The organism is Pseudomonas orientalis (genome assembly GCF_022807995.1).
Lineage (GTDB): Bacteria > Pseudomonadota > Gammaproteobacteria > Pseudomonadales > Pseudomonadaceae > Aquipseudomonas > Aquipseudomonas orientalis_B.
Genome location: NZ_CP094351.1, coordinates 3,524,629 through 3,582,299, shown reverse-complemented (window position 1 = coordinate 3,582,299; position 57,671 = coordinate 3,524,629). Strand labels below are relative to the sequence as shown.

Below are 57,671 nucleotides of genomic sequence, written 5' to 3'. Positions count from 1 at the left end.
GGCGCCGCGCAAAGGCCTGTACCTGCATCCCTTGGGTGAGTCACGTATTTGCGCACTGGTGCCGGTCGCGCATCCGTGGGCAGAGCAGACCGAGGGCATTGCCCTGACGGCGTTGAACGAGGCGATCATGGTGCTGCGCGAGCCCGGTTCCATCACGCGGCGTACCTTTGATGATGCGTGCCTGGCTGCGGATGTGCGACCCAGGGTGCTGCTGGAACTGGACAGCCGGGAAGCGGTGACCGAGGCGGTTGCGGCCGAGTTGGGCGTCGGGGTGGTGTCGTCGATGGAGGTCAGCCAGGACCCGCGCGTACGCGCCGTGCCGATCCTGGCCGATGGCCTGCTGAACCGGCACTGGCTCGGTTGCCTGGAGCGGCGCCGGTCGCTGCGCCTGATTCAGGCGTTTTTCGAGTTGGCGCCTTGAGGGTTTTTGGTGGAACGATGCGTTGCTGCGCTATAAACTCTGCCCCCAAAGCGCCGGCCAGTAGACGTTTCGGCGCCATGGAAAGTAGAGAGTGAGTCATGGGCGCACAGTGGAAAGTCAAACATAAAGAAGCGGCAGCCAATGCCAAGGGCAAGATCTTCGGCAAGCTGGTGAAAGAAATCACCATCGCCGCCCGCAACGGTGCGGACACCTCGACCAACGCTCACCTGCGTCTGGTGGTGGAGCAGGCCAAGAAGGCCTCGATGCCCAAGGAAACCCTGGACCGCGCGATCAAGAAGGGCGCCGGCCTGCTGGGTGAAACCGTGCAGTACCACCGCGTCACCTACGAAGGTTTCGCCCCGCACCAGGTGCCGTTGATCGTCGAGTGCGTCACCGACAACATCAACCGCACCGTCGCGGAAATCCGCGTGGCGTTCCGCAAGGGCCAACTGGGGGCTTCCGGCTCGGTGGCCTGGGACTTCAACCACGTCGGGCTGATCGAAGCATCGCCGGACACCCCGGACGCTGATCCGGAAATGGCCGCCATCGAAGCCGGCGCCCAGGACTTTGAAGACGGCGAAGAAGCAGGCACTACCTTGTTCATTACCGAAACCACCGACCTGGACGCCGTGCAGAAAGCCTTGCCGGAACAGGGCTTCACCGTGCTGTCGGCCAAGCTGGGTTACCTCTCGAAAAACCCGGTCAGTGGTTTGACCGATGAGCAGATGGCCGAAGTCGAGGCGTTCCTGGAAGGCCTGGACAACCATGATGATGTGCAGGATATGTTTGTCGGCCTGGCTGGCTGATTCTATCTGGATGCATGCAGTCAAAATGCGGGCAGTTAAAATGTGGGAGGGGGCTTGCCCCCGATGGCGGCCTCAGGGCCAGCCAGTATCTTGGATCAGACCGAGTACATATCCATTATTTAGGTAACGGCCACTTAGGGTTCCGCCCTGACGGCGGCTCACTTTTGAAAAGCGCAAAAGTAAGCAAAACGCTCTTGCCCCACCACTCGGCACCTCGCCTAGGCTCGGTGTGCCCTCACTCCGGCTTGAATCCGTGGGCCGCCGCAATGGGCCATCCATGGCCCAGTGCGGCTAACCCGGCGTCCTGCCGGGTTACCCACGGATTCAAGCCTGCGTTCGGCCAGCGTGGTTTAACGGGGCGCCTAGGATCAAAAGCAGATCAAGATCAAGATCAAGAGCGGCTCGCTGCGCATCGTGGTTAGCGTTGGGCGTTGTGTAGATACCCATGGCACACCGCCCCCTGTAGGAGCGAGCTTGCTCGCGAAAAACGTCAACGATAACGCGTGCGTCCTGAATGAACGCGGTGCCTGTGGGTTTTTCGCGAGCAAGCTCGCTTCTACAGACACCAGGGCTAGCCCCCTCCCACATTTGTTCCAGTGGTGTCAGAGCGCGCTCAGCAAGACTTCGATCTCTTCGAAGTTTGGTCGCGCCAGCACCTGTGGCTGACAGCAGCTGATTTGCAGTTCAACCAGCTCGTCTGCAACGGCCCCCTCGACCCGCTCCAGCAACTCCCCCAGCAGCACGCCGAACGCGCGTACTTCAATGCGCTGCAGTGCTCTGGTTTCCGCGGTGTCCGCGGTGGCATGGAAGGACGCCGCGCCAAAGTCCCCGAGCAAACAATCGCCCGCCGCATTCCACAAAATATTGTGGCCATACAGGTCGCCGTGGGTAATGCCGTGCCGGTGCAGGTGCGCGGCGACCGAGGCGATACCGCGAGCCATGCGCAGTGCCACATCCAGGCTGAAACGGGTGTCGGGTGCGTAGATATCCCGCGTGCACGAGGCCAGGCTCGGCAACGCCGCGAGGTTGCGGTAGCTTGGGTCGATCAGGTCCATCACCAGTGCAGCCTGTTGATCGGGGTGATCGCTGACGCGGCCTTCGACCTTGATCAGGTTGGGGTGCAGCCCGGCGGCAATGCAGGCTTGCATTTCATGCAGCGGTGAACCGTCGCTGGTGATGGTGCCTTTGTACAGCTTGACCGCGACCGGCATCGCCTGGGGTTTCCACAGCGCCTTGCGAATAATCCCCGAGGCGCCTTCGCCCAGCACTTCGCCCAGTTGCAGGTCGGTCCAGGGAATGTCCGGCGTCGCGTCGGCCGTCACTTCCATGGCCATTTCCACCGGGTTACCGGCGTACGCCAGCCAGGTCAGGCTCGGCAGGGTCAGCAGCCACTGCGGCAGGTGGGTCAGTCGGTTGGACGCGATGCGGATCAACTCAAGGTTTTCGCACTGGGCCAGGCTGGGCGGCAATTGCGCCAGTTGGTTGCCGGCCAGCATCAGCTTTTGCAGCAGCGGGCGTTGGCCGAGTTCGTCGGGCAATTGGCTGATGCAATTGTCGGTGAGGATCAGCCAGCGCAATTGCGGCGGCAGAGCGGCCGCCGGCACCCGCTCGATGCGGTTGGCCTTGAAGCCGATCATGCTCAGTTCGGCGCATCGGCCCAGGCATTCGGGCAGTTCGGTGAAGGCGTTGTCCGAGCAGAACAGCACGCGCAGGTGCCGCAGGCGGTGCAGGTCGTCCGGCAGGCTGCTCAAGGCGTTGCCCGTAAGGTTGAGGATTTCCAGCGAGTCGGCCAGTTCGAAGATTTCCCGAGGGAACTCGGTCAAACCGCAGGCCAGGTCCAGGCGGGTAGCGCCGGCCAATTGGCCGGCCTTGAGTTGGGCGAGGGTATCCATGCGCTTTGAGTTCACTCGAAAGGAAAAAGGACTGATGATGCAGCAATATCAGCGATGCCAACGGTTGGGTGGTTTTTTATCGTGCTCGAAAAAGCAGCTATATTAATGGAGTCGCTGCTGTCCATGAATGGAACGAAGCGCTATTAGCTTGAAGTTTTCGCTTGAGAATCCGTATCAAAGTCCATGTAGTAGGAAATAAATGGTGTCATCTTGATGGTCGGTAGTCCTCTCAGCTCGTTAGGCGGCGGTCCTATGAATGATTTGAGGAGTATTGAATATGTGTCCCACAACCCTTACTACCGATGGCGGCGCTCCCGTTGCAGATAACCAGAACTCACGAACTTCCGGGCGTATCGGCCCCATCGCGATCGACGATGTTCTATTGATCGAAAAGCTTGCCCATTTTAACCGTGAAAATATTCCTGAACGGCGTGTGCACGCCAAAGGGGCAGCCGCATACGGTACCTTCACGGTTACGAACGACATCAGCAGGCTCAGCCGCGCCGCCCTGTTCAGCAGTATTGGCAAGCAAACGCCGATTTTTACACGGTTCTCCAGTGTCATTGGCTCCCGCGGCTCTGCGGACACCGTGATCAACCCGCGTGGCTTTTCCGTAAAGTTCTACACCGAGCAAGGTAATTGGGACCTTGTGGGCAATAACACGCCGGTGTTCTTTATTCGTGACCCGATAAAATTTCCAGACTTTATCCATTCTGAAAAACCTGACCCGCAGACCAACCTGCCAAATGCAGAGCATGTGTGGGACTTTCTTTCGCTCTCCCCTGAGTCACTGCACCAAGTCACCATCCTGTTTTCAGACCGTGCTATTCCCGATGGCTTCCGCCACATGCATGGGTTTGGCAGTCATACCTTCAGTTTGTTAAATAATGCCAATACGCGTACGTGGGTCAAATGGCATTTTGAGACCCAGCAAGGGATTAAAAACCTGACCACGGCGGAAGGGATGCGACTGGCCGGTGCAGACCCGGATTACGCCACGCGCGATTTGTTCAACGCCATCGACAATGGGAATTTTCCCAAGTGGACGGTGCGTATACAGACCATGACCGAGGCGCAGGCCGATGCTTCTGTCGAGAACCCCTTCGATGTCACCAAGATATGGCCGCATGCCCAGTTTCCGCTGAGGGACGTAGGCGTGATCGAGTTGAATCACAATGTGCAAAACTATCATGCCGAAGTTGAGCAGTCGGCCTTCTGCCCGGCCAATGTGGTCCCAGGGATTGGCTTGTCGCCTGATCGCATGTTGCAAGGTCGGGTATTCGCTTACCCCGATGCACAACGTTATCGTATTGGCACCAATTACCAGCAACTGCCGATCAATGCGCCACTGAGTCCAGCACAAAATTATCAACGCGATGGCGCTATGGCGTCAGGTACAAATGGTGGCGCCAGCCTCAATTACGAACCCAACAGTGATGTCGAAGCGCCTAAACAAGACTCGAGATTTGTAGAGCCGTTGCTACGCCAAGGCGGTGCCACAGCTCGTTACAACCATCGGGTGGATAACGACTATTACTCACATCCACGGGCCCTGTTCAACCTCATGACCCCCGCAGAAAAGGCGGTGTTGTTCGCCAATATTGGTGGGGCGATGGCCGGGGTCAGTGATGCAGTAGTGCTGCGTCAACTGACAAACTTCGCAGGAGTGAGTGCCGAATATGCACAGGGGGTTGCCGCTGAGCTTGGGATCCCTTGGCCTTGATGTAGGACGGGCTATGGGGCTGTCTATCTCTCATCGGGCAGTAAAACTCGGGCCTCTATAGCTTCTGCATCGGCGGGGCGGGCTGGTCCGCCGGGCTGACCACCGCATAGTTGTAGCCCGCGCCGGACCAGTATTGAGCCTGCAAACCATCGGCACTGCGACTGCCACGAGGCAGGAAACCGTTTTCCGGGCCAGGTGGGCGGATGTAGAAACTGATGCGTCGGCCCTGCGGGTCTTCGTACAGCACCATGGCGGCGGCGCCTTGCTCGGTGGTCAGCAAGCGCCCGCTGACCGGGATGAACCCTGCCGCGCTGAGGTCGGGCAGGCGGTGCGCCTGGCTGAAGTAGCGATCCAGCCAGGCTTGCATCGTGCTGCTACCCTGGCCCTTATAGTCCGCCGGCATCATGCCGTCCTGGGCAAACAAGCGAAACGCCTGCATCGCATCGGCCATCGGCAACAGCGCTGGCTGGGTGGCTTCACGGGCGTGCCAGCCCCCGATACCGCCGAGGCTCACCGCGATCAGCAACACGGCGGCCGTGGCAAAGTGGCGGCGCGACTGGCGCTTGAGGCGCTGACGGATCAGCGCCGGGTCCAGGTCCGGGTTGGCTGGCTGTTGCAGGGCACCGCCTAACGCGGCGCGCAGCAATTGCGCGTCATGCTGCCAGGCATGGACCTGGGCGGCGACGTCCGGATGGGCCGCCAGGTAAGTTTCGAGCACGCGGCGATCACTCTCCAACAGTTGGTGATCGACGTAGGCATGCAAATCGCGTTCGCTGGGGGGCAGGCTGATCATTTGAGTATCCGCAGGGAAGGGCTGGCGATTTCGCCATCACTGAGTTGACGCAAGGCTTGCCGCGCCCGCGATAGACGCGACATCACGGTGCCTATGGGCACGTCGAGAATCTCGGCGACCTCCTTGTAGCTCATGCCCTCGACCGAGACCCACAGCAGCAGCGCCCGCTGCTCGGTGTTGAGTTGATCGAAGGCTTGCAGGGTCGACTGGGCGATCACGGTGCGCTCGACCGATGGCTGCGCATCGTCACGCCCGGTGAAGAACTCCAGCATCCGTGCGTAGCGTCGGGTGCGACGGTGGGCATCGAGGAATTGCCGGTAGAGGATCGAGAACAGCCAGGCGCGCAAGTCGCCTTCGACGCGTTTCTCTGCCCAATGGGTGATCGCCCGTTCCAGGGTTGACTGCACCAGGTCGTCGGCACTGCTGGCGTTACGGGTCAGGGACACGGCAAAGCGCCGCAGCCTGGGGATGAGTTCACGTAACTGTTCGTCGAGTTCATGCATGGGCGTCTGGTTGATCACTACGCGGCTGGGACTACGCTGGGACTAGGGAGACGTCCGGCGCCGAAGGTTATTCCATGGGCCGAAAAATAAACCGCGGCCAGGGAATAGAGTTTATCGGCGTGCGTCTCAATGCTCCGACCTTATGTTTCACCCCCTAAGGCCTCTGGCCCTGGAGTTCATTCATGGTAGACCACTCATCACCGCCTCGTCCTCCGTTAAGTACTGCGAGCCTGGTCGCGCGACTCGCCGCTATCGGTGCCGTGGTTGCCGTTGTGGCCGGGGCATTTGCCTACGTCAACGGCACCCTCGACCCACAGCGTCTGCGCCCAAAAACCTTGGTCAATGCCCTGGAAACCAATAACGGTGTGCACCCGGGGTTTCGGCGTAACCATGCCAAGGGCGTGTGCGTGGCCGGGTACTTCGAGAGCAATTCCGAGGTGCGCGCCTACTCCAGCGCCCAGGTATTCAACGAGGCGAAAACCCCGGTGATCGGACGATTCGCCTTGCCCAGCGGCAACCCTTATGCGCCTGACAGCAGCGTGCCGATCCGCAGTTTTGCCGTGCAGTTCAGCCAGGCCAACGGCCAGCAGTGGCGCACCGGAATGAACAGCATGCCGGTGTTTCCGGTGGGCACGCCCGAGGCGTTCTACCAGTTGCTCAAGGCCGGCGCGCCGGACCCGGCCACTGGCAAGCCGAACCCGGCGAGCATGCCGGCGTTTTTTGCCGCACACCCGGAAACAGCGCCGTTTCTGGCCTGGGTTAAAACTGCCAAGCCATCGGCCAGTTACGCGACCGAAACCTACAATGGCATCAATGCGTTTTACCTGGTCAATGCCGACGGCAAGCGTCAGGCCGTGCGCTGGGCCGTGGTGCCGCAGAGCCGCGACGCAGCCGACGATACCGCCCCTGAAGGCGGCGACTTCCTGGAAAAGGACCTGGTGCAGCGCCTGGCTGCGGGGCCGCTGCATTGGCAGTTGAACATGACGCTGGCCAATCCCGGCGACCCGCTCGATGACGCCAGCAAGACCTGGACCGGCGCGCACAAGGTAGTCAATGCCGGCACCCTGGTGCTGCAGAGCAGCCAGCCACAAGCCGACGGCGATTGCCGCGATATCAACTTCGACCCGCTGATTCTGCCCAGCGGTATCGAGGCGTCCAATGACCCGCTGCTGGCGGCACGCTCGGCGGCCTATGCCAGTTCCTACCTGCGCCGCGCCGGTGAAGTCAGCCCGCTGCACAGCGCCTCCCAGGAGTCGAAGCCATGAATGTTCAACCACGGTTTTTCGCCCCGTTGGCGCGTTTGCTGCACTGGCTGATGGCGTTGATGATCATCGCCATGCTGTTTATCGGCGCGGGCCTGGCGGCGTCGGTGTCTGAGCGGCACGAGTGGCTGATTCACCTGCACAAGCCGTTGGGGATCGCCATCCTGGCGCTGGTGGTCGTGCGCCTGGTGGTGCGTTTCTCCACGCGCCAGCCACCGCTGCCGACGGACTTGCCGCTGTGGCAAGTACTCGCGGCCAAGGCGTCCCACGTGGTGTTGTATGGGTTGATGCTGGTGTTGCCGTTGTTGGGCTGGGCGATGATTTCGGCCGCCGGTGACCCGGTGATGCTCAGCAGCTCCGTGCAACTGCCGGCATTGGTGTCGGCGAATGCGCCGTTGTTTGCGCTGTTGCGCAAGGCCCATGGTTACCTCGCCTACCTGCTGTTCCTGACGGTGCTGGTGCACCTGGCGGCCGCGCTGTTCCACGGGTTGATCCGCCGCGACGGTGTGCTGCAAAGCATGACCGGGACCAAGCACTGATCAGGTTTTGACCGACCGTTAACGCACGTGGCCGATGATATCGGCCACGCTGCTCAAGACGTTCTTGCCCAATTGCCTGGAGCGCTCGCCTGACCAACCGGTTTGCGGATTGGGCGCATCATCATTGTCCTTGAAGGGCATCTCCAGGGTCAGTGACAGGCAGTCGTATTTCTCACCGACCGCATTGCAAGCCAGGGTCATATTGGCTTCGCCCGGCAGATCGCGGGTGTAGCCGTGGGTGGTCTGAAAGTCACGAGTCAGTTGGCTCAGGTGGCTGCGGAAGTGTTTTTCCAGGGTTTCGATACGCGGTGTGTAACCGGGGTTGCCTTCGCATCCGGCGGTGAAAACGTAGGGAATTTCTTCGTCGCCATGGATGTCGAGGAACAGGTCGACGCCATATTTTTCCATTTGTTGTTGCACGAACAGGACTTCCGGGCTGAGCTCCTGGCTGGCGCTCTGCCAGGCGCGATTGAGGTCCTGGCCCATGGCGTTGGTACGCAGATGGCCGTGAAAGGCGCCGTCGGGGTTCATGTTGGGCACCAGGTACAGGTCGGCGACGGCCAGGAGCTTTTTCAACTCGGTATCACCGCTCTGTTGCAGGCGTTCGATCACGCCTTCCATAAACCATTCAGCCATGTGCTCGCCGGGATGCTGCTGGGCGATGATCCACACGTTGCGGCGACCTTCGCCCCCTTTGCCACGGCGCAGCAGTTGAATATCGCGGCCTTCGACACTTTTACCGGTGGCCAGCAGCTTGACGCCGGCGTACTTCAGGGCCTGTTCGATCAACCAGTCGTGACGTTCACGGCTGTAAGGTTCGAAGTAGGCGAACCACGCGTGTTTTTCCCGGGTCTGGAGGCTGACATGCAGGATTTCGCCATCAAAGCGTGACGGCACGCGGAACCAATTGACGTGGTCATAGGAGGCCACGGCGTTATAGCCGGTCCATGCATGCTTGTAGGAAGATCGGCCCGCGTTGCTCAGGCGAAAAGTATGGGTGTGGCCCACATGCATGCCCTCGGCCTTGAAGTGGAACCACTGGTAATGTTGGCTGCGGGTGTCGGGTTTGATTGCCAGCAACAACTGGTAGGCATCGCTGGCATCCAGGACCTGGATATTGCCGCTGTCGAAGTCGGTGCTGATTTTGATGGACGTCAAGGCCACGGTCATAGTCTGGTTGCCTGAATATGAGGATGTGGCGGCTATCTTACACAGGCAGCAGGCAATGTCTGGAAGCAAAATTGTTGCATGAATGAGGGGGGCGTCATCCGTGACGCCGCCGCAGCTTAGGGTCCATGAGATTGATTCTCAAGCGCTAAATCGCGCAGATATGGGCTGAAATCCTGGTGTGGCTTTCTTTTCGCAATGGTCTTTTGCTACCATCCGCGCCATCGAGCAATACACAGTCTTCATTAGCCTGAAGCCATGCCAGAAATAACTGGCAAAAAAAAGACCCGGCCAAAGAGCCGGGTCAAAAACCGTGATTAGCCTGATGAGGAGATATTCCAGGAGTCCGACCTAAGGTCTCTTGGTCTATCGACTGATCTCGCGATCAGCTGGGTCCAATAATAATCATTATCATTTGCAAGTCAAATGTTTTTATCCGTTCGATAGAAATATTTTTCCCGTGCGGGCTCATCCGTTTGCATGAGCGTCCGGGGTTCGCAATGACCGCTCCACCATCGCCTTCGCCATATCGATCAAATACACCACGGAAAATGCCAGGTCACGCTGACTGCCCTGATGGCTGCTCGCCGACTCGTAGGCGGTTGCTGCGGCACTGCGCAGCAGGTCGGAGGCGTGCACCAGCGCTTCCTCCTGGCTGATGCCTGGTTTGAGGGTGAAGAAGGTCGAGTCCGAGGCGGGCGCAGACATCTCTTCTTTCAAGTAATAGTCCAGCGCGCGCTGTGCGGCGCCGCTGCAGCGCATATCGTGCAGCTCAGTGTGTTCAGGTGTTTCAGGCAGGGAATACGGGCTCGTCGTCATAAGGGGCGGTACTCTGGGTGGGTGTCGAAAACCTTATATCGATAATAGTACGTATCGTATTTATGTCGTTTTATGGATTACTACAAACTGTTTATTGCCCTGGAAAATACGCAACGTATTGTCAGCGCCATGGATAACTGGATAGCGTTGGTTCGAGCCAACATGAAAGACCGCAAGGTTACGCAGGATGAACTGGCGGAGCGCCTGGGCATGTCTCAGGGCGGCGTGGGCCATTGGCTCAACAAGCGCCGCGTTCCGAGCCTGGCGGATATGAACCGGGTACTGGCGGAACTGGGGCTGGGCTACCTTGAAGTCGCGCTGGAGATTCGCGAGAGGGCGGACACACAGTCGGCACTGGAGCACCACTACAACCCGTACTTTCGCTACCCGGTCAACGACTGGAACGGCGTGTGCGAGCTGCGTGAGGCGCGGGCCTGCTATGGACCGGAGCGCTTCGAATCGACCGATTACCACGCCCACGGCGAAGCCTTCTGGCTGCCGGTGATCGGCGACGCCATGACCGCGCCCACAGGCCTGAGCATCAGCGCAGGCATGCTGATCCTGGTCGATCCGGCCGTCAAGGCGCAGCCCGGCAAGCTGGTGGTTGTGCAATGGCTGGACAACCCCCAGGCTACCTTTCGCCAGTTGCAGGCAGACAGCGGCCAGCTTTACCTGGTGCCGCTCAATCCTACCTATCCCAAACTGCTGTTCACCGAAGATTGCCGCATTCTGGGCGTTGTCGTGCAAGCCACGGCGAAGTTCTAGTCCGCCGGCTCCAGTTCCACCAGTGCACTGCCTTCGGCGACCATCTCGCCCTCCTGGCAAAACAGCGCCTTGACTACGCCCGCCGCAGGCGCGCGGATACTGTGTTCCATCTTCATCGCTTCAAGTACCACCAGTTGCGCACCGGCTTCGACGCGTTGGCCGATGTCCACCAGCACGCGCACAATGCTGCCGTTCATGGGCGCAGTGAGGCCGCCTTGAGGCGTGTGGCCGGCCTCGGCCGCCGCAATCGGGTCGAACAGGCTGATCGCCTGCATCTCGCCATCCCAACGCAGGTACACGGTGTCTTCATCGCGCACCGCCAGATGGCAGCGGCGCATACCTTGGTGTTCGATTACCAGGCGCTCGTCTGTGAGTGGCGACGATTGCCCGGCCAGTGTGACCAGTCGATCCTGGCCGTTACAGCTCAAATGCAGTGAAACCTGCGCCGGCAGTCCCGCGCGAAAGCCGTGGGTAGCGGCCCACGGTCCGTCACCGGCTGGCAAGGTTTGCATAAAGGCCGCACCTGCCGCCTGCCAGAACTCATCGCTCAAGGCCCCGGCCACCGGCAGCAGCTCAGCCTGATAGCGTGGAATAAACCCGGTATCCAGCTCGGCCGCGGCAAAGGCCGGATGCCCAATGATGCGCCGCAGGAAGCCCAGGTTGGTCTTGAGCCCGCCCACCGCATACTCGTCGAGCATGCCCAGCAAGCGCAGCCGCGCCTGCTCGCGGTCCTCGCCCCAGGCAATCAGCTTGCCGAGCATCGGGTCGTAGAAGGGCGAAACGCTGTCTCCTTGTTCAACGCCGCTGTCCACGCGCCGCCCCGGGCCTGGGGTGGACTCGCGGTACAGCGCCAACCGTCCGGTGGCAGGGAGAAAATCGTTGGCCGGGTCTTCGGCATACAGCCTTACCTCAATGGCATGCCCCTTCAGCGGTACCTGCGCCTGGGTGATCGGCAGCACCTCGCCCTGGGCCACCCGGATCTGCCAGGCCACCAGGTCGAGGCCGGTAATCGCCTCGGTGACCGGATGCTCGACTTGCAGGCGGGTGTTCATCTCCATGAAGAAAAACTCGCCGCGGGCATCCAGCAGGAACTCCACGGTGCCCGCGCCCACATAGCCGATCGCCTGCGCCGCGCGTACCGCCGCTTCGCCCATGGCCTTGCGTTGCTCGGCACTGAGTCCCGGCGCGGGGGCTTCTTCGACGACCTTTTGATGACGGCGCTGGATCGAGCAATCGCGCTCATTGAGGTACAGACAGTTGCCGTGTCGATCGGCAAATACCTGGATCTCCACATGGCGCGGTTTGAGCAGGTATTTCTCCACCAGCATCTGCCCGTTGCCGAATGACGACAGGGCTTCACGCTGGGCGGAGGCCAGGGCTTCTGCCAGCTGGCTGACATCCTCGACCACCTTCATGCCCTTGCCGCCGCCGCCGGCCGTGGCTTTGAGCAGTACGGGATAACCGATACGCGTACAGGCTTCGCGGAAAGTCTCCAGGTCCTGGGCCTCGCCGTGATAGCCCGGCACCAGCGGCACACCGGCGGTTTCCATCAGCGCCTTGGCCGCCGACTTGCTGCCCATGGCGTCAATGGCCGAGGCGGGCGGGCCGAGGAAGATCAAGCCCGCTGCCTCGACGGCCCGGGCGAACCCGGCGTTTTCCGACAAAAAGCCGTAACCCGGATGAATCGCCTGGGCGCCGCTGGCGTGGGCGGCGGCGATCAGTTTGTCGATCTGCAGGTAACTGTCGGTGGCCTTGCTGCCGCCCAGGTCGACACGAATATCCGCCTCGCGGCTGTGCCGCGCATCACGGTCGATCGCACTGTGCACAGCCACCGTGGTCAGCCCCATCGCCTTGGCGGTGCGCATGACCCGGCAGGCAATTTCGCCACGGTTGGCCACCAGCACGCTAGTCAGTGTACTCATGGGTGCGGCTCCTTGGTTTGCCAGCTGGGTGCGCGTTTTTGCAGAAAAGCGCGCAAGCCTTCCTGGCCCTCGGCACTGACCCGGATACGCGCGATGGCGTTTTCACAGTAACGCCGCAGCGCCGGGGTCAAGGCACCGTTGCCCACCTCACGCAATAAGTCTTTGCTCGAACGCATCGCCGCCGGGCTGTTCTGCAGCAGATTGGCGATCCACTCATCCACCCGTTGCTCCAACGTCTCGACCGGGTAGCTTTCCGCCAACAGGCCGATCTCGCGTGCACGCTGGCCGCCAAACCGCTCGGCCGTCAAGGCATAGCGACGGGCCGCGCGTTCACCGATGGCCTGCACCACGAATGGGCTGATCACCGCCGGTGCCAGGCCGATACGCACTTCCGACAGGCAGAACTGCGCGTCATCGGCGCCGATCGCCATGTCGCAGCAACTGATCAAGCCCAGCGCGCCGCCGTAAGCGGCGCCTTGCACCACCGCCAGGGTGGGGATTTTCAGCTTGGCCAGGTTGTACATCAACTCGGCCAGCTCACGGGCGTCGTCCAGGTTGGTGTGGTAATCCAGCTCGGCCGACTGCTGCATCCAGGCCAGGTCTGCGCCGGCGCTGAAGTGCTTGCCGCGCCCGCGCAACACCAGAAAGCGCAGGGACGGATCGCCCTGTACGTGGTCGAGAGCGATGATCAGTTCGCGGATCATCTGCGCATTGAACGCGTTGTTCTTGGCTTCACGGCTGAGCCACAGCGTGGCAAAGCCACGGCTGTCGGTGACCAGTTCGAGGGTGTTGAAATCGCTCATGCAAGAAGCTCCATGAAAATGAGAGGCCTCCTGTAGGAGCAAGCTTGCTCGCGAAGGTCGTCAACGGTAACGCGGGTATCCAGGATGCACGCGTTGACTGGACGTTTTTCGCGAGCGAGCTCGCTCCTGCAGGTTACATGCGGAACACGCCGAAGCGGCTCGGCTCGATAGGCGCATTGAGGGCGGCGGACAGCGCCAGGGCCAGTACTTCGCGGGTCTGCAACGGGTCGATGACGCCGTCATCCCACAAGCGTGCGCTGGAGTAGTAGGGGTGGCCCTGGGTTTCGTATTGGTCGAGGATCGGCTGCTTGATCGCGGCCTCATCCTCGGCACTGAACGCGTTACCGGCGCGCTCGGCCTGCTCGCGCTTGACCTGCACCAGCACGCCCGCCGCCTGTTCGGCGCCCATCACGCCGATGCGTGCATTGGGCCACATCCACAAAAATCGCGGGTCATAGGCGCGCCCGCACATGCCGTAGTTGCCTGCACCGAAACTGCCACCGATGATCACCGTGAACTTCGGCACCTTGGCGCAGGCTACCGCCGTCACCAGTTTGGCGCCGTGCTTGGCGATGCCGCCGGCTTCGTACTTCTGGCCGACCATGAAACCCGTGATATTTTGCAGGAACAGCAGCGGAATCCCGCGCTGGCAGGCCAGTTCGATAAAGTGCGCGCCTTTCTGCGCAGCTTCGGCAAACAGAATTCCGTTGTTGGCCAGGATTGCCACCGGGTAACCGTGCAAGTGCGCAAAGCCGCACACCAGGGTGGTGCCGAACAGCGCCTTGAACTCATCGAACACCGAAGCGTCCACCAACCGTGCGATCACTTCGCGCACGTCGAACGGCTGCTTGGCATCGGCCGGGATCACGCCATAGAGCTCTTCGCCGCTGCACAACGGCGCCACGGGCGGGCGTTGGCGCAACTCACCGAGCTTGCGCCAATTGAGATTGGCCACGCTGCGACGGGCCAGGGCCAGGGCGTGTTCATCGTTGTCGGCATAGTGATCGGCCACGCCGGAAATCCGGCAGTGCACATCGGCGCCGCCGAGGTCTTCGGCGCTGACCACTTCGCCGGTGGCGGCCTTCACCAGTGGCGGGCCGGCGAGGAAGATCGTCGCCTGTTGGCGCACCATGATCGCTTCGTCGGCCATCGCCGGCACATAGGCGCCACCGGCGGTGCACGAGCCCATCACCACGGCAATCTGCGGGATGCCCTGGGCGCTCATAGTGGCCTGGTTGAAGAAGATCCGCCCGAAGTGTTCGCGGTCCGGGAATACTTCATCCTGGCGCGGCAGGTTGGCACCGCCGGAGTCCACCAGATAGATACACGGCAGGCGGTTCTGTTCGGCGATGGTCTGGGCGCGCAAGTGTTTCTTGACCGTCAGCGGGTAGTACGAACCGCCCTTCACGGTGGCATCGTTGGCGACGATCATGCATTCGACACCTTCCACACGGCCGATGCCGGCAATCACGCCGGCGGCGGGCACGTCTTCGCCATACACCTGATGGGCGGCCAGCTGGCTCAATTCGAGAAATGGCGAGCCTGGGTCGAGCAAGCGATTGATGCGCTCACGTGGCAGCAGTTTGCCGCGCGAGGTGTGGCGTTCCTGGGCCTTGGCGCCGCCGCCTTGTTGTACCTGGGCGAGCAGGGTGTGCAGCGCGTCGACCTGTTGGCGCATCGCCGCGCTGTTGGCGACGAATTCCGTCGAGCGTGGGTTGAGCTGGGTGTGCAGGGTAGCCATGGGGCGCTCCTTCAGCGGGTTTCGTTGAACAGTTCGCGACCGATCAACATCCGCCGAATCTCACTGGTGCCGGCGCCGATTTCGTACAGCTTGGCATCACGCAACAGGCGTCCGGCGGGGAACTCATTGATGTAGCCGTTGCCGCCCAGAATCTGGATCGCATCAAGAGCCATTTGCGTGGCGCGTTCGGCGCTGTAAAGAATTACCCCGGCGGCATCCTTGCGCGTGGTTTCGCCGCGCTCGCAGGCCTGGGCCACCGCGTAGAGGTAGGCGCGGCTGGCATTGAGCTGGGTGTACATATCGGCAACCTTGCCCTGGATCAGCTGGAACTCGCCAATGCTCTGGCCGAACTGCTTGCGGTCGTGGATGTAGGGCACGATCAGGTCCATGCAGGCCTGCATGATCCCGGTGGGGCCGCCGGAAAGCACCACGCGTTCGTAATCGAGGCCGCTCATCAGCACTTTGACGCCGCCATTGAGTACGCCGAGGATGTTCTCTTCGGGCACTTCGACGTCATCGAAAAACAGCTCGCAGGTGTTGGAACCGCGCATGCCCAGCTTGTCGAACTTGGTGCTGCGGCTGAAGCCTGGCCAGTCGCGCTCGACGATAAACGCAGTGATGCCGTGGGCGCCTTTTTCCAGGTCAGTCTTGGCGTAGATCACATAGGTGTTGGCGTCGGGACCGTTGGTGATCCAGGTCTTGCTGCCGTTGAGTACATACACGTCGCCGCGTTTGTCGGCGCGCAGTCTCATCGACACTACGTCGGAACCGGCATTCGGCTCGCTCATCGCCAAGGCGCCGATGTGCTCGCCGCTGATCAGCTTGGGCAGGTATTTGAGTTTCTGTGCGTGGGTGCCGTTGCGGTTGATCTGGTTGACGCACAGGTTGGAGTGGGCCCCGTAGGACAACGCCACCGAAGCCGAGCCACGGCTGATTTCTTCCATGCTCACCACGTGCGCCAGATAGCCCAGGCCGGCGCCGCCGTACTCCTCCGGCACGGTGATGCCCAGCAGGCCCATGTCGCCGAACTTGCGCCACAGGTCAGCGGGAAACAGATTGTCGATGTCGATCTGGGCCGCGCGGGGCGCGATCTCCTTGGCCACAAAGGATTGCACCTGGTCGCGCAGCATGTCGATGGTTTCGCCGAGGGCGAAGTTCAGGGACGGGTAACTCATGGACAGGCACCTTAATGTGAGCTTTTGTTGTTGTGTTGTTGTGAAGGCCGGGCGCGGGGGAGGGCGCTAACCTTTACGTTAACGTAAGCTTGCGTTGCGGCGCTGTCAATCGTAGTTTACGTTTACGTCAACCTACAAAAAAGACAACAGGGGTCGTTATGGATCAACCGAATCAGAGCTACAGCCGTGGCTCCCAGGACAAGGCCTTGCTGGCCATGACGATTGGCGAGGCGTTCGATCGTACCGCTGCGCAACATCCAGATGGCGAAGCCTTGGTGGTCCGCCATCAACAGCGACGCTTGACCTGGCGTCAATTGGCCGAGACGGTTGAATTACACGCCAGGGCGTTCATCGCGTTGGGCATGCAGACCGGCGACCGCCTGGGTATCTGGGCGCCCAATTGCGCCGAGTGGTGTATCTGCCAGATCGCCAGTGCCAAGCTCGGGGTGATTCTGGTCAATATCAACCCGGCGTATCGCACCAGTGAGCTGGACTACGTGCTCAAGCAGTCGGGCTGCCAGTGGCTGGTGTGCGCCAGCGCGTTCAAGACCTCCGATTATCACGCCATGCTGCAGGAGCTCAAGCCCGGCCTGCGCGGCATCATCAGCCTGGACCCCAACCCGCCCACGCCATTCATGCCCTGGGCGCACTTGTCGGCGCTGGGTGCGAGCGTCCCTGTGCAGCAACTGCATACCCGCCAGGCCAGCCTGCATGTCGACCAGCCGGTGAATATCCAGTACACCTCCGGCACCACCGGCTTTCCCAAAGGCGCCACCCTCAGCCACCACAACATCCTCAACAACGGCTATATGGTCGGCGAAAGCCTGGGGCTTACCGCGCAAGACCGTTTAGTGATTCCCGTGCCGCTGTACCATTGTTTCGGCATGGTCATGGGCAACCTGGGGTGCATCACCCACGGCACCACCATGATCTATCCCAATGACGGTTTCGACCCGCTGCTGACGCTGACCGCCGTCGCCGAAGAGCGTGCCACCGGCCTGTACGGCGTGCCGACCATGTTTATCGCACTGCTCGATCACCCACGCCTGGGCGAGTTCGACCTGGCCAGCCTGCGTACCGGGATCATGGCCGGCTCGACCTGCCCGATCGAGGTGATGCGCCGCGTCATTGACGAGCTGCACATGCGCGAAGTGCAGATTGCCTATGGCATGACCGAAACCAGCCCGGTGTCCTTGCAGACCGGTGCCGATGACGATCTGGAGCGCCGCGTGACCACCGTGGGTCGCACCCAGCCGCAGTTGGAGAACCAGATCATCGATCGTGACGGCAACACAGTGCCACGCGGTGAAATAGGCGAACTGTGCACACGCGGCTACAGCGTGATGCTCGGCTACTGGAACAACCCCGAAGGCACTCGCGATGCCATCGACGAGGAAGGCTGGATGCACACCGGCGACCTGGCGACCATGGACGCACACGGTTACGTCTGCATCGTCGGGCGCAACAAGGACATGATCATTCGTGGTGGCGAGAACGTATATCCACGGGAGCTCGAAGAGTTTTTCTTCACCCATCCGGCCGTGGCCGATGTGCAAATCATCGGTATCCCCGATGAACGCTACGGCGAGGAAATCGTTGCCTGGATCAAGTTCCACCCGGGCCAGGTGGCGAACGAGCTGGAGCTGCAAACCTGGTGCAAGGGCCGCATCGCTCACTTCAAGACGCCCAGGCACTTCAAATTCGTCGATGCGTTTCCGATGACGGTGACGGGCAAGATCCAGAAGTTTCGCATGCGCGAAATCTCCATCGAAGAGCTGCGAACACCGCCGCAATAACGCGCAGAAAGCACAAAGGGGACCCGAAGGTCCCCTTTAATGTGTCGTTGCGTGCTCTTTTTATTATTGAGGGGCGGCCTGTTGTTGTTTTTGGTAGCCGTGGCCCTTACCGCTGTTTTGGGTGACCCCCATCCGGGGTCAAGAGCAAACGTATTTTTTTGAGCGCTGATCTGCTTTTTCGTAAACGATCCAACCAGTGGGTAGCTACCTGAGGTAGTTTTATTTTTCTCTAACCGGTTGCTGGTTTCGGCACGCCGTACCCTGCAAAGCACATCTTCTCCAAAAAAATCTGTTAGCTGCGTCTCTGCCGTGTTGTTTTTGTTATGTCAGAGTCGTTTCGTCTTATTTTTATTAGGTTTGGTGCTTTTTATTCTTGTTATGCCATAGAGATAGCAGAAGCCGTGCCAACTTTTTAAAGTCCTTTAAAATCAAAGGTTTGATTTTTTTACAGGGCCTATTTTTTTGGATGGGCGGCAGATTATGTTCCCGCGTTACCCGTTATGCCGGGCTTCGGTAACACATTGTCACAGCTGTGCTACTCAGCCGAGGTTACGCGCCTTCGCCACCCGCGATCCGCTTGCCCGTCCCAGCACCTGACTGATCTGCTGGCCCGCGCCAATCAGGCGCTCCAGGTCGATGCCGGTGTCGATCCCCAGTCCATTGAGCAGGTACACCACATCTTCGGTGGCGACGTTACCGCTCGCGCCCTTGGCATAAGGGCAGCCGCCGAGGCCCGCGATAGAGCTGTCGAACACCTGGATGCCTTCCAGCAGGCTGGCGTAGATGTTGGCGATCGCCTGGCCATAGGTGTCGTGGAAATGCCCGGCGAGCTTGTCGCGCGGCACCTGTGCGCCGACCACCTCAAACAGCCGCCGTGTCGCGCCCGCCGTGCCGGTGCCGATCGTGTCGCCCAGGGACACTTCATAGCAGCCCATGGCGTACAGCTCGCGGGCGACCGCCGCAACCTGTTCCGCAGCAATATCCCCTTCGTAGGGGCAACCCAGCACACACGACACATACCCGCGCACGCTGACGCCGTGCTGCCGGGCCGCGGCCATAATCGGCGCAAACCGCTCGAGGCTCTCGCTGATGGAGCAGTTGATATTGCGTTGGGAAAACGCTTCGGACGCCGCCGCAAACACCGCGACTTCCTTGACTCCTGCCGCCAGTGCATCTTCAAAGCCACGCAGGTTCGGCGCCAGTGCGCCGTAGGTCACGCCAGGCTTGCGCTGGATCTGCGCGAACACCTCGGCGGACCCGGCCATCTGCGGCACCCATTTGGGCGACACGAAACTGCCGACCTCGATATAGCCCAGGCCGGCGGCGCTCAGGGCGTCCACCAACCGCACCTTGTCGGCGACGCTGATCGGCTGGGCTTCGTTCTGCAAACCGTCGCGCGGGCCGACTTCCACCAGGCGTACGTGTGAGGGGAGGGTCATGGCGGTTACCTTCTGGTCAATGGCCGGCCTGGCGCATGGTGTGTGCCAGAGCCTGGGTGCAGCGCTCTTCGGCGGTGTCCAGTTCCAGCTTCATCTGTTCGATATCCAGCAACTGTTGCTCGAGTTGCTCACGGCGCTCGGCGATCTTTGCCAGCATGCTGTTGAGTTGAATGTGGTTGCCGCTGGTGGGGTCGTAGAGTTCGATCAGCTCGCGGCATTCGGCCAGGGAGAAGCCGATGCGCTTGCCGCGCAGAATCAGCTTGAGGCTGACCTTGTCCCGCGCCGAGTAAATGCGCTCCTGGCCCCGGCGTTCGGGGGCGAGCAGGCCTTGCTCCTCGTAGAAGCGAATGGCGCGGGTGGTGATGTCGAGCTCGCGGGCGAGGTCGGAGATGCTGTAGGTGGTGCTCATGGGGGTGCTCGAGAAAGTCCTGGGGCTAAACTAATGGCAGGTTGACGTGAACGTCAAGGGCTCCCTTGCTGGTGCTTCACGATCCAAATGTGGGAGGGGGGCTTGCCCCCGATGGCGGCCTCAGAGCCGACCAGGATGTTGGATCAAATCGAGTACATATCCGTTTCTTCGGTAACGGCTGCTTAGGGTTCCGCCCTTACGGCGGCTCACTTTTGAAAAGCGCAAAAGTAAGCAAAACGCTCTTGCCCCACCACTCGGCACCTCGCCTGGGCTCGGTGTTCCCTCACTCCGGCTTGAATCCGTGGGCCGCCGCAATGGGCCATCCTTGGCCCAGTGCGGCTAACCCGGCGTCCTGCCGGGTTGCCCACGGATTCAAGCCTGCGTTCGGCCAGCGTGGTTTAACGGGGCGCCTAGGATCAAAAGCCAGATCAAGATCAAGATCAAGAGCGGCTCGCTTCGCATCGTGGTTAGCGGTGGGCGCTACGGCGTTGTGTAGATACTGCAAGCCCCCCACACTGGGGCCTGCTGCAACCTCAAGCCTGTTGCTTATCCAGTTTCTTCTCATGGGCCGTGACTTGCTGGCACAACTCGATCATCTGTTCGCGCATCCAGCGGTTCGCCGGGTCCTGGTCGGTGCTTTCGTGCCAGTACAAATGGGTTTCCACCGGCGGCACGTCGTTGACCGGCAGGTTGAACCAGTGCAGTTCATGGCGACGGGCGAAGCGTTCGGGCACGGTCATGACCATGTCGGTCTGCTGCAATACTTGCGACGCCATCAGATAGTGCTGGGAGCGCAGGGCGATCTTGCGCTGGATGCCCATCTTGCCCAGGGCCAGGTCCACGTGCCCCAGTCCGTTGCGGCGGCTGGAAATATGAATATGGGTCAGCGAGAGGTAGTCATCCAGGGTGAATTTGTCCTTGCCCGCCATCGGGTGGCCCTTGCGCATGGCGCACACGTAGCGGTCCTCCATCAGCTTGACGTGACGCACTTGCGGGTCGGTGTTGAGCGGTGCATCCACGGCGAAATCCAGGCGTCCGGCGGCCAGTTCCTTGGTGGTTTCGCGGCGTTTGGACAGGAAACTCTCGATAACCACCGTCGGCGCCAGGCGGCGCAGACGCTGGAACAGTGCTGGCAAAATCACGGCTTCGGTGAGATCGGTCATGCTGATGCGATAGGTCTTGGCCGCCTGTTGCGGATTGAAAATCCGGCTCTCCTGCACCGACACCCGCAGCAACGACAATGCGTTGCGCACCGGGCCGATGATGTTCTGCGCCATCGGCGTAGGCACCATGCCTTGGGCGGTGCGCACGAATAGCGGGTCGTTGAAGGTCTCGCGCAGGCGTGCCAGCGCGTTGGACACCGCCGGCTGGGTGATGCCGACAATCTGCCCGGCTCGGGTGAGGTTGGCTTCGGTGTAGATCGCGTCGAAGACGATAAAGAGGTTGAGGTCGACCTTGCTCAGATTCATTTGGGTTGCGCTCTTATTATCAGGTGGCGATTTTTTACGTCTTCAGACGCCGATCATATATCGGTGATGAATGTTAATACACGCCGAGAATAGGCTAGGTAAATTATCAGCGCTGTTCTAGCATCGATTGCATGACCTAAACAACCTCTCACAGAAGGGAGCCGCTCATGGATTTCGCCTATTCGCCCAAGGTTCAGGAACTGCGTGAACGCGTCAGCGCATTCATGGACGCTTACGTCTACCCGGCCGAGCCGGTGTTCGAACGCCAGGTCAGCGAAGGTGACCGCTGGCAGCCCACCGCCATCATGGAAGAGCTCAAAGCCAAGGCCAAAGCCGAGGGGTTGTGGAACCTGTTCCTGCCGGAATCCGAGCTGGGCGCCGGCCTGACCAACCTTGAGTACGCGCCATTGGCCGAGATCATGGGCCGCTCCTTGCTCGGCCCGGAACCGTTCAACTGTTCCGCGCCCGACACCGGCAACATGGAAGTGCTGGTGCGCTACGCCAACGAAGAGCAGAAACAACGCTGGCTCGAGCCGCTGCTGCGTGGCGAGATTCGTTCAGCCTTCGCCATGACCGAACCGGATGTAGCCTCCTCGGACGCCACCAACATGGCCGCCCGCGCCGAACGCCAGGGCGATGAATGGGTGATCAACGGCAAGAAGTGGTGGACCTCCGGCGCCTGCGACCCGCGCTGCAAGATCCTGATCTTCATGGGCCTGAGCAACCCGGATGCGCCGCGCCACCAGCAGCACTCGATGATCCTGGTGCCAGTGGACACGCCCGGCGTAAAAATCCTGCGCCCGCTGCCGGTATTCGGCTACGACGACGCGCCCCACGGCCACGCCGAAGTGTTGTTCGACAACGTACGCGTGCCTTACGAAAACGTGCTGTTGGGCGAGGGGCGCGGGTTTGAGATCGCCCAGGGCCGGCTCGGCCCGGGCCGTATCCACCACTGCATGCGCTCGATCGGCATGGCCGAGCGCGCGCTGGAATTGATGTGCAAACGCTCGGTCAGCCGCAGCGCCTTCGGCAAGCCGCTGGCCCGCCTGGGCGGCAATATCGACAAGATCGCCGACTCGCGCATGGAAATCGACATGGCGCGGCTGCTGACCTTGAAAGCGGCGTACATGATGGACACCGTGGGCAATAAAGTCGCCAAGAGCGAAATCGCCCAGATCAAGGTGGTTGCGCCGAATGTAGCGTTGAAGGTCATTGACCGTGCGATCCAGATTCACGGCGGTGCCGGGGTGTCCAATGACTTCCCGCTGGCCTATATGTACGCCATGCAGCGCACCCTGCGCCTGGCCGATGGCCCGGATGAAGTGCACCGTGCGGCGATCGGCAAGTTCGAGATTGGCAAGTATGTGCCCAAGGAGATGATGCGCGGCGGGCAGTGAGACCGCGTCGCCTGCTATCGGCGGCAAGCCACCTCCCACACTTGGATTTATGAATACAGGCAAAATGTGGGAGGGGGCTTGCCCCCGATGAGGCCGGCTTGAACACCCCAAAAACCCAGCCTCAGTACACCCAAACCTCCACCCGCCGATTCTTGATCCGGCCTTCATCCGCCGTATTTGCCGCCACCGGCATCTGCCCGCCAAACCCACGAATATCGCGCAGTATCACGCCGCTTTTGACCAACTCCCGGCGCACCGCCATGGCCCGCAACTTCGATAGCAAGGCCGCCCGCTGCGGATCATCCTTGGCATCGCCAAACCCCACCAGCGTCACCTGCTTGTGCAGTTTGCCGTGGCTTTTCAGGTAGGCCACCACCCGCTGCACATCCTGGCGCGCCTTGTTGTCCAGGCTGGCGCTGCCTTCCTCGAAACGAAAGTTCACGGTCAGGCGCTGGGCGTTGCGCACAATCGCTTGATAATCCCCTGGCATCGAGGCGCGGGGTTCCACGCCGATTGCCTGCACGTGCTGTGCGATAAAGCCGTTGGCCGCGACGATGGCCTGGCCCTGGCTGCTTTGGGCAAAGTCCACCAATGCCTTGGCCCAGGGATTATGCGTCGCCAGCGGCAGATAAAAGTACAGTCGTCGTGACAGCGGGTAATCCTCGGTGGCGATCAGGCTGCTCAGTGGCAGCATCGGTTGCGAGTCGCCATCGACCACCGCCACGGCCTTGGCTTGGCGTACGTAGGGCAGCCCGATAAAACCGATGCCCTGAGGGTCCCGGCTGACCGCATCGGACAGCGCTTCACTGGACTCGAAACGCCGGGCCGACGCGGCCAGCGGTTTGTCGCGGCGATTCAGCACCAGCTCCTTGAAGGTGTCGTAGGTACCGGACCGGTCGTCGCGGGCGTACACATGAATGGCGCCGCCACTGCCGCCCAGTGCTTCCCAGGTGCTGATCTGGCCATTGAATATTTGCGCCAGTTGCTCGGTGTTGAGGGTGTTCAGCCGATTCTGCGGGTTAAGGATGATCGCCAGGCCGTCTATGGCGATCACCTGTTCGGCGTCGGGACTTTTCATGTCGCCCAGAGGCTCGAGGGCGACCAGTTCGTGGTCGTTGATCGGGCGCGATGACGCGGCCAGGTCGGCGCTGTTGTTTTTCAGCGCGGCAAAACCGGTGCTGGAGCCATGGGCGGCTATGTCGATGAATACGGTTTTACCCTGACGGGTTTTGCCGATCACACGCTGCTCATTGGCGCCCTCGGCGGCTTCGCTGTGCACGCCTTGCAAACCCTGGCGCTCCATCAACCCCTTGACCAGGGCCGGCCCCAACCCCGCGCCGATGGTGTTGGAGCCCTGGATGCGCAGTGCCGGGCCTTGATCGGGAAGCGGGAGAGGGGAGGACACAGCGAAAAACGGGAAAAGCGTCAGCAGTAACAGAACGCGCAGCCTCATGCCGGCACCTTCTTGCGCAAAAGGGAGTGCCGCGAGATTAAGTCAGTTGGATTGCAAACATATGACTGATAAATCACAGATATAAATGTGGGAGGAGGCTTGCCCTGGCCCTCTGTAGGAGCGAGCTTGCTCGCGAAAAACTCACAGGCACCGCGTTCGTTCAGTAAACACGCGGTATCGTTGACGTTTTTCGCGAGCAAGCTCGCTCCTACAAGTTGACCGAGTAGTGTCAGGGAATTAACTCAATTCCAACCAGATCGGCGCATGGTCCGACGGCTTTTCCAGTGCCCGCAAATCATAATCGACGCCGGCATCCTTGACCCGCGGGAGCAAGCCGTTGGACGCCATGATCACATCGATGCGCAGCCCACGCTTGGGCTCGTCCTCAAAGCCACGGCTGCGGTAATCGAACCAGCTGAAACGGTCGGTCACCTCAGGGTTCAAGTGACGGAAGCTGTCCACCAGGCCCCAGTTTTTCAGGCGGGCCATCCACTCGCGCTCTTCCGGCAGGAAGCTGCACTTGCCGGTTTTCAGCCAGCGTTTGGCGTTGTCGGCGCCGATGCCGATGTCGCAGTCCTGTGGGGAAATATTCACGTCGCCCATCACCACCAGGGCCTGATCATTGCTGAAGCGGCTTTCCAGCAGTTGTTGCAGGTCTTCATAGAAGCGCTGTTTGGCCGGGAATTTGGTGGGGTGGTCGCGGCTTTCACCTTGTGGAAAGTAGCCGTTCATGATGATGACCGGGTTGCCGGTTTCGTCGGCGAAGGTGCCCCAGATAAACCGGCGCTGGGCGTCTTCTTCATCGCTGGCAAAACCCTTGTGCACGCTTAACGCTTCCTTGCGCGAGAGCAGGGCCACACCGTAATGGCCTTTCTGGCCATGGTAATAAACGTGATAGCCCAGCGCCTGGACCTCGGCCAGCGGGAACTGGTCGTCGTGGACCTTGGTTTCCTGCAGGCCAATGACGTCCGGCTGATGCTTTTCAATCAGCGCCGCCAGCTGATGAGGGCGGGCACGCAGCCCGTTGATATTGAAGGAGACGATTTTCATGGTCGGCGGTCCAGTCTGGCAAAAGGGCGATGCTAGCCGACAAGTCGGACGGGGGCCAGCGTGGCGGTAGGACGCATGCGCTGCTAATGTCTGGGAACGACTGGCGCTGCGCAGGTTCGTACCCATAAGAACGTCCTATTTTGAATGGCGTCCAGGAGATTGACTGTTATGCCTGACACTTCGACGGCCGCTGCCCAAATCCGTGTACTCAATAGCGGTTATTCCCGCGAAGCGCGTTCTCTGCTGTACCAGGCCTACCGTCACGAACCGACCTTCGCCTATATCTTCGAAGCCGAGCGGCCAGGTTATGAACAGCGCGTGCGCGCCACGGTGCGGGAGCTGGTCAAGCAGCATTTCTTCCAGAAACTTCCGGCCATCGGCCTGTTCGTCAACGACCGTTTGATCGGTGTCGCCCTTATCGCGCCGCCGCAACGGCGCCTGGGCATCACCGAGAGCTGGGCCTGGCAGATCCGCATGTGGCTGAGCACCGGTGTGCGCGGTACACGGCGTTACCTCGAATACCACCAGGCCGTGTTGGCGTGCCTGCCTGCAGAGTCGGTGCATGTGTTGCCGTTGCTGGGCATTCACCCGCAGCTGCAAGGTCAACACTACGGCGAACAACTGCTTGAAGCGGTCCACAACTGGTGCGCCGATGACCCGCATTCATCGGGCGTAGTGCTCGACACGGGCAATTCCCGATACCTGGATTTCTATAAGCGCCAGGGCTATGAGGAAATCGGTGAAATAGCCGTAGGACCCGTCCTGGAGCATGTGTTTTTTCATCCCAATCCCCAGGCGTTACGTGCTGCAACGGCTTGAGACAGAATTATTCAGATAAATCCGAGTTCAAAGTTCCTCTCTCGCTCGTGTAGCATCCGCGCCTATGAAGTTTCCAGGAAGATTTACCAGCGGCTTGATTCTGCTGTTCACAAGCTGCGGCGCTTTGGCGCAAAGCGAACTGGACGTGCGGATCAAACCCTCAAATGACGCGCTGAAAGCCAACATCGAAGGCTACATCGGCGGGGTTGGCGATCGTGATGAAGAAGCCCTGCTGCGATTCAGCCGTGGGGCCGAAGAACAGGCGCGCAAAGCGGCCCAGGCGCTGGGTTTCTATCAGCCCCGGATTGCCAGCGATGTGAAGGGCGGCAAGAATCCGCGCCTGACCCTCACCATCGATCCCGGCGAGCCGGTGCATCTGCGCAACGTTACCCTGCGGGTCGACGGGCCGGCGGCGAGCCTCAAGGGATTTCGCGTGCGCGCCAGCGACGATCTCAAGCCCGGCGCGGTGCTCAATCACGGCCATTACGACGACGCCAAGCGCCTGATCCAGAACCAGGCGTCGCGCTACGGCTTTTTCAGCGGGCGCTTTACCAGCCAGAAACTTGCCGTCGACCCTCAAGCAGGCGTGGCCGACATCGAACTCATTTACGACAGCGGCCCGCGCTACAGCATGGGTAAGGTCAGCTTCAGCGGCGACACGCCCTTTGACGAAGAGCTGTTGCAACGCATGGTGCCGTTCAAACCTGGCACGCCCTATGACTCCGAACTGGTCGCCGAACTCAACCAGAACCTGCAGGCCAGTGGTTTTTTCGACAGCGTGCGCGTGGACGCCAGCCCCACAGCCTCGACCAATGACGTGATTCCGGTGGCCGTGCAACTGGACACGCGCAAACCACGCACCATGGGCCTGGGCCTGGGGTTCTCAACCGACGTCGGCCCGCGCGGCAAGGCCAACTGGACGCGCCACTGGGTCAACCCCCAGGGCCACAGTTATGGCTGGGAAGCCGAGTTGTCGGCGCCGCGCCAGAACGTCGGCCTGTGGTACGACATTCCACTGGATCCTCCGCTCACCGACAAGTTGCGTTTCGCCGGCGGCTATCAGAATGAAGAGATCGCCAACACCGACACCTTGAGCAAGCTGCTCACCCTCGGCCCCGAATGGCACAGCAAGTTGCCCAGCGGCTGGACGCGGGTGATCTCGCTCAAATACCAGCGTGAAGAGTATCGCCTGGGCAATGACTCGGGCTTGAGCAACCTGGTGATGCCGGGCATCAGCTACTCCTACCTGCGCAGCGACAACCGCATCGATCCGCACAACGGCTATCGCCTGATGTTCGACAGCAAAGTCGCCAAGGAAGGGCTCGGTTCCGACACCAACCTGCTGTATGGCACCGCCACGATCAAGGGCTTGACCACCTTGTGGGATAACCACCGCTTTCTTGGCCGCGCGCAAGTAGGGGGCAGTGCCACCAATGGCTACAAATCCGTGCCACCGTCGCTGCGCTTCTTCGCCGGTGGCGACCAGAGCGTGCGCGGTTATGAATACCAGACCCTGTCGCCGGAAAACGATCGCGGCGACCGCATCGGTGGCCGCTACATGGTGGCGCTGAGCGCCGAGTACCAATATTCCATCACTGAAAAATGGCGGATCGCGACCTTTATCGACCAGGGCAACTCGTTCAATACGCTGGACATGCCCAGCCTGAAAACCGGCGTGGGTGTCGGTGTGCGCTGGGTCTCGCCCGTGGGCCCGATCCGCCTCGACCTGGCCCATGCCCTGGAAGACCCGGGAGGCGTTCGATTGCACTTTTCCATGGGGCCTGAGCTGTGATGCGTGGTTTGAAAATAGCGGGGCTGGCGCTGGTCGCCATCCTCGCCTTGCTGTTATTGGCGCTGTGGTCGGTGCTCGGCACCCAGGCGGGCAGTCGTTGGGCCTTGGGCCAGGTGCCAGGTTTGAGCGTGGAAAATTTCCAGGGGCACCTGGACGGGCAGTGGCGTGCCGACCATCTGCTGTGGCAACAGGACGGCAGCCGCGTCGAGCTGAATGCACCGATATTCGACTGGTCGCCCGGCTGCCTGCTGCGCATGACCCTGTGCATCAACCGACTGGAGGTGGAACAGGTCAGCCTGGAATTCGCCCCCGGTGCCGAAGAAAGCGACAGCGGGCCGATTCAACTCCCCGACCTGAAACTGCCGGTTGCCCTGCAGTTGGGCGATGTGCGCATCGGCAGCCTGCTGTTCAACGGCAGTGAAGAACTCAAGGGTCTGCAACTGGCGGCGCACTGGACCACCGCCGGTATGCAGATCGACTCGGTGCATCTGCAGCGCGACGATCTGGTACTGGACCTCGCCGGCCTGCTGCAACCTACCGGCGATTGGCCGCTGAATGCAACCGGTAACCTGAGCTTGCCCTATGCGCCGGGCGGCGCACCCTGGACCATCGCCCTCAAGCTCGAGGGCGACCTGCTCAAGACCCTCAAGCTCGACGCCGACAGCAGCGGCTACCTGCCGGCCAAGCTCACCGGCGAGCTGCAACCCCTGGTGGAACATTTGCCTGCGCAGTTGCACATCACCTCCGAGTCGTTCAAGCCCAGCGCAGACCTGCCCGATACCCTGCAACTCAACCAACTGGACCTGAGCGCCAAAGGCGACCTGAGCAAGGGCTACCAGTTGCTGGGCAAGGCCGTGCTACCGGCCGAAAAAGGCCCGGTGGATTTACAGCTCAAGGGCAAGGTTGACGCCAAGGGCGCGCAGATCGCCGGCCTGGACCTGATGGCCGGCGACAAGCAAAGCCTCAAGCTCAGTGCCAACCTGGACTGGCAGCAAGGCTTCAGTGCGGACGCCAAGATCGACTGGCTGGATTTTCCCTGGCATCGCCTCTATCCGGTCATCGACGAGCCGCAAGTGGCCTTGCGCACCTTCAATGGTGAAATCTCCTATAAAGACGGCAACTACCTGGGCAATCTCAAGGCCGACCTCGACGGCCCGGCGGGCAAGTTCAATGTGGTCAGCCCCTTTAGTGGCGACCTCAAGCAAGTCTTCCTGCCTGAGCTGAAGCTGAGCGCCGGCCAGGGCAAGGCCGAAGGCCACCTGAACCTGCAATTCGCCGACGGCATTGCCTGGGACACCGCCCTGGATCTGTCGGCGCTGAACCCGGCCTACTGGGTCGCGGAATTGCCCGGCACCCTGGCCGGGCCGCTACGCAGCAAAGGCGAGTTCAAGAACGAACAGCTCAAGCTCAACGCCGACCTCGACCTCAAGGGCCGCCTGCGCGGCCAAACCGCCGTGCTCGCGGCCAAGGCCGAAGGCGCCGGCGAACAATGGACCCTCGCCAACCTGGACATCCGCCTGGGCGATAACCGCATCAACGGCAGCGGCAGCCTGCAACAGCGCCTGGCCGGGCAGATCGACATCAAGCTGGCGCGCCTGGCCCAGCTCTGGCCGCAACTGCGTGGGCAAGTCAACGGGCGTGTCGAGGTGGCCGGTACCTTGAAAGCCCCTCAAGGCAAGCTCGACCTCAATGGCCAGCAACTGGCCTTTGCCGACAACCGCCTGCAAACCCTCAACCTGGACGCCAACCTCGATAGCGCCCAGCGCGCCAAGCTTGACCTCAAGGCCAGCGGTATTCAAAGCGGCGAGACGCAAGTCGGCAACCTCACTGCCAGCGCCCAGGGCGATATCAAAAGCCAGAAAGTCCAGCTGGCCCTGACCGGCCCGCTGGTCAAACTGGCCCTGGCCCTGGACGGCAACCTCGATAAAGACGACTGGCGCGGGCGCCTGGCCAGCGGCGACGTGCAAGCCGGTGGCCAGGACTGGCGGCTGCAAGCCCCGGCGAAGATCGAACGCCTGGCCGATGGCAAGCTGACCTTTGGCGCACACTGCTGGGTCTCCGGCGGCGCCAGCCTGTGTGGCGAGGACCAGCGCCTGATGCCCGAGCCGAAGCTGCGCTACCACCTCAAGCAATTCCCCCTCGACAGCCTCGCGGCCTTCTTGCCCAAAGACTTCGCCTGGCAGGGCAGGCTCAACGCCGATGTGCAACTGGACCTGCCCCAGAGCGGCCCCAAAGGCGTGGTCGCGGTGGACGCCAGTGGCGGCACCTTGCGCGTGCGCGACAAAGGCCAGTGGCTGGATTTCCCCTACGACACCCTGAAAATGGAAACCACCCTCAACCCCAAGCGCATCGACACCCAGCTGAATTTCCGTGGCGGCAAGCTCGGCGAGTTGTTGTTGCAGGCACAGATCAACCCGCTGCCGAACAACAAACCGGTCACTGGCACCTTCAGCCTCGCCGGCCTGGACCTTTCCGTCGCGCGGCCCTTTGTGCCCATGGTGGAAAAACTCACCGGCAAGCTCAACGGCAGCGGCCGCATCTCCGGCGGCTTGCTCGCGCCCCTGGTCAACGGCAACCTGAACCTGGTGGACGGCGAAGTCTCCGGGCCAGAACTGCCGATCAGCCTCGAGGGCCTGAACCTGCAAGCGCAGATCGCTGGCGAAAGCGTGCAGCTCAATGGCGGCTGGCACAGTGGCAAGGCCGGGCAGGGCAGCCTCACGGGCCAGATCGACTGGGGCCGCGCACTGCTGGTCGACCTCAGCCTCAAAGGTTCGCAACTGCCGGTCACCGTGGAGCCTTACGCCAAGCTGGAAGTGGCGCCCGACCTGAAGATCAGCCTCAAGGACGACAAACTGGCGATTGCCGGCAAAGTCCACATCCCCCGTGGCGACATCACCGTACGCGAACTGCCGCCTTCGACCGTCAAGGTCTCCGACGACACCGTGATCATCGGCAGCCAGACCGAAGAGGGTAAACCGCCGATGGCCATGGCCATGGATATCGACGTGGAAGTGGGGGAAGACCAGCTCAACTTCGCCGGCTTCGGCCTCACCGCCAAGGTCCAGGGCCATGTGCACATCGGCGACAACATGGACACCCGCGGCGAGCTGTGGCTCAACGACGGCCGCTACCGCGCTTACGGCCAGCGCCTCAACGTGCGTCGCGCACGCCTGTTGTTCGCCGGGCCGCTGGACCAACCCTTCCTGGACATCGAAGCCGTGCGCGTGGTGGTCGAATCATCCCGCACCGTGACCGCCGGTATTCGCCTGAGCGGCAGCGCCGAACAGCCCACCACGCAGATCTTCTCCGAGCCGACCATGGCCCAGGAAGATGCGCTGTCGTACCTGGTGCTGGGCCGTTCGCGCACCAACACCGGCGAAGACAACAACATGCTCGCCGAAGCCGCCTTGGGCCTGGGTTTGATGGGCAGTACCGGTGTGACCTCGGACATTGCCAATAAGCTGGGGATTCAAGATTTTGATCTGGATACCCAAGGCACCGGCAACAGTACGGCGGTGGTGGCCAGCGGCAAGATCAACGAGAAGCTCAGCCTGCGTTATGGGGTCGGGGTGTTCGAACCGGCTAACACTATTGCGTTGCGTTATTTGCTGAGCAAGAAGGTGTACCTGGAGGTGGCGACGGGTGTGGCCAGTTCTCTGGATGTTTTCTATAAGCGCGATTTCTAAGACGTACTCGGTCATAACATGTGGAAGGGGCAAACCCTTCCACATTTGATTGGCGCGCCAGTGTGTGAACACTATCGCTGTTAGCGAGTTGTAAGACTTGCATTCCATTAGTGCTGATTAAACCAGTTCTCAGGTGCGGCATGGGCTCGATTTGTCGTTATATGCCGGCGTTGTGGAAAATTATAAGTGGCCAGGATTTTTTTTAAGAATCGTCTTAAGGGAATTGTCACGCGTCAAACTTATTCTTCGCAAAGGGTAAAGTGATGCGGATGTCCGAAAGGATATAGTGCTGTGCTTTGCATCTTTAAGTTGTTTTGCGGATGTAAAAAATGAATAAGATTTATAATCTGGCATGGAATGAAGCGACCCGGGCCTGGGTAGCGGTGTCTGAACATGTGAGTGGTCAGGGCAAGAAAACAACAACGCGCTCGCGTGTGCTTCAGGGTCAACATAAGCGAAGTGTCGGGTTGGGTGGGTTGATCCTCCTGTCGGTGATTGCCATCCCGCAGATGGCGTCGGCTGCCAGTTACAACGATGGTTTCATACAGATCAAGGACGGGGCATACGGCAAGGGCGAGGCGGTAGCGACCTCTATCAACACGTTGGCCATTGGCGCTGGCGCACAAGCGGCGGCGATCAGCGCAACCAGTGTCGGCTCGTCGGCGAAGGCGACCGGCGTAAACAGCACTGCAGTGGGAACATTGTCTGGCGCTCAAAGTGCGGAGAGCTCTGCATTTGGCATTGTCAGTAAGGCCAGCGGTAGTGGCGCTACGGCAGTGGGTGGGCGCTCTAACGCTGACGGCTTCCGGGCCGTGGCGCTGGGTAATTATGCGAATGCATCTGCCGATAATGCCGTTGCGCTCGGTGGTTCTTCCTCTGCGTTACATCGCGACAGTGTCGCGCTAGGCGCCTACTCATCTACCAGCGCTGCGATCGGCACCGCAGGCATTTCGATTGCCGGCGCACACTACGATTTCGCTGGAAGCAGCTCAAAAGGGGTTGTCAGCGTCGGCAGTAGCTCCTTTAAACGCCAACTGATCAACCTTGCGGCAGGGCGAGTGGGCGCTGGCTCCACTGACGCCGTGAATGGCTCCCAGCTCCATGCGACCAACCTGGCCCTGGAGGGGATGAGTGCGCAGGTCACCCAAAGCGGTGCCGATATGCAGAACCTGACTGCAAAGCTCAATGCTGGCGCGGTGGGGTTGGTTAATCAAGACGCACAAACCCAGGCGCTTGCCTTCGCCCAGTCCTCCGGCGGCAGCTCGGTTAATTTCGCTGGCGTCGATGGCGATCGCACCCTATCGGGCGTCAACGCTGGCACCTTGGCGGCGGGTAGCACCGAGGCGGTCAACGGCTCGCAGTTGTTTGAAGTTGCTCATCGCGTCGATGGCCTGGACGGTCGGGTGCAGACGCTGGAGAGCGGCTTGAGCGCAATTGCCAGCGGTGACGGGGTCAAGTATCTGCGCGCCAATTCCACCGGGGCCGATGCCGTGGCGTCTGGAACCGATTCGGTCGCGTTGGGGGCGAGTGCGCAGGCGGTGGCCAACGATTCGGTCGCACTGGGCGCGGGTTCAGTTGCAGATCGCGACAACAGCGTGTCGGTCGGCAGCACCGACAACGCGCGTCAGATCACCCATGTGGCCGGTGGCTCGGCGGCTACCGATGCGGTGAACGTGGCTCAACTCAATGAGGTGCGCACGTCGGTGGGCGCAGTGGCGGGCAACCTGCAGAACAGTGATGCGGCCATCGACCGGCTGAAAAATGGCCAGGACGGCATGATCAACGTCAACCCTGGGCTGGCCCGCGCAGCGGTTGTAGCGCCCGTGGCTTCTGGCGTGAATGCTGTGGCCGCCGGTGCGGGCGCCGTGGCGTCAGGTCACAACAGCTCAGCCCTGGGTTCCTCTGCCCGCGCTACGGCAACCAACGCCGTGGCCGTCGGTAACGGGGCCAGTGCAACGGCGCAAAACGCGGTGGCGCTGGGTACCGATGCCGTTGCGGACCGCGATAACAGTGTGTCGTTGGGCCAGGCAGGGGCGGAACGCCAGATGACTCATGTGGCTGCCGGTACCTCGGCCACTGATGCAGTCAACCTTGGCCAGATGAGCAAGGGCCTCGCTGAGGCAAATGCCTTGACTCGTCAGGTCTACAACACCTTGCACCGAGATATCAAAAACCTGGATGACAAGTTGAGCGCCGGCGTTGCCGGGGCCATGGCCATGGCGGCATTGCCCCAGCCTTACTCGCCGGGCGCGAGCATGACGGCCGCGGGCGTCAGTGGTTACCGAGGGCAGTCGGCGCTGGCGGTCGGCATGTCCCATATCTCGGATAACGGGCGCTGGGTGAGCAAGCTTCAGGGCAATACCAATACCCAAGGGGAGGTGGGGTTGTCGGTCGGTGTGGGCTATCAGTGGTGATGCAGCACTAAAAGTGCCCGGCAAGCGGGCGCGCTTATTAAGTTGCACTAGTTGAAGTGTTACCAATTGAGAATCGTCTCATGGTTTAGAGGTGTGCAGGGGCGCACTCTGTCATTACCTGCTGCGGCACTGCCGTTTAACAGGGAAGTAAACTTCTAAACTCCAGCACTGTAATGAAGGATGATTATTCATGAATTATAAATTGGGTAAGTACGCTGCGCTGTGTGGTTCTTCGCTGTTTGCATTAATGGCAACAGTGGGGGCGCAGGCCGCTGATGGCCAAGTTGAATTCAGCGGTTCGATCAACGACAACGCGTGCACCATTGTCAGCGCCAATGTAAAGAAGGCCGTGGACATGGGGCAAGTACGTCTGCTCGACTTTGCCAATACTGTGGGCGCCACAGCCGGCTCGGTACCCTTTTCCATTTCGTTGGAAAACTGCAGTACCGCAACGCTTAAGAACGCAGCGATTACTTTTCGCGGCCAGCAATCGGCTACTGATCCGACCCTTCTGGGTATGACCGGTGACAATCAAGTCCCGGGTGTGGGCATTCAAATCAATGATGCCCGCACGGGCAACAAACTGGCGCTCAATACGGCCAGTAACGACTATGCCCTTCGTCCTCAGTCCAATACCTTTGACTTTACCGCCTCGTATGTTCGCCTGGTGGTCGACACCGAAGGCAAAGACGGCGCCGAGGGTGTCCGTGGTATTGGTACCGGTCAAGTCAATGCGCTGGCCAGCTTTGATGTTAGCTATAAGTAACTCGTAGTAACTAACGCCACGGCTTATTCCGTTTGGCGAGCCGTGGCGTTACCTCGATAGGATAAATTTCATGCATATAAAAGCCGCCGCGTTTGCTGCGCTGCTGGTGTGCTCATGGCTGCCGCAAGTTCAGGCAGGCGTTAATGTGGGCACGACTAGAGTGGTGTATCAAGGTCAGGATAAGGAAGCGAACCTTTCCGTTTCCAATACTGATGAAAACTCGCCATACCTGGTGCAGTCTTGGGTCAGCGCTTATGAGGACCGCAATCAAAGCGCTGATGAATTTATCATGACGCCGCCGCTGTTTCGCCTGGATGCGCAAAGCCAGAATATTCTGCGGATTATCGCAACTGATGTTAAGCAGTTGCCGCCTGATAAAGAAAGTCTGTTTTTGATCAACGTAAAAGCTATCCCCGCCGCACCCGCGGAACAGCGCGATCAAAATGTATTACAGATTGCCCTTAAAACCACCATCAAGTTGTTTTATCGCCCCGCTGATTTGAAGGGCACGCTTAAAGAGGCCGTGGCCAACTTGGAGTGGCAGGTACAGGACGGAAAACTGAGCGTTCATAACCCCTCAGGTTTCAATGTCGTCGTCAGTGAGCTGCTGGTCAACGGCGCTGCGGATACGCAAATACCTGAAGTGATACGCCCAGGCAGTACGGCGAAGTCTGCGCACCCGCTCAAGCGCGGCGATACCCTTGTGCTCAGTTACATCAACGAATACGGAAGTACGGTTAAAACCGATCCTGTCAGCGTGCGCTAAACGGTAAGGAAACCCTGATGCCGCCTGTATGTCTGTACGCCCCCATACGTTTAGCCAACTACTGGCGGTCCCTGGTGCTGAGTGTCGCGGGCCTGACCAGTACCTTTGCCCAGGCCGAATACAGTTTCGATGCAACTTTTCTGGAAATTGGCGGCGGGCATAGTTCGCCCGAAGTCGCCGAACAAATCAAAACCCTCAGCCAGGGCCAATTGCCGGGGGTTTATCGGGTCACTCTGAGCGTGGATAACCGGATGATCGAACAACGTGATGTGCGCTTTGTACGGGAGGCGGCGCAGCAGCGGCCTACGTCCACCGGACTGTTTCCTTGTTTGAGCGTTGAAGGTCTTGAGGCGCTGGGTGTTGACCCAAACCGGCTGATAAATGCCGAGGTCAGTGTCGACCAATGTGTCTACTTCAGCCGTGACCTGGCTGATGTGTCTTACAGCTACGACTTTCATAAGCAGCACCTGGACCTGCAGATTCCCCAAGCCTATATCGGCAGCATCCCCTTCGCGACGCGGCGCAAAAGCTGGAGCGATGGCGAGCCAGTCGCGTTCACCAACTACAGCTTTTCCGCCAGCCAGTACCAGTCCGGCTACGGCAACCGTCAATCGCAATTCGGCAGCCTGCGCAGTGGTGTCAATGCGGGCGCGTGGCGATTGCGTAATTTCTCCACTTGGCAAAAAAGCACCCAGCTCCCGGGCCAGTGGAAATCGGTGGACACTTACGCCCAACGGGATATGGGCAACATGATGGCGATTGCCACGGTCGGCGAAAGCTCGACCGACAGCGACCTGTTTGAGTCCATCTCCTATCGTGGCGTCGGCATTGAGTCCGACCTGGACATGCTGCCTGACGACTCACGTAACTTTGCCCCGGTGGTGCGCGGGGTTGCCAATGGTCGCTCATTGGTGACCCTGCGCCAACGCGGCTACGTCATCAGTGAGCAGTGGGTACCGTCCGGGCCGTTCGCGCTCAAGGATCTGTACTCCACCCCCAGCAACGGTGACATCGAAGTCTCGATCCAGGGCCCCAATGGCGAGCGCCAGGTCTACACCCAATCCTTCTCCTCGGTGCCGTACATGCTGCGCGAAGGCCAACAGAGCTATGCGCTGACGGCGGGCCAATATCGACCCGCGCAAGGGGCGGTGAATCAGGCTAAGCCAGCGTTTGTCCTGGGTACTTTGCGGCGTGGCCTGACGGATGGCACTACGTTGTTTGGCGGCGCGATCGTCAGCGATCAATATAAGTCTTCACTGTTGGGGTTTGCCCACGACTTCGCCGGCTTCGGTGCCATTTCCCTCGATGTAACCCACGCGATCACGGCCGACCTGGGGCCGCAAGGCAAAACGTTGTCCGGCCAATCTTATCGTTTTCGCTATTCCAAGACCCTGAGCCTGACCGATACCAATTTCAGCTTGATCGGCTATCGCTATTCCACCAGTGGTTACTACAGCTTCAATGAAGCCAACAATGCGCGGGCCAGCCGCTCCCTGCAGCCGTACGCAGGTGAATCACTGTTCAACGGGCAGGTGTTTTCGCCGTACCTGCAAGGCCATATGAAGAGCAGCTTCACCGCCAACGTCGCACAGCAGTTGGGTGACTATGGCGGCATGTACGCCAACCTCACCAAAACCGATTACTGGAACGTGGCCACCAGCAACACCTCGATCCAGCTGGGTTACAGCTTCAGCGTGGGGCGCGCCTCTTACAACCTGGGCCTGGCGCAGAGCGCGGGCAATGGCGATGACATTCGCAGCCTGTCTTTGAGCGTGAGTGTTCCGCTGGGTAAACCTGGCGGCAGCACCAGCCGGGTCGGCCTCAGTAATAACCGCGACTCCAATGGGAACGACATCCGGTCGGCCACCTTCAGCGGTTCAAGCTTCGATGACGGCGCACTGTCCTACAACCTCGGCATCAATCAGCAACTGAGTGACGAGGACCGGGTATTGGGCAGCTCGATTGCCGCACGTTACACCGGCGCCAATGCCATCTGGCACGGTTCGTACAGCCGCGAGCAAGACACCCGGCAGATGGATTACGGCATCGAAGGGGGCGTGGTCGCCATGCGCGACACGCTGATGTTCACCCAGCCGCTGGGAGAAACCAACATCATCGTGGCCACCCCGGGTGCTGCGGATGTGGGGGTGTTGGCCCGCAGCGGGGTCCGAACCAACAGCAGTGGTTATACGATCATTTCCTCGGCGCAGCCTTACCGCGACAACCGCGTGTCGCTCGACACCCAGTCGTTATCCGACAACGTTGATATCGCCGGGCTGGTGCAGGAAGTCACCCCCAATCGCGGTGCGTTCGTGTTGGCGCGCTTCAAGACCCAGAACGGTCGCCGCCTGCTGGTGGCGGTTGAGACGGCACAGGGTGTTCCCGCGCCTTTTGCGGCAACTGTTCAGCTTTTAGATACGGCGGGTGCCTCGCTGAGCAGCGCGATGGTGGCTGACAAGGGCCGGGTTTTCCTTACCGGCGTACCTGACCAGTCTCGACTGGTGGTCAAGGTCAATGGCAGGTCCTGGTGCAGCAATGATCTGGACTTGCGTACTTACGGGCTGGCCGAGAGCGGCATTAACCAACTCAAATTTACATGCGATGCCACACCGGTCGCTGGCGAGGATTGAAACACAGCCCTGGCGCGCGTTGCGCGCGTATCTACCCATGTATCCGCTACCTCACTTTCCTTTGATTCCTGCAGGAGCAGAATAATGAAATTACTCCGATCGGCCAGCGTCATGCTATTGGTTAGCACCGCCTGTTCGCCGGCATTCGCGATTACCGATACCGTCACGATCAATGTCAGTGGCACCCTGACGCGCCCGCCTTGCGTCGTCACCGGCAGCAAGACGCTGAGCGTCGACTTCGGCACTCGGCGTTACGACCAGGTGGATAAAGCGCCGCTTGTGGCGGTGCCCATCAACCTGACATGCCCACCCAATTCCTCGTTAAATGTCAGCGTCAAGGCCTCCAGTGCCGTCGCCGGCTCGACCACCCAGGCCGCGACGGGTATGACGAACCTGGCATATGGCTTGACTTGGAATAGCGACAATTCGGACGTCAATATCACCGGGGTCAAGAAGACCTTGACCAAGTTAAGCGGCGCTGTCGACCTCGGCATGAAGGCCAAGCTGATATCTACGGGTACGTTGACCGAAGGTTCTTTCAGTGCCTCGACGGTCGTCAGCATCGAGTATCTCTGACATGGGCTGGGCCTTCAGGGCAATGCTGTGGACCGGCGTGGTCATGGCCGAAGTGTTGTGTTCACCCCAGGCTGCCTGGGCTGCCGATACCACCCGCCTGGAAATTAGTGGCACTTTGATCAAGCCGCCCTGTACGGCCACCTTCGCTTCGACACAGAGTGTGGAAGTGCCCAAGGTCAACCTCAACTCACTGCAGTCGAGGATAACCCCCTGGACTGATGTGGAGTTTGGTTTTCAGTGCGCTAAACACAGCCGTGTCCAATTGCGTTTTACGTCGGGCAGTGGCACCTACGACCCACACACTATGCGTACCACGCTCGATACATTGGGACTGCAGACACAATTAAGCGACGTGAGCGCAGTGACGCGTCAGGTTGCAATGACGCTAGGAGAGTCGCTGCTCTTTGACGTGCCCGACGAAATATTGAAGTTGAAGTTCTCGGTGCGCGCGGTCAAAACCGGCGAGCAGTTGCCGGCCATCGGCAACTACAACGCGATATTGCTGTTGGAAGTTCTTTACCTTTGACTCGAGACAAGGGAAGCCTTGCTCGTTATAAAATAAGCGAGCTGGAAATGCTGAAAATCATATATTTTTCTTTCGCAGGTCGGCAGCCAGGCGCGCGGCGTGCTGTCCGTTTGTTATTCGCACTTTTATGCTGCCTGAATTATAAGACGTCATTTGCTGCGCAGGTTTTAAGCTGTACTCAGGATGCGTCGAACATAGAGCTTGGCGTTATAGAGCCCAAGCAAAGTATTGAGGTTATAGTGGTTAGTGTATGTAAAGTACTCCTGAGCACTACAAAGGCGCCTTATTTGCAGCATCTGCAATTTTATCGGCAAGGCTCGGGACCCGCATTGGTAATCATGGCAAACGGACGGGTAATACCGTCCCAGAAATCATTAAGAACGGATGTATGCATGTTAGAGAATTGCTATGCGGGTTTAAGCAACTTAATGTACTCGCTTGCGCTGCAAGCGAGGATAACCGGAAACGCGAGTGAAATACCAGGCTCTTATTCCATCTCGGTCAATCTGGTGGCAAATGCGCCAGAGGTAAGTTATAACGGGATGGTGGTCTCTGCCCTTGTACGTTACACCGTCCCCGAACCCGCATGCTCATTAGGTTCGGCTTCAAGTCTCTCGCTTCCGTTTGGCACACTCAACAGTGACGAATTCGGTTCCACACAACGGATAGCTGATATCAGCCTTAACTGCACGGGGACGAAGAATGTGAGCGCGCGCCTGTCTCCCACCCAGGGGATTGTGAGCGCTAGCGCCGGCCTGTCCGCCACCACGCTTGATGGATTGCTCATGGCTGCCACCTGGGCCGATAACGGCACCGCGGTCGACTTTGCCACACCCCGCAGTTTTGCCATGGTCAAGGGCGCCAATCTCATCAGGCTGGGGTTTCGCCCACAGCTGCAAGCGGGCGCTTACCCGGCCGGTGAGTTTGCCGGGCAGTACACCTTGAGCCTGGATTATCGGTGAGGCGCAGCAGGGTATTGCCGGCAACAAAAAGTGTCGAGTTACCTAGAATTGACTTCAACGCACTTCAGTCCGGGGGGCCAGCGCGAAGCTTCGTTTCTATTCGTAGGTAATGGTATAAATCACGCTGCTGTTGGCAATACCGGCCTTAAGCGGCTGCTGGCTACGGTAGTAGCGTGCTGTCAACGGGATGGTAAAAATACCCTTGCCGGTTTGTACGCCCATTTCCAATGGTTTGTCATAGATGACGGGCACGTCATTGGTCACCAGCTGAATCTTCACGCCCTGAGCCGTACTCGCTGAGGTCGGGTTTGCCAAGTTGATCAACCCTTTGGTGTTGTCATAGACACCGCTGGTGCCCGGGGTCAACGTCAATTTGACTTTGGTGCCGATATCGCAGTTCAGGGGAATGGAAAACTCCCGCTCCCCCACGGTACTGCCAAGGGGGTGTAAGCGTTGCATCTCCACTTCGCCCATGGGCACATCGACTTCAGTCTTGCTTACATAGCAGCCCAACGAGTTGACGGTGAAGCCTGAAGCGCTTACGCGTGACGCCGGGGATTGCCATGAAGTTCTGTTATTGCGCAAGTGCATTTCAGCTACCGCCTGGCCTGATTTCCTGCCGGGCGTGATGGTGCCGATCTTGTAGAACACCAATTTCAACGACCTCTGAAACTGACTACTACTTGAGAAGGTCCCGTTCACCGCGCAGAGTTTTCTAAAGTCTGAACCTGCGCTGTCTGTGCCATTTACCGCAACGTAGCGCGTGCCACAGTCTTGACCGTACACGGCGTAGCCAATACCGGCATTTGCTGTGCCAAACTTGTAAATATTATTCCCATTGATCTGTGCGGCAGCTGCGCCTAAAGCCTTTACAAAAGTTTCTTGGTAAGTCCAACCGTTGGTACAGGAAAAAGCATTCACGGGGGGGCTGATGACGGTCGCGCCGATCTCAGCTCCGATAGGCGTGTCATGCCGCACCGTCATGTCGGGTAAGTTCAGCAGGGTAGTTTCGGTTTGTGTGGTACAGGTGGCAGCGGCTGCTGAGGTGGCGTAAAACGCGGCCAGCGTCAGCAAGGTGGCAACGGTGTTTCGCAGCTTTTTGAAAGGGGGGGTCACGGCAGGTTTTCCTACTGAGTCATAGCGCCAAGATGTCGGGCACCGTGCGCTGAGGGGGGATACTGGGACGCCGCCTCGAATGCTGGCGGTGCGTTTGCTCACGGTAGACACTTCAACGCCACGCGCTCGTAGTTGCGCGTTTCATCGCGCTCAGGCAGCGAGTAACCCGCCTCGCACTGTTGGCCGGCCCACTTGATGGTGAGGGTGGCGTGTTGCTCGGTCACCAACGCAAGCGCTTTGCCGTTGGGGTCGCTGATGGCGATCTGTTTGCCGGTCGCATCCTCCAGGGCTGCACCAAAGGGCAGGGGGGTGCCAGCGCCGTCGAACAACTCGAACTGCACGCGGCGCCCGGACTCGGCCAGGTAGCGCACCAGCACCGCCGCGCCGCGCCTTGGCACCACTTGTTGTGTGGCGTTTTCGATTTCGATATTGGTGCCCAGGTCGCGGGTGTCCAGGCTGATCCAGTTGACGCGGTAGGGTTGCGTATTGGGGATCACCGCGAAGCCGTTGGCGCCGGTTTGAGTGCCGCTGTAACTGGCAATCTTGACGCCGGCCGGTGCGCCCGGTACTTCGGCCAGGGCAAAGGTTTCGCCGAGGGTCTGGCCCAGGTTGATGCCGCCGGCATGGGCGACCACCGAGCCGGCCAGGTTGAGGTTTTGCGAACTGTAGCCGCGGCCCTGGCTGTAGCCGACATTGGCATCGACGAATGAGCTTCGCGTGCTGAGGCTTGCCGAGCCGGTGCTGCCGCTGGTGCTGCTGTTGCCGGCCTGCACGGAATAGTAGGTGTCGCTGTTTTCCGACAAATAGCCATTCACGCCCAGTTGGGTGTTATTGCCGGATTTTTGCGTATTGGCTGAAACAAAAGCCCTGGGGGCCCGTGGCGTGGAGCCCAGTGGGAACGACAGCGAGAGGTTGACCTGGGTGTCGTTATTCGATGGGCCGTTGTTGCCGATGTCTTTGGTGTGGGTCACGCCGAGGTTATAGCTCAGGTCGCGCCAGCTATTGCTGTAGCCTGCCGACAGGCTTTGCGTGCCGCCCCGTCCCCAGTAGCGCTGGTCGGTGGCATTGAGGTAAAGGTTGCCGAACCGCTGGTTGCGGCCCAGGCTCTGGCTGATGGTGAGGTCGGTTCGCGTCTTGGAATTACCGCGGCGCTGGCCCTCGGCGCTCAGGTCCTCGATATGCTCGGACAAGGTGCGGTAGCCCTCGGTGGAATAGCGGTAGGCGGCGAGGGTGAAGTTGGTGTCGGTACCGGTGAAGGTCTTGGCGTACAGCATGCGCAAACTGTTGCCGCTGGTCGACTGGTCGCCCGCCTGGCTGGCGGAGTGCGTGACGTCAAATGAGACGGCGCCAATCGGGGTATTGCGGCCGATGCCCAAAGACATGGCCTTGAAGGCGTCGGAGGCCTGCACGCCGAGGATGCCGGTCATGTTGCTGCTCATGCCATAGGCCAGCGTGCTGCTGAAAAACTTTGGGGTGTCCAACCCTTCGGCATGGCTGTTGTATTGGCCCGCCGAAACGCTGTAGTTGAGTTGGCCTTTGCGCACCATCACCGGCAGGCTTGAGAATGCCTGCTGGGTTTCGCGGCGCCGGCCATCGGCCTCGATGATGGTGACTTGCAAGTCGCCGTTGGAGCCGCTGGGGTAAATGTCGTTGATCTCAAACGGGCCCGGCGGCACGCTGGTGGTATACAGAATGTAATTATTCTGACGGATTTCGACCGTGGCATTGGTCTCTGCCACCCCGCGGATAATCGGCGCGTAACCGCGCTCACTGTCGGCGCGCATGCCCTCGTCCGAACTCAGTTTCACGCCGCGGTAACGCACGCTGTCGAAGATCTGCGAATCGGAAAAAATGTCACCGGCGCTGAATTGGCCTTTCAACGCGGTGATGTCGCGCTGTAGATAGCTGCGGTTGCTGCTGAACCGGTTCGGTTGGCCGGTGCGGCTGCTGAAGTTGGACTCGTTGCGCAACCGCCAGGCACCGAGGTTGATGCCGTTGCGCAGGCCGAGATTGTTCGAAACCGACGTCGCGGTGTCGGTGTGGTTGCGGTTGCTGCTGAGCTGGTAATTGACGAACGCCGCTGCTACCCCCGAGTCCCAGAGCGCGGGGTCGACGTAGCCACGCATGCCGCGCTGCATGGCCACCTGCGGAACCGTGATCGCCAAGCGCAAGCGGGCCGGATCGTAGCTGACCGTGGCTTTGTCGATTAGCGTCGGCAAGTCGTGACAGGTGTCCTGCGCATCGGGCCTGAGCAGGCCGCCGGCTTCGAGCTTGCCCATGTCGATGCCCAACTGCTGCACGATATCCAGCGTCAGGCAGGCTTCGACCTGGTGGGAGCCCGGCATCAGCTCAAAGTCGATATCGCGGCGGCCCACCAATACCTCGTTGCTGTAAACGTCAACGCGGTATTGGCCGGGAATCACGCGGCTGGGGGACAGCAGCAAGTCCAGGTCCACTGCCGAGCCGGCGCCTTGCAGAAAAGAGGTGTTGTACCGGGCACTTTGTGTCGCTTCTGCTGTGATACTTGGATCGCCAGCGTTGGCCAGTTGAGGAACCGCCAGGGCGACGGCCAGGTACACGGCATTCAGGCCCGTGTTATATACAAAGGGGCGTTTGATTAAGTCATGAGAATTGCTGCGTGGGTATAACGACATGCCCAGCCCTATTGACTAAAGAATATAAGTCGAATGCGTCGATGAAGGAGCACGTTCACGAAGTGGGTGCTGGCGTATTAGAGGGCAGTCTCAGCGCTTACCGCGGTGCGGGATAAGATTGCGGAGTAAGGTTCTTGGGCGCCGTAATCGTTGATACTCAGGAATTTCAACGTGACTGGGTTTGTACTGCTCAACTTTTTAAGAGGAAACGTTTTAGTTTGGCCCGGCGCCACCATGGTGGTATCGAAGGGCTGTTCGTTGATAGCGCCTGCGGCCAGTGTGAGTTCGGCGATGGAAACATGGTAAACGCCCGGGTTGCTGACCTTTAATACGGTGCGTCCATCTTGCTCGGCCAATTGCCATAACAACTGCTTGGGCGCCAAGTAAGCTTTCTCGGCCAACCCAACAGGGCGAAAGAACACTTTGATGCGCTGACGCACGGCCAATTGCAGCGTGTTTTTGGTTGTGCTGGCCTGTGGGATTTCCTGCACATTGAGCCATACCACAGACTCTTTATCAGTGGGCATGCCCCCGCCCTCGTAAATAACCCGAAGCAGTTGCTGCTGTTTGCTCATGATTCGCGCCAGCGGTGGCGTGACGGCGAACGGTGCGGAGCCAGGTACTGGGCCGTCCTGTTCAACCCAGGATTGAATCAAGAGGTCATCGCCATTGTTGCGTACGTTGATACTGACTTCTTTATGTGCGCCATCGAACACCAGGCGTGTGGCGCTCAAGGAAATTCCCGCGTTGGCAGAGGTTGCCAGTAGCACGCACTGCAAACCCATGCATAAGGACAAGAAACGAAGTTTGAACATTCGGGATTGCCTGATAAATCAAAAGAGGCGGGGCCGGAAAGGCCCCGCGCAATATCAGCGGAGCGCTGTTATTCGTATTGCAGGGTGAACGGCAGGATCGCGTCGCCACGACCGGCGACTACGTTCTTGATATCGCCGACGGTGACATAGGCGGCAGAGAACTTGAGGCTGGCGCTACCGTCTTGCAGGGTGTTGTCGATCCTCGCAGTGGCGGGCGAGGTCAGGTCAATTTGCGCGCCGTTGGAGTCAAGCAGGGCGATACCGATGTTTTTAGCAGCACCCAGGCCGTCGACCAACTTCAGTACTTTAGTGCCGGGCCACAGGCCAGTACCTGCGCCGGTGGTCGGTTGAAAGATCATTGACACTTTGGTGCCGGCGTTGCAACTGATGTTCATAGCAAAGTTTTCGGCGCTCATTTTACCGCTGCCTTTAGGCGCGGCATCGGTGCCCATGTCTTTGATGGACACTTCGCCCATCGGCACGGAAATGGTCTTATTCAAGCCGGCATCTTCAACCGAGCAGGCGTCATTGTTGATGATGCCGCTGAAGTTGATAGTGCCGCTGCCTGCAGCGACGGGGGCAACCGCGTCAGCTGCAAAAGACTGGCCTGCCGCCGCGAGCATGGAAAGTGTGAGCAATGTCAGCGAGAGCTTTTTCATGGAGGGTCCAATTAAAATTAAAATAACGTGTTTTCGAACACGTTATAAATTTAAAAGACCGCGTGGCCAGAGGCCATAAGACGATTCTTATAAGGTGAGTTGAGAGGTGGGAAAGGCTGTTATTAGCGCTGTAAAGCAATGAGGGTATTTAAGAATGTTCTTATGGATGTTTTTAAAAGTCCGGAAGTAAACTCCGTCAAGCCCTCTTGTCGGTGTAAATAATGTTTGGATTTGTAGTGATTGCGATAACGTTGATTATATTCGCGTGCGGACTGATGTGGCTGATGAGCGGTTCGGGCACGAAGTAGGCTCGTGCTTAACAGCACGTCAACGGCAAACATCAGTCAACCCATGCATGCCGCTCTTCGCTGCAACCTGTCCTGCCGTGGTGTGCATCAGTTAAAGGTGTTGTTCTCAAGGCAGTACGTGATCAAATCCTGGTCACTGGACACTTCCAGCTTACGCATGGCGGATTTCTTCTGTGCGCTGATGGTTTTCACACTTCGCGATTGCGTCCGCGCAATGTCGGAGACGCTTTGCCCCAGCACATACATGCGCAACACCTCCAGCTCCTTCAGCGTCAGCGTTGACATGCGTTCATCCAGCGCGATGTTCGGCGCCCTGACGCAGGTCGGTTCTGGCATGGCGCTCTTGAAGGCGCGGTCTTGCGCGATGGCTGTGAGCGCCGCCTCGATGTCGTTGTGCAGCTGGTTTTTCTGAATCACGCCCACCACTCCCAACTCATGCAGGCGGGTCAGGATCAACGGATTTGAGATCATCGTCAGCAGCAGGATTTTCACTTGGGGAAAGTGCCGCCGCAGGTACTCCACAAGCTTCAGGCCGTCGCCGTAGGGCGAATCGCCGGGCATATTGAAATCCGTGATTGCCAGGTCAACATTCTGGTGCCTGAGCAAGTCGATCAAGCCGTCGGAGCACACCGCTTCTCCCGTCACGCGAAAGCGCTCATCGCGTTCGATAAGCTCGCGTACACCCAGCAGTACAATCGGGTGATCATCGGCGATCACGACGTTGAGAATATCCATGTATGGCTGTTCCTTATCTGGTGTTAAGTGCGATCCGAACTTTGCAGCGCGTCGAGCATTGTCCGCAACTGGTCCAGCATTGTCTCGATTTCTTGTATCAATGCAGGGGTGATGACTTGGCCGGCCAACTGGTTTTCCAGGGCGATGCAGGTATCGGACAATTCGAGAGCCTGCACGGCACCCAGTGCGCCCGCCATGCTATGCAGCGTGTGGGCTGTGCCTGTGGCATCGTTGCCATTGAGCAGCGTGCGCAGCTTTTCAATGTCCTGCTGCAGGGTACTGATGAACAGCGTGCGCATTTTCGGCGACAGCTGTGGCAACGCGTGTTCGTGGGCTGCATCGGCGTGGTCGCTGAGCGCGGCTGTGTGTGAAGGGGCCGCCGGTTGGCAATATTTGCTCAGCTGCGCGCGCAACGTGTGCAGGGTCAGCGGCTTGACGAGCCAGGCATTCATTCCGGCTGCCAGGCAGCGCTCACCTTCATCGTGCAAAGCGTTGGCGGTGATGCCGAGTATAGGCAAGTCGGGATCGTTGCTGCGCAGCGCCTTGGCCAGCTCATAGCCATTCATCACCGGCATGTTGATGTCGGTCATGACCAGGTCGAACAACCCCGGTAGCCATTGATGCAGGGCCTGTTCGCCGTTGGCGCTGGCCACCACCGAGCAGCCCAGCGCTTCGAGTTGCTCTTTGATGATGGCCTGATTGATCGGGTTGTCCTCGGCAATCAGGATGTTCAGGTCCAGGCGTCGAGCCTGTTGGGTCTGCGTGGGTTCGTTGGGGGCGTTGTCACCCTGTTGGGCGTAACTGATCGCCCAGGCTATCGCGCGGATATCGTGGGCATCGACGGTCCAGCCCTTGTCGGTGTACTCAGGCGGGTTGGGGCCTCCCGCCGTGGCGGTCACACGGGGCCCGGCCCAGAGTGATTCCTGACCCGACGCCAGCATGTCCAGGAGCAGTGCGGACGAAGAAGCGGTGTGTTTCAGGTCCGGGCTGAGGCTGCGCGTTTGCTGGCCGAAGCGATTGAGCCACTGGCTGATATGGTGCGCCAACTCCGGCGCGGGTGCCTGAATATACAGCAGGGGTGCAGAGGCGCTGAAAGCGGGGCAGTTGCTGAGCTGGCCGTCGACGCAGGCCAGCGTCAGGCTTAGTGAAAAACTGCTGCCCAGCCCCGGCTCGCTGACCACTCGCAGTTGGCCGTCCATCAATTCGCACAGCCAGCGGCAGATGGCCAGGCCCAGGCCTGCGCCTGCCTCGCTGGTGGCATCGCGAACCTGATAAAACGGGTCGAAGAGTTGGGTCTGCTGCGCCTGGGAGATGCCGATACCGGAATCACTGACCTGCCATTGCAGTTCGACACTGCCGGCTTTATTTTCCATGACCTGAACACGCACGACGACTCGCCCGTGATCGGTGAATTTGATCGCATTGCTCAGCAGGTTATTGAGGATCTGCCGAATGCGCTGCGGGTCGCCTTGGACCCTGTCAGGCAGGTTCGCATCGATGCACGCATACAGTTGCAACCCCTTGGATCGGGCAAAGGCGCTGTAGGTGCGCAGGGTGTCTTCGGTCAACTCCAGCGGGCAGAATGCCTGGAGTTCGATGGTCATTTGCCCAGCTTCGATCTTGGACACGTCCAGCACGTCGCTGATCAGTTGAAACAGCGTCGCTGACGAGCGTTGGATGGTGCGCAGGTAGGCTTGTTGGCGCGGCGCCAGCGCGGTCAATCCCAGTAGCTCCAACGTCCCGAGCACGCCGTAAAGAGGCGTGCGGATTTCATGGCTCATGGTCGCCAGGAAGCGGGTTTTGGCTTCGTTGGCGGCGTCGGCGGCATAGCGCGCGGTTTCCAGTGCGGCAGCGTCTTCGACGTGGCGGGTCACGTCGTGGAGCGCACAGATCCACACATCCTCGCCCTGGTAACGAGCTTGAACCAACCCCACATGCAAGTAGCGGCCCGCAATCTCCAGGTCGGTTTCGCCAGGTTGGTGGAGCAAGTGTTTCTGGTCGAGTGTGGCAATCAGTTGGCCGGTCTGTTGCCAGGCTTGCAGGGTGCGGTTTTCCATCAGGATCTGATGGTCTTCGCACCGCACTACGCACAGGCCGGTGGGGGCGGTATCAATGATCGCGCGGCTGAACGCTTCGCTCTCGGCAATGCTTTCGTGGGCGCGATGGGCGGGCAGCACCACCCGGGATTTATACCAGCGATTAAACGCCCAACTGCCGCCGATGCTCAACGAAACCAGGGATAAAAGCCCCAGCAGAGGCCACCAGGCATAATTGATGAAGCTCTTGAAGCCCACGACATACAGGGCAGACCAGGGCTGCGCGCCTTGACTGGAGACCTTGAACACCAAGCCATCGCTGCGCAGGTGCAGCCCGTCGCGTGCGTCCCGTTGCGGTTGTTCCGTGCCAATCACTCGCTCGCCATTGGGCGCGGCCAAGCTGAAGCGATCATAGATGGGCCATTGCGTGATGCGCTCGACGTCGTTGATCTGGCTCAGGTTCAGCAGCGAGGCAACCACCATCCAGGAACTGGCGCCTTTGATACCCAGTTGGCTTGCCGGTACGTCGATATTGATGTACCCGAGCACTGTGGGCGGCGCGTTGCCGATATGCGACGCATAGCTCACCCAGTGCACCTGGCTGTCCAGCGGCTGCGGATTGCTGGCGTGCAATTGGCGCAACATATCAATCATGACCTGGCTGAAGGTGCCCCCCTGAATCTGCCCGGCCCGGCGCAACTGCCCGGCGGCAGGCACTGCGATATCAAAGTGGTCCGGTACATTGAACACAAACACTTGGGGCGACTGGTAATACGCGGCTGACCAGAACGCGCTGTAAAAACTCGCCACCTGTGCACCCAGCGCGAGAATCTTTTTGTGTTCGCGGGGTGCGATCGATTCCGGGTTGATATAGACACTGAACGGCATTGAAAAGGACAGTTCCTGGCCTTTGTAGATGTTCGGCCCTTCATTAGGCAGCGGCTCGCTCAGGTACAGCGGTGTCTGCGAGACCTTCAGTGGGATGCCTGAAGCGTTGCGCTGAAGGATGGCGTACAGGAAGGCCTCCTGCTCCGCGATATTTTCCATGAGCCTGGCGAAGTGAAGCCGAACGGCATTGCGCTGGTCCTCAACCATGCGGTGCAAGCCCCAACCGCTCAGCCCGACCAGCAGCGACGCCAGCCCACACAGCAGCACCAACCCCTTGTTCATCCTCAGGGTGCTGTCGGTCAGTTTCTTCAAGCGTTCACGGCGATCGGTCATGGGGCGCGCCTATGGAAAATCATTGATTACCTGTGGACACTGCAACCTCTGATAGAAATACATACGCACCGGCAAGGCTTAATCCGCGGCGGGTCCGTCCTGGGTCAGCAATTGCTGGAAGTCAACGGAGGAGACGGCGCGGGAAATCAGGAAACCCTGGACCTGAGAGCAGTTGATTCTACGCAATAGGGCGAGCTCCTGCGCTGTTTCCACACCTTCGGCGACCACGATAAGGCCCAATTGGCGGCCCAAGGCGACGATGCTGGTGAGTGCCTGGGCCAGCTCTTCATTTTCAGTGCAGCCTTGTACGAGCGCGCGGTCGATTTTCAGTTCGGTAAAAGGGGTGGAGACCAGGTTCATATAGGAGCTGTAGCCCTGGCCGAAGTCATCCTGTGACAGCCCGAAGCCTTTTATTCTCAAGCGGCAGGCACCGGCATAAAAGTTACTGATGTCTTCGGGCATCGAGCATTCCATCAACTCAAAGCAGATCATGCTGGGGACGCCGTTCAACTGGAGTACGAATTCAAGAATCCGGTCGGCCAGGTCCGGGCTGTTGAGCAGGTGCGTGGGCAGGTTGATGGAGACGGGAATCGCATACCCCTGGGTCCGCCACTGCGCCTGGGCCTTGATCGCTTGCTCCAGTACGCACCACAGCAAACGTTCTTCAAGGTTGAATGCGCGCAGCGCCGGCAGGAACATGCCCGGCAGCAGTACACCGTGCTCGGGATGCAGCCAGCGCACCAGGGCTTCTGCCGCCACGATACGGCCGTTAGCCAGGGATTTTTTGGGCTGGAACCAGGCGTGTAGACGGCCTGTGTCCAACGCGTCGAGAAGGGCCAGGTGATCGATTTGCGGGCCAGGTAGCGGCAGCTCGGTTTGGCGTAGGCTTCGCAGTTGTTCGGTCAGGTTACGCAGTGCTGCAGATTTTACCGGTTTGGAGATCAGCCCTATTACCCTCACGCCCAGGTTGCGCGCCGCCAGGCTGGCGCTCATCAGCATGCGACGTGAGGCAGCACTCATGATTGCCAGCGCTGGGTTGGAGCTGGAAGCGGCCAGCCCCTGGATAAACTGCACGCCATCCATGCCTGGCATCAGCAAGTCCGTAAGTACCAGGTCAAAGTCGTGCTTTTTCAAACACTCCAGGGCCGCCTGGCCTTCACGGGCGAACTCCAGATGAAACTCCCCCAGTTCATTGAACAGGTTTTGCAGATACACCTGCTGGAACGGGTGATCTTCAACGATCAGGATGCTAGTCGGTTTCATGAGCGGTTCTTTCGTAGAGCGCCAGTTGAGTGTGCAAAGCCTGTAGCGTGAAAGGCTTGACCAGGCAGTGGTCCATTCCGGCGGCCAGGCACAGTGCTTCTTCGCCGTGCATGGCGTTGGCGGTCGCCCCGATAATCGGGATCGTGCAGCCGAGCTTTCTAAGCTCGCGGGCCAGTTCGTAGCCATTTTTGTGCGGCATGTTCACATCGGTGAGTACCAGGTCGAACGGCCCCTGGCGCCACATTGACAGTGCCTCTTCACCGTTGCCGGCCAACTCGGTGGTACACCCGAGTTCTTGCAACTGGTCATGCAGAATCAGTTGGTTGATCACGTTGTCCTCGGCGACCAGAATATGCAGATTGAGCTTCCTCAACTGGTGTTGCGGGGCATAGCCGTCGGTGTTGCTCGCCGAGAGCCCTTGGCTGCGACCAATGGCTTGGTGAATGGCTTGGAGGTGATTAAGGTTGACGACCCAGCCGCCGGCCTCCCATTGGGGCTCGTTATAGCCGTCGCCGGCAGCAATCACCAGGGCACCCATCCACTCGTTATCCAGGCGCTGCTCGAAACAACCGGGATGCACCTCAAGCACTACGCTATCTGGTGTGCACGCGCCGTGTGGGGGGCGCCCAGGTTGTGGGCGTGCGCCCCATCGGCGCAGCCATCCGCTCATGGCATCGACTAGCTCCGGCACCGGTGATACCACATAGATGACTTTGGGCAACAGGCGCGTAAAGCGGCTCGGCAGGCCGGCACTGAAAGGCTGTTCAACCGGAAGGCTCAAGCTGAAGCTGCTGCCCAGGCCTGGTTCGCTGACCACTCGGATACTGCCGTTCATCAAGTGGGTCAGGCGTTGGCAGATAGGCAAGCCCAAGCCTGTGCCGGCGATCACATTGGTGTGGCCTAGGGTCTGGTAGAAAGGTTCGAAAATACGCGTTTGATCCTGCTGGGAGATGCCTCTGCCAGTGTCCGAGACCTGCCAGAACAATGTCACGCGTTCGCCGTCGCGGCCGGCCAATTGCACCCGCAGTACAATGCGCCCGGCGTCAGTGAATTTCACGGCGTTGTTCAACAGGTTGTAGAGGATTTGCCGTGTTCTCGACACATCGCCGATCACTCGCTCGGGTAACTTGGGGTCGATCACTGCGTACAACTCCAGGCCTTTCCCTTGGGCTGCTGCTGCGTAGCCCTGGATCACCTCGTGAATCAGATCGAGTATGCAGAACTCGCTTAGCTCCAAGGCCAGTTGGCCCGCTTCGATCTTGGATACATCCAACACATCGCAGATCAACTGAAGCAGGGTCGCCGAGGAGCCTTGGATGTTGTGCAAGTAGTCGGTCTGCTGGGCGTTGAGGCCGGTCCTTGCCAGTAACTCCAGTGTGCCTAGCACGCCATACAAGGGCGTGCGGATTTCATGGCTCATGGTCGCCAGAAACAAGGTCTTGGCTTCATTCGCGGCGTCGGCCAGTTGGCGCGCCTGTTCCAGCGCTTCTTCAATCTGGGTGCGCGTACTGATATCGCTGAAGGCGCAGAGCAACACGTCTTCGCCCTTGTAGCGGGTGGCTGCGCAACTCAGGTACAGGTGACGCCCATCGGCGGTTTCAAAGTAATCGGTGATGTGGGGATCATCCTGTGTAAACGCCCGCTGAATCCAGTGTGGGCTCAAACGCTCACGCTCGCCGCTTTGCCCCAGCCACTGTTGGCACAGGGTGTTTTCCAGCACCACCTGGCTGTTGGTACGGCGTAACACGCATAAGGCAACGGGCGCGGTCTGGATAACATCGCTGCTGAACCGTTCGCTTTCGATCAATGCCTGGATACGGCTCAGGGTCGGGGTGATGAAGCGATGCTCCAGTCGACGGATCAACAGCCACACCAGGCTGATACTGAACAAGCAGAACAGCAGAGTGCCGCCAAGCCGTGGCCACAGGCCGACCACGGCGTCACGCAAGTCGATGGAGTAAACCAGTTGCCAATCCGTGGACTTCAACTGTTTGCGCATCACCAGATGGTCGGGCAGCCAGCCATCGCCGACAAAACCAAAAAAGTTCTGGCGCTGAATCTGCAGGAGGTTCTGGCTCAGTTGCGTGGGTTTGCTGTTACTGAACACCAGCATGCCGTCGGGGTTGAACATCATGAACTGGCCCGCACTTTGGTCGTCCAGTGCATGAGAGACTTCCTGGCCGTCCATCTCCAGCCCGAGCCAGCCGGAATTGACGTCCCGAGCGTCCAGCCGAATAAAAATATACAGCTGGGAGTGCTCTGCCGACTGGTGCGTCAGCCACAATTGGCCCCTTGCACAAGCGTTATCGCGTTTGAGCAGTTGCAGGCGGTCCAGCATCGCTTGTGGAAAAACAGTGATCGCGGGAGTACCGGCGTACAGGCGTTTGACCTGTGCGTCGGCGCCGCTGTTCACATAAAGCAGATTGACCTGCTTGGTTTTGAGGTAGTCGCGTATGCGCTCGGTGAGCCAGATGCTCCATTGTTTGCCCGGCGTATTGCCTAGCAGTAAATGAATTTCTTCGGGGGAGACCTGGGGGGCCACATTCTTTTGTGTACGAACAGCCGACAGGCTCAGGCTCTCCAGCAAGGCTTCGCGGGTGGTGAAAAACGTGTGGGCCTCGGCAATGGCGCTGCTCATATGGCTGCGCCTGCGTGACACTTCGGCATTGAAGGTCAGAAGCAGAAAACTGTAGACGCCACTCAATATGCCCACGAGCAGCACCACCCCGAAAATGCGCAGTAATCGGCGTGCGGCGTTTGGTGTGGAGAGGAGGGGGTTGATCTGATGCAGGTACGTCTTGAGTTTCATGCCGGCTACGTTAGAGAGGTAGTCGGTATGTAGGAATAAGACGATTCTTAAAGCGCGCCTTACGTAGGACAGGCCCACCAACTACCAAGCAACCTAATTATTCCATTTGACATTCGCTGCCTAAGCAGTAACATCTCGTCACACATTCACTGCCTAGGCAGTAATAAGGTGACTTTCGATGCCTCACTTCACCCCTGACAACTTCCACAACTGCCACCTCGGCCTGTTGCTGGGCCGCGCCGCGATCCTCAAGGACCGCATCATCGACACCCATATGGAACCCCACGGCATCACCGCCGCGCAGTTCAAGGTGTTGATCATCATGGCCCAGTTCGGCGTCGATACCCCGGCGGAGCTGTGCCGCAACCTGTCCCTGGACAGCGGCTCGATGACGCGCATGCTCGACCGGCTGGAGCAAAAAGACCTGCTCAGCCGCAAGCGTTCCGAGCTGGACCGGCGCCAGGTGCAGTTGGTGCTGACCGTCGAGGGCCAGCGCCTGGCGGACATGCTCCCGCATATCGGCGCCAAGGCCCTCAACCAGTTGGCCGGCGTGCTTGAGCCGGGCGAGCTGGAAACCCTGGAGCGGATCCTGAAAAAAATGCTGATCGCTGCGGGTGACCCCATCACGATCCAGCGGGTAGGTAGATCATGAACACACGCGCATTCAGTCTGGTGCTGGCGGCGATGACGTTGGCCGGTTGCGCCAATTACAGCGGCCTCGACACCCAAGGCCAGCGCCTCGACGCCAATACCCTGCACACCGGCAAATCCCTGAGCGGCGTGACGCTGTCGAGCGCCGCCTGGCCGGCCGCCGACTGGTGGAAAAGCCTGGGCGACCCGCAGCTTGACGGCCTGATCCAGGAAGCCCTGCAAAACAGCCCCGACATGCAAGTGGCCGACGCCCGCGCCCACCAGGCCGAAGCCGCCGCCTATGCCGCCAACGCGGCGCGCATGCCGACCCTGGATGCCAGCGCTGGCGTGAGCCGTTCGCGCCTGGCCAAGGACCAGGACCCGCGCGGGCAGGGCGATGCCTATTCGACGGTGCGCAACATCGGCGCCAGCTTCAACTACAACTTCGACCTCTGGGGCGGCCAGCGCGCCGCCTGGGAAGCCGCGTTGGGCGAGGCCCGCGCTGCCGAAGTCGACCAGCAGGCCGCGCGCCTGACCCTGGCGGCCAACGTGGCCAAGGCCTACAGCGACCTGGGCCAGGCCCATATCGTGCGTGACCTGGCTGTCGATGACCTCAAGCGCACCCGCCAGATGCTCGACCTGAGCAAGCGCCGCCTGAGTTCCGGTATCGACAGCGAATACCAGTACCAGCAGACCGAGAGCCTGGAAGCCAGCTCCCAGTCGCAACTGATTGACGCGGAAAAACAGCTGCAAAGCGCCAAGATCGCGTTGGCTGTGTTGCTGGGTAAAGGCCCGGACCGCGGTGACGAGTTGGCGCGCCCAGCGGTGCTCAAACCCAGCGCCGTGGCCGTGCCGGCGGTGTTGCCTGCCGAGCTGCTCGGCCGTCGCCCGGACCTGGTCGCCGCACGCTGGCGCGTAGAGGCCGCGAGCAAGAACATTGATGCCAGCAAGACCCGCTTCTACCCCAACCTCAACCTGAGCGCGAGCGCAGGTGCCGAGTCGTTGCTGGGCGATGCGATGTTCGGTTCGGCCAGCCGCTTCTTCAACATTGCGCCGACGATTTCGCTGCCGATCTTTGACGGCGGCCGTCTGCGTGCTGATCTCGATGCCCGCGACGCCGACTACGACCTGGCCGTGGCCCAGTACAACAAAACCCTGGTGCAAGCGTTGGGTGATATCGGCAACAGCCTGTCCCAACTGCGCGACACCGGGCGGCAGATCGAGGCCCAGCAACACGCTGCCGACATCGCCCAGCAGTCATACGACACCGGGGTGCAACGCTACAGCTCAGGCATCGGTAACTACCTGGATGTGCTCAGCATCGAGCAGCAATTGCTGCAGGCTCAGCGTCAGCTGGCCACCCTGAATGCGGCGCAGATCGATCTGTCGATTCAATTGATGCAGGCCCTGGGTGGCGGGTACCACGCCAACAGCGTGGCCGCGACCACCCCAGCTACACGCACGGAATAATTTGAGGTATTTGTCATGGCCACTGCCGACAGCAACAACGCAACCGAACAACCCAAAGACACCAACCCCCGCAAACGCAAAGTGATGCTGATCGGCCTGGCGCTGATCGTCATCCTGAGTGTGGTGGGCGTGTGGGCCTGGTATGAGTTCTACGGGCGCTTCAATGAAAGCACCGACGACGCCTATGTGAATGGCAACGTGGTGGAAATCACCCCGCTGGTCACCGGCACCGTGGTCAGCATTGGCGCCGACGATGGCGACCTGGTGCACGAAGGCCAGGTGCTGATCAACTTCGACCCCAACGACGCCGCCGTCGGCCTGCAAAGTGCCCAGGCCAACCTGGCCCGCACCGTACGCCAAGTGCGCGGTTTGTACAGCAACGTCGATGGCATGAAAGCCCAGGTCAATGCGCAGAAAGCCGATGTGCAAACCGCCCAGGACAACTACAACCGCCGTAAAACCCTGGCCCAGGGCGGCGCGATTTCCCAGGAAGAACTGTCCCACGCCCGCGACAGCCTGACCGCAGCCAAAAACGCCCTGACCAACCTTGAGCAACAACTCAAAACCACCAACGCCCTGGTGGATGACACGGTGATTTCGTCCCATCCCGATGTGCAAGCCGCCGCTGCGCAACTGCGTCAGGCCTATCTGACTAACGCGCGCAGCACCTTGATCGCACCGGTCACCGGCTATGTGGCCAAGCGCACCGTGCAATTGGGCCAGCGCGTCCAACCGGGCACCGCGCTGATGGCGGTGATCCCGCTGGACCAGCTGTGGATCGATGCCAACTTCAAGGAAACCCAACTGCGGGATATGCGCATCGGCCAGCCGGTGGATATCGAGTCGGACATCTACGGCAGCGACGTGAAGTACAGCGGCACCGTCGACAGCCTCGGCGCCGGCACCGGCAGCGCGTTCGCCTTGCTGCCCGCGCAGAACGCCACCGGCAACTGGATCAAGATCGTGCAGCGGGTACCGGTGCGCATCCATATCAACGCCGAAGAGCTGGCCAAGCACCCGCTGCGCGTGGGCTTGAGCACCGTGGTCAACGTCGACCTGCACGACCAGAGCGGCCCGGTGCTGGCGCAACAGGCGCCGCAAAAAGCCTCGTTCACCACCAACGTGTATGACCGCCAATTGGCGGAGGCCGATGCCATGATCAACCAGTTGATCCATGACAACAGCGTCGCCGCTCCCAAGGCTGCGCAACGCTGATGAGCAATAACGCCTCGTTCACGCCACCCAGCCTGTTGATGGCCACTATTGGCCTGTCGCTGGCGACCTTTATGCAGGTGCTCGACACCACCATCGCCAACGTGGCGTTGCCGACTATCTCTGGCAACCTGGGGGTGAGTTCGGAGCAGGGCACCTGGGTCATTACTTCGTTCGCGGTGAGCAACGCGATTGCCTTGCCGCTCACCGGCTGGTTGAGCCGACGCTTTGGCGAGGTGAAGCTGTTCCTATGGGCAACCATCCTGTTTGTGCTGGCGTCGTTCCTCTGCGGGATTTCCACCTCGATGCCCGAGCTGATCGGCTTTCGCGTGCTGCAAGGCTTGGTCGCCGGGCCGTTGTACCCGATGACGCAGACGCTGTTGATTGCGGTCTACCCACCGGCCAAGCGCGGCATGGCCTTGGCGTTGCTGGCGATGGTCACGGTGGTGGCGCCGATTGCCG

At 60.1% G+C, this 57,671-nt stretch carries 44 protein-coding genes (2 of these 44 only partly in view); 22 read left to right on the top strand and 22 right to left on the bottom strand.

The annotated features are described in order from the left end of the window. Together MRY17_RS15840 and MRY17_RS15835 are read left to right on the top strand one after the other, a co-directional pair. Window positions 1–421 carry the 3' portion of a LysR substrate-binding domain-containing protein gene (locus tag MRY17_RS15840; protein ID WP_191951940.1) on the top strand. The gene continues 437 nt to the left of window position 1, outside the view, so only the last 421 of its 858 coding nucleotides appear in the window; its start codon lies beyond the left edge, outside the window; it ends in the stop codon at window positions 419–421. A 98-nt stretch (window positions 422–519) separates the two neighbouring features. After that, window positions 520–1,227, top strand: a complete 708-nt coding sequence (locus MRY17_RS15835; protein ID WP_065884874.1) for a YebC/PmpR family DNA-binding transcriptional regulator — start codon at window positions 520–522, stop codon at window positions 1,225–1,227. Between the two features lie 602 nt (window positions 1,228–1,829). On the opposite strand, the gene MRY17_RS15830 is transcribed toward MRY17_RS15835, so the two are convergent. Beyond that, a complete protein-coding gene (locus MRY17_RS15830; RefSeq protein WP_181284400.1) occupies window positions 1,830–3,119 on the bottom strand; it encodes a leucine-rich repeat-containing protein kinase family protein in 1,290 nt (429 codons plus the stop codon). A gap of 277 nt (window positions 3,120–3,396) precedes the next feature. Here MRY17_RS15830 and MRY17_RS15825 point away from each other — a divergent pair, with 277 nt between their 5' ends. Continuing rightward, window positions 3,397–4,842, top strand: a complete 1,446-nt coding sequence (locus tag MRY17_RS15825; RefSeq protein WP_243352455.1) for a catalase — start codon at window positions 3,397–3,399, stop codon at window positions 4,840–4,842. A gap of 55 nt (window positions 4,843–4,897) precedes the next feature. On the opposite strand, the gene MRY17_RS15820 is transcribed toward MRY17_RS15825, so the two are convergent. Beyond that, window positions 4,898–5,635, bottom strand: coding sequence for an anti-sigma factor family protein (locus MRY17_RS15820; RefSeq protein ID WP_243352454.1), 738 nt, complete (start codon window positions 5,633–5,635; stop codon window positions 4,898–4,900). Beyond that, the gene (locus MRY17_RS15815; protein WP_181284403.1) at window positions 5,632–6,138 is read right to left on the bottom strand and encodes a sigma-70 family RNA polymerase sigma factor; all 507 of its coding nucleotides are present in this window, start codon (window positions 6,136–6,138) and stop codon (window positions 5,632–5,634) included. Before MRY17_RS15815 ends, MRY17_RS15820 begins: the two co-directional genes overlap by 4 nt. A 182-nt stretch (window positions 6,139–6,320) precedes the next feature. Here MRY17_RS15815 and MRY17_RS15810 point away from each other — a divergent pair, with 182 nt between their 5' ends. Continuing rightward, window positions 6,321–7,403 (top strand): catalase family peroxidase, encoded by a 1,083-nt coding sequence (locus MRY17_RS15810; RefSeq protein ID WP_181284404.1) that lies wholly within the window; start codon window positions 6,321–6,323, stop codon window positions 7,401–7,403. Continuing rightward, window positions 7,400–7,939, top strand: a complete 540-nt coding sequence (locus MRY17_RS15805; protein WP_181284405.1) for a cytochrome b — start codon at window positions 7,400–7,402, stop codon at window positions 7,937–7,939. Before MRY17_RS15810 ends, MRY17_RS15805 begins: the two co-directional genes overlap by 4 nt. Before the next feature lie 18 nt (window positions 7,940–7,957). Here the strand turns inward: MRY17_RS15805 and MRY17_RS15800 are convergent, their stop codons facing one another. Next, window positions 7,958–9,109 (bottom strand): M14 family metallopeptidase, encoded by a 1,152-nt coding sequence (locus MRY17_RS15800; RefSeq protein WP_181284406.1) that lies wholly within the window; start codon window positions 9,107–9,109, stop codon window positions 7,958–7,960. Window positions 9,110–9,574: 465 nt separating this feature from the next. Continuing rightward, window positions 9,575–9,925 (bottom strand): DUF6124 family protein, encoded by a 351-nt coding sequence (locus MRY17_RS15795; RefSeq protein WP_181284407.1) that lies wholly within the window; start codon window positions 9,923–9,925, stop codon window positions 9,575–9,577. Between the two features lie 129 nt (window positions 9,926–10,054). On the opposite strand from MRY17_RS15795, the gene MRY17_RS15790 reads away from it, so the two are divergent. Continuing rightward, the gene (locus tag MRY17_RS15790) at window positions 10,055–10,690 is read left to right on the top strand and encodes a LexA family protein (protein ID WP_181284414.1); all 636 of its coding nucleotides are present in this window, start codon (window positions 10,055–10,057) and stop codon (window positions 10,688–10,690) included. On the opposite strand, the gene MRY17_RS15785 is transcribed toward MRY17_RS15790, so the two are convergent. The 4 genes from MRY17_RS15785 to MRY17_RS15770 all read right to left on the bottom strand — a co-directional run bounded on the left by MRY17_RS15785 (window position 10,687) and on the right by MRY17_RS15770 (window position 16,331). Then, on the bottom strand, window positions 10,687–12,612 hold the full coding sequence (locus MRY17_RS15785) for an acetyl/propionyl/methylcrotonyl-CoA carboxylase subunit alpha (protein ID WP_181284408.1): 1,926 nt from the start codon (window positions 12,610–12,612) through the stop codon (window positions 10,687–10,689). The two genes, MRY17_RS15790 and MRY17_RS15785, sit on opposite strands and share 4 nt — an antisense overlap. After that, the gene (locus MRY17_RS15780) at window positions 12,609–13,415 is read right to left on the bottom strand and encodes a gamma-carboxygeranoyl-CoA hydratase (protein ID WP_243352453.1); all 807 of its coding nucleotides are present in this window, start codon (window positions 13,413–13,415) and stop codon (window positions 12,609–12,611) included. Before MRY17_RS15780 ends, MRY17_RS15785 begins: the two co-directional genes overlap by 4 nt. 133 nt (window positions 13,416–13,548) lie before the next feature. Next, window positions 13,549–15,156, bottom strand: a complete 1,608-nt coding sequence (locus tag MRY17_RS15775) for a carboxyl transferase domain-containing protein (protein WP_243352452.1) — start codon at window positions 15,154–15,156, stop codon at window positions 13,549–13,551. Between the two features lie 11 nt (window positions 15,157–15,167). Next, window positions 15,168–16,331 (bottom strand): isovaleryl-CoA dehydrogenase, encoded by a 1,164-nt coding sequence (locus MRY17_RS15770; RefSeq protein WP_181284411.1) that lies wholly within the window; start codon window positions 16,329–16,331, stop codon window positions 15,168–15,170. A gap of 158 nt (window positions 16,332–16,489) precedes the next feature. Between MRY17_RS15770 and MRY17_RS15765 the strand changes: the two genes are divergently transcribed. Further along, window positions 16,490–18,127 carry an AMP-binding protein gene (locus MRY17_RS15765; protein ID WP_191951936.1) on the top strand — a complete coding sequence of 546 codons (1,638 nt, stop codon included), beginning with the start codon at window positions 16,490–16,492 and terminating at the stop codon, window positions 18,125–18,127. Window positions 18,128–18,666: 539 nt separating this feature from the next. Here MRY17_RS15765 and MRY17_RS15760 read toward each other — a convergent pair. The 3 genes from MRY17_RS15760 to MRY17_RS15750 all read right to left on the bottom strand — a co-directional run bounded on the left by MRY17_RS15760 (window position 18,667) and on the right by MRY17_RS15750 (window position 21,444). After that, complete coding sequence (locus tag MRY17_RS15760; RefSeq protein ID WP_065884893.1) at window positions 18,667–19,566, bottom strand: hydroxymethylglutaryl-CoA lyase; 900 nt, start codon at window positions 19,564–19,566, stop codon at window positions 18,667–18,669. A 16-nt stretch (window positions 19,567–19,582) separates the two neighbouring features. Continuing rightward, the gene (locus MRY17_RS15755; RefSeq protein ID WP_057721728.1) at window positions 19,583–19,975 is read right to left on the bottom strand and encodes a MerR family transcriptional regulator; all 393 of its coding nucleotides are present in this window, start codon (window positions 19,973–19,975) and stop codon (window positions 19,583–19,585) included. A gap of 533 nt (window positions 19,976–20,508) precedes the next feature. Next, window positions 20,509–21,444, bottom strand: coding sequence for a LysR family transcriptional regulator (locus MRY17_RS15750; protein WP_181284081.1), 936 nt, complete (start codon window positions 21,442–21,444; stop codon window positions 20,509–20,511). Between the two features lie 167 nt (window positions 21,445–21,611). On the opposite strand from MRY17_RS15750, the gene MRY17_RS15745 reads away from it, so the two are divergent. Beyond that, window positions 21,612–22,841, top strand: a complete 1,230-nt coding sequence (locus tag MRY17_RS15745) for an acyl-CoA dehydrogenase (protein ID WP_191951934.1) — start codon at window positions 21,612–21,614, stop codon at window positions 22,839–22,841. 121 nt (window positions 22,842–22,962) lie between these two features. On the opposite strand, the gene MRY17_RS15740 is transcribed toward MRY17_RS15745, so the two are convergent. Together MRY17_RS15740 and xthA are read right to left on the bottom strand one after the other, a co-directional pair. Next, window positions 22,963–24,294, bottom strand: a complete 1,332-nt coding sequence (locus tag MRY17_RS15740) for a substrate-binding domain-containing protein (RefSeq protein WP_191956711.1) — start codon at window positions 24,292–24,294, stop codon at window positions 22,963–22,965. Between the two features lie 237 nt (window positions 24,295–24,531). Beyond that, the gene (xthA, locus tag MRY17_RS15735; RefSeq protein ID WP_181284078.1) at window positions 24,532–25,344 is read right to left on the bottom strand and encodes an exodeoxyribonuclease III; all 813 of its coding nucleotides are present in this window, start codon (window positions 25,342–25,344) and stop codon (window positions 24,532–24,534) included. Window positions 25,345–25,512: 168 nt separating this feature from the next. On the opposite strand from xthA, the gene MRY17_RS15730 reads away from it, so the two are divergent. The 10 genes from MRY17_RS15730 to MRY17_RS15685 all read left to right on the top strand — a co-directional run bounded on the left by MRY17_RS15730 (window position 25,513) and on the right by MRY17_RS15685 (window position 40,281). Further along, entirely contained in the window at window positions 25,513–26,163 is a 651-nt protein-coding gene (locus MRY17_RS15730) for a GNAT family N-acetyltransferase (RefSeq protein WP_191956710.1), read from the top strand. A 64-nt stretch (window positions 26,164–26,227) separates the two neighbouring features. Continuing rightward, window positions 26,228–27,955 carry an autotransporter assembly complex protein TamA gene (locus tag MRY17_RS15725; protein WP_191956709.1) on the top strand — a complete coding sequence of 576 codons (1,728 nt, stop codon included), beginning with the start codon at window positions 26,228–26,230 and terminating at the stop codon, window positions 27,953–27,955. Next, window positions 27,955–31,641 carry a translocation/assembly module TamB domain-containing protein gene (locus MRY17_RS15720; RefSeq protein WP_243352451.1) on the top strand — a complete coding sequence of 1,229 codons (3,687 nt, stop codon included), beginning with the start codon at window positions 27,955–27,957 and terminating at the stop codon, window positions 31,639–31,641. Before MRY17_RS15725 ends, MRY17_RS15720 begins: the two co-directional genes overlap by 1 nt. A 329-nt stretch (window positions 31,642–31,970) precedes the next feature. Beyond that, on the top strand, window positions 31,971–34,055 hold the full coding sequence (locus tag MRY17_RS15715; protein ID WP_243352450.1) for a YadA-like family protein: 2,085 nt from the start codon (window positions 31,971–31,973) through the stop codon (window positions 34,053–34,055). 190 nt (window positions 34,056–34,245) lie between these two features. Continuing rightward, on the top strand, window positions 34,246–34,821 hold the full coding sequence (locus MRY17_RS15710) for a fimbrial protein (RefSeq protein WP_243352449.1): 576 nt from the start codon (window positions 34,246–34,248) through the stop codon (window positions 34,819–34,821). Window positions 34,822–34,891: 70 nt separating this feature from the next. Next, a complete protein-coding gene (locus MRY17_RS15705) occupies window positions 34,892–35,587 on the top strand; it encodes a fimbrial biogenesis chaperone (protein WP_243352448.1) in 696 nt (231 codons plus the stop codon). A 17-nt stretch (window positions 35,588–35,604) separates the two neighbouring features. Further along, window positions 35,605–38,217, top strand: a complete 2,613-nt coding sequence (locus MRY17_RS15700) for a fimbria/pilus outer membrane usher protein (protein WP_243352447.1) — start codon at window positions 35,605–35,607, stop codon at window positions 38,215–38,217. 84 nt (window positions 38,218–38,301) lie between these two features. Next, a complete protein-coding gene (locus tag MRY17_RS15695) occupies window positions 38,302–38,793 on the top strand; it encodes a fimbrial protein (RefSeq protein WP_243352446.1) in 492 nt (163 codons plus the stop codon). A gap of 1 nt (window position 38,794) precedes the next feature. Next, complete coding sequence (locus MRY17_RS15690; RefSeq protein WP_243352445.1) at window positions 38,795–39,319, top strand: fimbrial protein; 525 nt, start codon at window positions 38,795–38,797, stop codon at window positions 39,317–39,319. A 785-nt stretch (window positions 39,320–40,104) separates the two neighbouring features. Beyond that, entirely contained in the window at window positions 40,105–40,281 is a 177-nt protein-coding gene (locus MRY17_RS15685) for a hypothetical protein (RefSeq protein ID WP_243352444.1), read from the top strand. A gap of 96 nt (window positions 40,282–40,377) precedes the next feature. On the opposite strand, the gene MRY17_RS15680 is transcribed toward MRY17_RS15685, so the two are convergent. From MRY17_RS15680 to MRY17_RS15645, 8 genes are all read right to left on the bottom strand, one after another. Then, the gene (locus MRY17_RS15680) at window positions 40,378–41,397 is read right to left on the bottom strand and encodes a fimbrial protein (protein WP_243352443.1); all 1,020 of its coding nucleotides are present in this window, start codon (window positions 41,395–41,397) and stop codon (window positions 40,378–40,380) included. A gap of 98 nt (window positions 41,398–41,495) precedes the next feature. Beyond that, complete coding sequence (locus MRY17_RS15675) at window positions 41,496–43,943, bottom strand: fimbria/pilus outer membrane usher protein (RefSeq protein ID WP_243353949.1); 2,448 nt, start codon at window positions 43,941–43,943, stop codon at window positions 41,496–41,498. A 185-nt stretch (window positions 43,944–44,128) separates the two neighbouring features. Continuing rightward, complete coding sequence (locus MRY17_RS15670) at window positions 44,129–44,866, bottom strand: fimbrial biogenesis chaperone (RefSeq protein ID WP_243352442.1); 738 nt, start codon at window positions 44,864–44,866, stop codon at window positions 44,129–44,131. Between the two features lie 68 nt (window positions 44,867–44,934). Next, window positions 44,935–45,525: a fimbrial protein gene (locus tag MRY17_RS15665; protein ID WP_243352441.1), complete on the bottom strand. Its 591-nt coding sequence runs from the start codon at window positions 45,523–45,525 to the stop codon at window positions 44,935–44,937. Between the two features lie 395 nt (window positions 45,526–45,920). Then, complete coding sequence (locus MRY17_RS15660) at window positions 45,921–46,568, bottom strand: response regulator (protein WP_243352440.1); 648 nt, start codon at window positions 46,566–46,568, stop codon at window positions 45,921–45,923. A 23-nt stretch (window positions 46,569–46,591) separates the two neighbouring features. Then, entirely contained in the window at window positions 46,592–49,825 is a 3,234-nt protein-coding gene (locus tag MRY17_RS15655) for a hybrid sensor histidine kinase/response regulator (RefSeq protein ID WP_243352439.1), read from the bottom strand. 78 nt (window positions 49,826–49,903) lie between these two features. Then, complete coding sequence (locus tag MRY17_RS15650; protein ID WP_243352438.1) at window positions 49,904–51,088, bottom strand: EAL domain-containing response regulator; 1,185 nt, start codon at window positions 51,086–51,088, stop codon at window positions 49,904–49,906. Beyond that, window positions 51,075–53,897, bottom strand: a complete 2,823-nt coding sequence (locus MRY17_RS15645) for an ATP-binding protein (RefSeq protein WP_243352437.1) — start codon at window positions 53,895–53,897, stop codon at window positions 51,075–51,077. The genes MRY17_RS15650 and MRY17_RS15645 overlap by 14 nt, the downstream gene beginning before the upstream one ends. Before the next feature lie 178 nt (window positions 53,898–54,075). Here MRY17_RS15645 and MRY17_RS15640 point away from each other — a divergent pair, with 178 nt between their 5' ends. The 4 genes in view from MRY17_RS15640 to MRY17_RS15625 are tightly spaced (at most 15 nt apart) and all read left to right on the top strand, a layout consistent with a single transcriptional unit that may run on beyond the window. Continuing rightward, window positions 54,076–54,549, top strand: coding sequence for a MarR family winged helix-turn-helix transcriptional regulator (locus tag MRY17_RS15640; protein ID WP_243352436.1), 474 nt, complete (start codon window positions 54,076–54,078; stop codon window positions 54,547–54,549). Further along, entirely contained in the window at window positions 54,546–55,997 is a 1,452-nt protein-coding gene (locus MRY17_RS15635; RefSeq protein WP_243352435.1) for an efflux transporter outer membrane subunit, read from the top strand. The genes MRY17_RS15640 and MRY17_RS15635 overlap by 4 nt, the downstream gene beginning before the upstream one ends. Window positions 55,998–56,012: 15 nt before the next feature. Further along, window positions 56,013–57,212 (top strand): efflux RND transporter periplasmic adaptor subunit, encoded by a 1,200-nt coding sequence (locus MRY17_RS15630; RefSeq protein ID WP_034127907.1) that lies wholly within the window; start codon window positions 56,013–56,015, stop codon window positions 57,210–57,212. Continuing rightward, window positions 57,212–57,671: the 5' portion of a DHA2 family efflux MFS transporter permease subunit gene (locus MRY17_RS15625; protein ID WP_243352434.1), read on the top strand. It continues 1,070 nt past the right edge of the window; the window shows 460 of its 1,530 coding nt (coding positions 1–460); its start codon is at window positions 57,212–57,214; its stop codon lies beyond the right edge, outside the window. The genes MRY17_RS15630 and MRY17_RS15625 overlap by 1 nt, the downstream gene beginning before the upstream one ends.

What these genes read in the sequence shown, in the direction of transcription:
- MRY17_RS15835 (WP_065884874.1), top strand. Translation starts at nt 520, where the DNA reads ATGGGCGCACAGTGGAAAGTCAAACATAAAGAAGCGGCAGCCAATGCC.
- MRY17_RS15830 (WP_181284400.1), bottom strand. Translation starts at nt 3,119, where the DNA reads ATGGATACCCTCGCCCAACTCAAGGCCGGCCAATTGGCCGGCGCTACC.
- MRY17_RS15825 (WP_243352455.1), top strand. Translation starts at nt 3,397, where the DNA reads ATGTGTCCCACAACCCTTACTACCGATGGCGGCGCTCCCGTTGCAGAT.
- MRY17_RS15820 (WP_243352454.1), bottom strand. Translation starts at nt 5,635, where the DNA reads ATGATCAGCCTGCCCCCCAGCGAACGCGATTTGCATGCCTACGTCGAT.
- MRY17_RS15815 (WP_181284403.1), bottom strand. Translation starts at nt 6,138, where the DNA reads ATGCATGAACTCGACGAACAGTTACGTGAACTCATCCCCAGGCTGCGG.
- MRY17_RS15810 (WP_181284404.1), top strand. Translation starts at nt 6,321, where the DNA reads ATGGTAGACCACTCATCACCGCCTCGTCCTCCGTTAAGTACTGCGAGC.
- MRY17_RS15805 (WP_181284405.1), top strand. Translation starts at nt 7,400, where the DNA reads ATGAATGTTCAACCACGGTTTTTCGCCCCGTTGGCGCGTTTGCTGCAC.
- MRY17_RS15800 (WP_181284406.1), bottom strand. Translation starts at nt 9,109, where the DNA reads ATGACCGTGGCCTTGACGTCCATCAAAATCAGCACCGACTTCGACAGC.
- MRY17_RS15795 (WP_181284407.1), bottom strand. Translation starts at nt 9,925, where the DNA reads ATGACGACGAGCCCGTATTCCCTGCCTGAAACACCTGAACACACTGAG.
- MRY17_RS15790 (WP_181284414.1), top strand. Translation starts at nt 10,055, where the DNA reads ATGGATAACTGGATAGCGTTGGTTCGAGCCAACATGAAAGACCGCAAG.
- MRY17_RS15785 (WP_181284408.1), bottom strand. Translation starts at nt 12,612, where the DNA reads ATGAGTACACTGACTAGCGTGCTGGTGGCCAACCGTGGCGAAATTGCC.
- MRY17_RS15780 (WP_243352453.1), bottom strand. Translation starts at nt 13,415, where the DNA reads ATGAGCGATTTCAACACCCTCGAACTGGTCACCGACAGCCGTGGCTTT.
- MRY17_RS15775 (WP_243352452.1), bottom strand. Translation starts at nt 15,156, where the DNA reads ATGGCTACCCTGCACACCCAGCTCAACCCACGCTCGACGGAATTCGTC.
- MRY17_RS15770 (WP_181284411.1), bottom strand. Translation starts at nt 16,331, where the DNA reads ATGAGTTACCCGTCCCTGAACTTCGCCCTCGGCGAAACCATCGACATG.
- MRY17_RS15765 (WP_191951936.1), top strand. Translation starts at nt 16,490, where the DNA reads ATGGATCAACCGAATCAGAGCTACAGCCGTGGCTCCCAGGACAAGGCC.
- MRY17_RS15760 (WP_065884893.1), bottom strand. Translation starts at nt 19,566, where the DNA reads ATGACCCTCCCCTCACACGTACGCCTGGTGGAAGTCGGCCCGCGCGAC.
- MRY17_RS15755 (WP_057721728.1), bottom strand. Translation starts at nt 19,975, where the DNA reads ATGAGCACCACCTACAGCATCTCCGACCTCGCCCGCGAGCTCGACATC.
- MRY17_RS15750 (WP_181284081.1), bottom strand. Translation starts at nt 21,444, where the DNA reads ATGAATCTGAGCAAGGTCGACCTCAACCTCTTTATCGTCTTCGACGCG.
- MRY17_RS15745 (WP_191951934.1), top strand. Translation starts at nt 21,612, where the DNA reads ATGGATTTCGCCTATTCGCCCAAGGTTCAGGAACTGCGTGAACGCGTC.
- MRY17_RS15740 (WP_191956711.1), bottom strand. Translation starts at nt 24,294, where the DNA reads ATGAGGCTGCGCGTTCTGTTACTGCTGACGCTTTTCCCGTTTTTCGCT.
- xthA (WP_181284078.1), bottom strand. Translation starts at nt 25,344, where the DNA reads ATGAAAATCGTCTCCTTCAATATCAACGGGCTGCGTGCCCGCCCTCAT.
- MRY17_RS15730 (WP_191956710.1), top strand. Translation starts at nt 25,513, where the DNA reads ATGCCTGACACTTCGACGGCCGCTGCCCAAATCCGTGTACTCAATAGC.
- MRY17_RS15725 (WP_191956709.1), top strand. Translation starts at nt 26,228, where the DNA reads ATGAAGTTTCCAGGAAGATTTACCAGCGGCTTGATTCTGCTGTTCACA.
- MRY17_RS15720 (WP_243352451.1), top strand. Translation starts at nt 27,955, where the DNA reads ATGCGTGGTTTGAAAATAGCGGGGCTGGCGCTGGTCGCCATCCTCGCC.
- MRY17_RS15715 (WP_243352450.1), top strand. Translation starts at nt 31,971, where the DNA reads ATGAATAAGATTTATAATCTGGCATGGAATGAAGCGACCCGGGCCTGG.
- MRY17_RS15710 (WP_243352449.1), top strand. Translation starts at nt 34,246, where the DNA reads ATGAATTATAAATTGGGTAAGTACGCTGCGCTGTGTGGTTCTTCGCTG.
- MRY17_RS15705 (WP_243352448.1), top strand. Translation starts at nt 34,892, where the DNA reads ATGCATATAAAAGCCGCCGCGTTTGCTGCGCTGCTGGTGTGCTCATGG.
- MRY17_RS15700 (WP_243352447.1), top strand. Translation starts at nt 35,605, where the DNA reads ATGCCGCCTGTATGTCTGTACGCCCCCATACGTTTAGCCAACTACTGG.
- MRY17_RS15695 (WP_243352446.1), top strand. Translation starts at nt 38,302, where the DNA reads ATGAAATTACTCCGATCGGCCAGCGTCATGCTATTGGTTAGCACCGCC.
- MRY17_RS15690 (WP_243352445.1), top strand. Translation starts at nt 38,795, where the DNA reads ATGGGCTGGGCCTTCAGGGCAATGCTGTGGACCGGCGTGGTCATGGCC.
- MRY17_RS15685 (WP_243352444.1), top strand. Translation starts at nt 40,105, where the DNA reads ATGGCTGCCACCTGGGCCGATAACGGCACCGCGGTCGACTTTGCCACA.
- MRY17_RS15670 (WP_243352442.1), bottom strand. Translation starts at nt 44,866, where the DNA reads ATGTTCAAACTTCGTTTCTTGTCCTTATGCATGGGTTTGCAGTGCGTG.
- MRY17_RS15665 (WP_243352441.1), bottom strand. Translation starts at nt 45,525, where the DNA reads ATGAAAAAGCTCTCGCTGACATTGCTCACACTTTCCATGCTCGCGGCG.
- MRY17_RS15660 (WP_243352440.1), bottom strand. Translation starts at nt 46,568, where the DNA reads ATGGATATTCTCAACGTCGTGATCGCCGATGATCACCCGATTGTACTG.
- MRY17_RS15655 (WP_243352439.1), bottom strand. Translation starts at nt 49,825, where the DNA reads ATGACCGATCGCCGTGAACGCTTGAAGAAACTGACCGACAGCACCCTG.
- MRY17_RS15650 (WP_243352438.1), bottom strand. Translation starts at nt 51,088, where the DNA reads ATGAAACCGACTAGCATCCTGATCGTTGAAGATCACCCGTTCCAGCAG.
- MRY17_RS15645 (WP_243352437.1), bottom strand. Translation starts at nt 53,897, where the DNA reads ATGAAACTCAAGACGTACCTGCATCAGATCAACCCCCTCCTCTCCACA.
- MRY17_RS15640 (WP_243352436.1), top strand. Translation starts at nt 54,076, where the DNA reads ATGCCTCACTTCACCCCTGACAACTTCCACAACTGCCACCTCGGCCTG.
- MRY17_RS15635 (WP_243352435.1), top strand. Translation starts at nt 54,546, where the DNA reads ATGAACACACGCGCATTCAGTCTGGTGCTGGCGGCGATGACGTTGGCC.
- MRY17_RS15630 (WP_034127907.1), top strand. Translation starts at nt 56,013, where the DNA reads ATGGCCACTGCCGACAGCAACAACGCAACCGAACAACCCAAAGACACC.